Annotated in this window: 48 protein-coding genes, 1 tRNA gene and 2 pseudogenes (1 of these 51 running past the window's edge); 3 read left to right on the top strand and 48 right to left on the bottom strand. The window is 36.6% G+C overall.

Annotated elements, in window-relative coordinates; all coding sequences use genetic code 11:
• The 4 genes from mraZ to ACTTKP_RS00240 form a co-directional block, all read right to left on the bottom strand.
• On the bottom strand, positions 1-59 hold the beginning of the coding sequence (mraZ, locus tag ACTTKP_RS00255; protein ID WP_442551898.1) for a division/cell wall cluster transcriptional repressor MraZ. The gene continues 376 nt to the left of window position 1, outside the view; 59 of the gene's 435 nt are visible here — the first part of the coding sequence; its start codon is at positions 57-59; its stop codon lies beyond the left edge, outside the window.
• A gap of 185 nt (positions 60-244) precedes the next feature.
• Entirely contained in the window at positions 245-1,132 is an 888-nt protein-coding gene (gene lgt, locus ACTTKP_RS00250) for a prolipoprotein diacylglyceryl transferase (RefSeq protein WP_442551897.1), read from the bottom strand.
• A gap of 11 nt (positions 1,133-1,143) precedes the next feature.
• Positions 1,144-2,241, bottom strand: coding sequence for a redox-regulated ATPase YchF (ychF, locus tag ACTTKP_RS00245; RefSeq protein ID WP_442551896.1), 1,098 nt, complete (start codon positions 2,239-2,241; stop codon positions 1,144-1,146).
• 26 nt (positions 2,242-2,267) lie between these two features.
• The gene (locus ACTTKP_RS00240) at positions 2,268-2,444 is read right to left on the bottom strand and encodes a PspC domain-containing protein (protein ID WP_442551895.1); all 177 of its coding nucleotides are present in this window, start codon (positions 2,442-2,444) and stop codon (positions 2,268-2,270) included.
• A 226-nt stretch (positions 2,445-2,670) separates the two neighbouring features.
• Here ACTTKP_RS00240 and ACTTKP_RS00235 point away from each other — a divergent pair, with 226 nt between their 5' ends.
• Both ACTTKP_RS00235 and ACTTKP_RS00230 read left to right on the top strand, forming a co-directional pair.
• The gene (locus tag ACTTKP_RS00235) at positions 2,671-3,954 is read left to right on the top strand and encodes a hypothetical protein (RefSeq protein WP_442551894.1); all 1,284 of its coding nucleotides are present in this window, start codon (positions 2,671-2,673) and stop codon (positions 3,952-3,954) included.
• The gene (locus ACTTKP_RS00230; RefSeq protein WP_442551893.1) at positions 3,947-4,132 is read left to right on the top strand and encodes a hypothetical protein; all 186 of its coding nucleotides are present in this window, start codon (positions 3,947-3,949) and stop codon (positions 4,130-4,132) included. Before ACTTKP_RS00235 ends, ACTTKP_RS00230 begins: the two co-directional genes overlap by 8 nt.
• Before the next feature lie 137 nt (positions 4,133-4,269).
• Here ACTTKP_RS00230 and ACTTKP_RS00225 read toward each other — a convergent pair whose 3' ends face one another.
• Together ACTTKP_RS00225 and ACTTKP_RS00220 are read right to left on the bottom strand one after the other, a co-directional pair.
• The gene (locus ACTTKP_RS00225) at positions 4,270-4,611 is read right to left on the bottom strand and encodes an arsenate reductase family protein (RefSeq protein WP_442551892.1); all 342 of its coding nucleotides are present in this window, start codon (positions 4,609-4,611) and stop codon (positions 4,270-4,272) included.
• Positions 4,612-4,613: 2 nt separating this feature from the next.
• Complete coding sequence (locus tag ACTTKP_RS00220; RefSeq protein ID WP_442551891.1) at positions 4,614-4,787, bottom strand: chorismate--pyruvate lyase; 174 nt, start codon at positions 4,785-4,787, stop codon at positions 4,614-4,616.
• Positions 4,788-5,008: 221 nt separating this feature from the next.
• On the opposite strand from ACTTKP_RS00220, the gene ACTTKP_RS00215 reads away from it, so the two are divergent.
• Positions 5,009-6,313: a hemolysin family protein gene (locus ACTTKP_RS00215; RefSeq protein ID WP_442551890.1), complete on the top strand. Its 1,305-nt coding sequence runs from the start codon at positions 5,009-5,011 to the stop codon at positions 6,311-6,313.
• Between the two features lie 47 nt (positions 6,314-6,360).
• Here the strand turns inward: ACTTKP_RS00215 and ACTTKP_RS00210 are convergent, their stop codons facing one another.
• From ACTTKP_RS00210 to ACTTKP_RS00005, 42 genes and pseudogenes are all read right to left on the bottom strand, one after another.
• The gene (locus ACTTKP_RS00210) at positions 6,361-7,845 is read right to left on the bottom strand and encodes a SpoIID/LytB domain-containing protein (RefSeq protein WP_442551889.1); all 1,485 of its coding nucleotides are present in this window, start codon (positions 7,843-7,845) and stop codon (positions 6,361-6,363) included.
• 13 nt (positions 7,846-7,858) lie between these two features.
• Complete coding sequence (gene argS / locus ACTTKP_RS00205; RefSeq protein WP_442551888.1) at positions 7,859-9,655, bottom strand: arginine--tRNA ligase; 1,797 nt, start codon at positions 9,653-9,655, stop codon at positions 7,859-7,861.
• A gap of 227 nt (positions 9,656-9,882) precedes the next feature.
• On the bottom strand, positions 9,883-10,401 hold the full coding sequence (locus ACTTKP_RS00200; RefSeq protein ID WP_442551915.1) for a transaldolase family protein: 519 nt from the start codon (positions 10,399-10,401) through the stop codon (positions 9,883-9,885).
• Entirely contained in the window at positions 10,401-10,634 is a 234-nt protein-coding gene (locus ACTTKP_RS00195; protein ID WP_442551887.1) for a glycerol-3-phosphate responsive antiterminator, read from the bottom strand. Before ACTTKP_RS00195 ends, ACTTKP_RS00200 begins: the two co-directional genes overlap by 1 nt.
• Positions 10,635-10,741: 107 nt before the next feature.
• Complete coding sequence (locus tag ACTTKP_RS00190) at positions 10,742-11,752, bottom strand: LacI family DNA-binding transcriptional regulator (RefSeq protein ID WP_442551886.1); 1,011 nt, start codon at positions 11,750-11,752, stop codon at positions 10,742-10,744.
• A gap of 26 nt (positions 11,753-11,778) precedes the next feature.
• Positions 11,779-13,071: an alpha-L-fucosidase gene (locus ACTTKP_RS00185; protein ID WP_442551885.1), complete on the bottom strand. Its 1,293-nt coding sequence runs from the start codon at positions 13,069-13,071 to the stop codon at positions 11,779-11,781.
• On the bottom strand, positions 13,068-14,111 hold the full coding sequence (locus ACTTKP_RS00180) for a glycoside hydrolase family 18 protein (protein WP_442551884.1): 1,044 nt from the start codon (positions 14,109-14,111) through the stop codon (positions 13,068-13,070). The genes ACTTKP_RS00185 and ACTTKP_RS00180 overlap by 4 nt, the downstream gene beginning before the upstream one ends.
• A gap of 81 nt (positions 14,112-14,192) precedes the next feature.
• A complete protein-coding gene (locus tag ACTTKP_RS00175; RefSeq protein WP_442551883.1) occupies positions 14,193-15,812 on the bottom strand; it encodes an extracellular solute-binding protein in 1,620 nt (539 codons plus the stop codon).
• Positions 15,813-15,849: 37 nt separating this feature from the next.
• On the bottom strand, positions 15,850-16,758 hold the full coding sequence (locus tag ACTTKP_RS00170; RefSeq protein WP_442551882.1) for a carbohydrate ABC transporter permease: 909 nt from the start codon (positions 16,756-16,758) through the stop codon (positions 15,850-15,852).
• Between the two features lie 20 nt (positions 16,759-16,778).
• A complete protein-coding gene (locus ACTTKP_RS00165) occupies positions 16,779-17,720 on the bottom strand; it encodes an ABC transporter permease (protein ID WP_442551881.1) in 942 nt (313 codons plus the stop codon).
• A 354-nt stretch (positions 17,721-18,074) separates the two neighbouring features.
• A pseudogene (locus ACTTKP_RS00160) lies at positions 18,075-18,502 on the bottom strand (Gx transporter family protein).
• 75 nt (positions 18,503-18,577) lie between these two features.
• Entirely contained in the window at positions 18,578-18,868 is a 291-nt protein-coding gene (locus ACTTKP_RS00155) for a NusG domain II-containing protein (protein ID WP_442551914.1), read from the bottom strand.
• 271 nt (positions 18,869-19,139) lie between these two features.
• Positions 19,140-19,925 (bottom strand): prepilin peptidase, encoded by a 786-nt coding sequence (locus ACTTKP_RS00150; RefSeq protein ID WP_442551880.1) that lies wholly within the window; start codon positions 19,923-19,925, stop codon positions 19,140-19,142.
• A gap of 145 nt (positions 19,926-20,070) precedes the next feature.
• Positions 20,071-21,291, bottom strand: coding sequence for a threonine ammonia-lyase (gene ilvA, locus ACTTKP_RS00145; protein WP_442551879.1), 1,221 nt, complete (start codon positions 21,289-21,291; stop codon positions 20,071-20,073).
• A gap of 585 nt (positions 21,292-21,876) precedes the next feature.
• Positions 21,877-22,791 carry a signal recognition particle-docking protein FtsY gene (gene ftsY / locus ACTTKP_RS00140; RefSeq protein ID WP_442551878.1) on the bottom strand — a complete coding sequence of 305 codons (915 nt, stop codon included), beginning with the start codon at positions 22,789-22,791 and terminating at the stop codon, positions 21,877-21,879.
• Between the two features lie 13 nt (positions 22,792-22,804).
• The gene (gene smc, locus ACTTKP_RS00135; RefSeq protein WP_442551877.1) at positions 22,805-26,365 is read right to left on the bottom strand and encodes a chromosome segregation protein SMC; all 3,561 of its coding nucleotides are present in this window, start codon (positions 26,363-26,365) and stop codon (positions 22,805-22,807) included.
• Positions 26,356-27,081: a ribonuclease III gene (gene rnc / locus ACTTKP_RS00130; RefSeq protein ID WP_442551876.1), complete on the bottom strand. Its 726-nt coding sequence runs from the start codon at positions 27,079-27,081 to the stop codon at positions 26,356-26,358. The genes smc and rnc overlap by 10 nt, the downstream gene beginning before the upstream one ends.
• A gap of 240 nt (positions 27,082-27,321) precedes the next feature.
• Positions 27,322-27,555: an acyl carrier protein gene (gene acpP / locus ACTTKP_RS00125; protein ID WP_442551875.1), complete on the bottom strand. Its 234-nt coding sequence runs from the start codon at positions 27,553-27,555 to the stop codon at positions 27,322-27,324.
• A gap of 19 nt (positions 27,556-27,574) precedes the next feature.
• Entirely contained in the window at positions 27,575-28,585 is a 1,011-nt protein-coding gene (gene plsX, locus ACTTKP_RS00120) for a phosphate acyltransferase PlsX (RefSeq protein WP_442551874.1), read from the bottom strand.
• A gap of 68 nt (positions 28,586-28,653) precedes the next feature.
• On the bottom strand, positions 28,654-29,430 hold the full coding sequence (locus ACTTKP_RS00115) for a CheR family methyltransferase (protein WP_442551873.1): 777 nt from the start codon (positions 29,428-29,430) through the stop codon (positions 28,654-28,656).
• Positions 29,431-29,573: 143 nt separating this feature from the next.
• Positions 29,574-31,517: a bifunctional 4-hydroxy-3-methylbut-2-enyl diphosphate reductase/30S ribosomal protein S1 gene (locus ACTTKP_RS00110; RefSeq protein WP_442551872.1), complete on the bottom strand. Its 1,944-nt coding sequence runs from the start codon at positions 31,515-31,517 to the stop codon at positions 29,574-29,576.
• A gap of 22 nt (positions 31,518-31,539) precedes the next feature.
• Positions 31,540-32,217 carry a (d)CMP kinase gene (gene cmk / locus ACTTKP_RS00105; RefSeq protein ID WP_442551871.1) on the bottom strand — a complete coding sequence of 226 codons (678 nt, stop codon included), beginning with the start codon at positions 32,215-32,217 and terminating at the stop codon, positions 31,540-31,542.
• A gap of 43 nt (positions 32,218-32,260) precedes the next feature.
• Positions 32,261-32,632: a RidA family protein gene (locus ACTTKP_RS00100; RefSeq protein WP_442551870.1), complete on the bottom strand. Its 372-nt coding sequence runs from the start codon at positions 32,630-32,632 to the stop codon at positions 32,261-32,263.
• Positions 32,633-32,654: 22 nt separating this feature from the next.
• Positions 32,655-33,893 carry an NAD(P)/FAD-dependent oxidoreductase gene (locus ACTTKP_RS00095; RefSeq protein WP_442551869.1) on the bottom strand — a complete coding sequence of 413 codons (1,239 nt, stop codon included), beginning with the start codon at positions 33,891-33,893 and terminating at the stop codon, positions 32,655-32,657.
• Entirely contained in the window at positions 33,886-34,413 is a 528-nt protein-coding gene (locus tag ACTTKP_RS00090) for a hypothetical protein (protein ID WP_442551868.1), read from the bottom strand. The genes ACTTKP_RS00095 and ACTTKP_RS00090 overlap by 8 nt, the downstream gene beginning before the upstream one ends.
• Positions 34,414-34,467: 54 nt before the next feature.
• Positions 34,468-34,950, bottom strand: coding sequence for a CinA family protein (locus ACTTKP_RS00085; protein WP_442551867.1), 483 nt, complete (start codon positions 34,948-34,950; stop codon positions 34,468-34,470).
• 14 nt (positions 34,951-34,964) lie between these two features.
• The gene (pgsA, locus tag ACTTKP_RS00080) at positions 34,965-35,504 is read right to left on the bottom strand and encodes a CDP-diacylglycerol--glycerol-3-phosphate 3-phosphatidyltransferase (RefSeq protein WP_442551866.1); all 540 of its coding nucleotides are present in this window, start codon (positions 35,502-35,504) and stop codon (positions 34,965-34,967) included.
• 12 nt (positions 35,505-35,516) lie between these two features.
• Complete coding sequence (gene rimO / locus ACTTKP_RS00075) at positions 35,517-36,911, bottom strand: 30S ribosomal protein S12 methylthiotransferase RimO (RefSeq protein ID WP_442551865.1); 1,395 nt, start codon at positions 36,909-36,911, stop codon at positions 35,517-35,519.
• 13 nt (positions 36,912-36,924) lie between these two features.
• Positions 36,925-37,410, bottom strand: a complete 486-nt coding sequence (locus ACTTKP_RS00070) for an LURP-one-related/scramblase family protein (protein WP_442551864.1) — start codon at positions 37,408-37,410, stop codon at positions 36,925-36,927.
• 287 nt (positions 37,411-37,697) lie between these two features.
• On the bottom strand, positions 37,698-38,885 hold the full coding sequence (locus ACTTKP_RS00065) for a glycosyltransferase family 4 protein (protein ID WP_442551863.1): 1,188 nt from the start codon (positions 38,883-38,885) through the stop codon (positions 37,698-37,700).
• Positions 38,886-39,045: 160 nt separating this feature from the next.
• A tRNA-Sec gene (locus ACTTKP_RS00060) sits at positions 39,046-39,142 on the bottom strand.
• A 45-nt stretch (positions 39,143-39,187) separates the two neighbouring features.
• Positions 39,188-39,424 (bottom strand): DUF3343 domain-containing protein, encoded by a 237-nt coding sequence (locus ACTTKP_RS00055; RefSeq protein WP_442551862.1) that lies wholly within the window; start codon positions 39,422-39,424, stop codon positions 39,188-39,190.
• A 9-nt stretch (positions 39,425-39,433) separates the two neighbouring features.
• A complete protein-coding gene (gene yedF, locus ACTTKP_RS00050) occupies positions 39,434-40,030 on the bottom strand; it encodes a sulfurtransferase-like selenium metabolism protein YedF (protein WP_442551861.1) in 597 nt (198 codons plus the stop codon).
• Positions 40,031-40,144: 114 nt separating this feature from the next.
• A complete protein-coding gene (locus ACTTKP_RS00045; protein ID WP_442551860.1) occupies positions 40,145-41,281 on the bottom strand; it encodes an aminotransferase class V-fold PLP-dependent enzyme in 1,137 nt (378 codons plus the stop codon).
• A 1-nt stretch (position 41,282) separates the two neighbouring features.
• Positions 41,283-42,596, bottom strand: a complete 1,314-nt coding sequence (locus ACTTKP_RS00040; protein ID WP_442551859.1) for a replication-associated recombination protein A — start codon at positions 42,594-42,596, stop codon at positions 41,283-41,285.
• Entirely contained in the window at positions 42,596-43,885 is a 1,290-nt protein-coding gene (clpX, locus tag ACTTKP_RS00035; protein WP_442551858.1) for an ATP-dependent Clp protease ATP-binding subunit ClpX, read from the bottom strand. Before clpX ends, ACTTKP_RS00040 begins: the two co-directional genes overlap by 1 nt.
• Before the next feature lie 16 nt (positions 43,886-43,901).
• Positions 43,902-44,486 (bottom strand): ATP-dependent Clp endopeptidase proteolytic subunit ClpP, encoded by a 585-nt coding sequence (gene clpP, locus ACTTKP_RS00030; RefSeq protein WP_442551857.1) that lies wholly within the window; start codon positions 44,484-44,486, stop codon positions 43,902-43,904.
• 19 nt (positions 44,487-44,505) lie between these two features.
• Positions 44,506-45,864, bottom strand: coding sequence for a trigger factor (tig, locus tag ACTTKP_RS00025; protein ID WP_442551856.1), 1,359 nt, complete (start codon positions 45,862-45,864; stop codon positions 44,506-44,508).
• Between the two features lie 86 nt (positions 45,865-45,950).
• Positions 45,951-52,547, bottom strand: coding sequence for a type I pullulanase (pulA, locus tag ACTTKP_RS00020; RefSeq protein WP_442551855.1), 6,597 nt, complete (start codon positions 52,545-52,547; stop codon positions 45,951-45,953).
• Positions 52,548-52,961: 414 nt separating this feature from the next.
• A complete protein-coding gene (locus tag ACTTKP_RS00015) occupies positions 52,962-56,363 on the bottom strand; it encodes an InlB B-repeat-containing protein (protein ID WP_442551854.1) in 3,402 nt (1,133 codons plus the stop codon).
• A 32-nt stretch (positions 56,364-56,395) separates the two neighbouring features.
• Positions 56,396-57,178: a hypothetical protein gene (locus tag ACTTKP_RS00010; protein WP_442551853.1), complete on the bottom strand. Its 783-nt coding sequence runs from the start codon at positions 57,176-57,178 to the stop codon at positions 56,396-56,398.
• A 268-nt stretch (positions 57,179-57,446) separates the two neighbouring features.
• Positions 57,447-57,671: pseudogene (locus ACTTKP_RS00005) on the bottom strand (hypothetical protein); the annotation flags it as partial.

The following is a 57,671-nucleotide window of genomic DNA, read 5'->3' as shown; positions in this document are numbered from 1 at the left end:
GAAGGGATGATTAATCTGCCCTTATTATCTACTACATGCTCATACGAACCGGTAAACATAAGAACACCACCTTTCCCTTTTAAACCACTTTATGTGAAATTCAAACCACTTTACTCCACTTTTTCCAATATTTTATTATAAATTAAAACTTTTTTCAACAATACACATGTTCTGTTATCCAATTTTTAAATAGAAAAAAGTCTTCAAACCATTGATTTTATTAGGTTTTGAAGACTTTTTCTTATCAAATAATATTTATTTTTTTTTTATTTTTTTTTAACAAAATCCTGTTGTATAAGATTATTAATGTACATGCGGTAAACAAAAACAGTGCAAGTACCTGAGATACGGCTATTCCCGAACTGCCTATTGTGAGCTGATCCGTCCTAAGTCCTTCTATAATAGCTCTGCCAAGTCCATAGCCCCCCATATAAATAAGGAATATTTCTCCATCAAATTTCTTATATCTAGTGTATAAAAGAATTATTACAAGAAGACATAAGTTCCAAGCGGATTCATACAAAAAAGTAGGATGAACCTGTATAAACCCCACATATCCACCTTCTTCAGCCATTTCAAGCATTTTTCTTGTTATTGCATTTTGATTGACATCGTAGGTAGAAAGACGCATCGCAAGTAAGCTGTCAGTATAATCTCCGAAAGCTTCTCTATTAAAAAAATTCCCCCACCGTCCTATTATCTGTCCTGTAAGAAGTCCGGCACAAGCCGTATCTGCAAGCAATGTAAACTTAATCTTTTTTATTTTGGAATACACAAAGCCTGAAACTATGCCTCCTATTACTCCACCATAAATAGCAAGTCCGCCTGCCCTAAGGTTAAATATCTGAACAATATCATCCTTATAATCATCCCATGAAAATACTACATAGTATATTCTCGCACCAATTATGGATATAATTACTGCATACATAGCAAAATCAAGGTACATCTCCTTATCCTGACCGGTTCTTATTGCCTGAAAGCTTGCAACAATATAACCCATAGCTATACCTATACCTATTATTATTCCATAAAATGCTATGTCAAATCTTCCGAATACAGATATGCTCTTTGGAAGATTTTCAATCATTATCCCAAGGTTTGGAAAAGAAATCGCATCTAAAGCAAACATAGGCTCTCTCCTTATACATTAAAGCGGAAAAGAACTATGTCTCCGTCATTCATAACATATTCCTTGCCTTCACTTCTTACAAGTCCTTTTTCTTTAGCTGCAGCCATACTTCCACAAGCTATAAGATTATCGTAGCTTACCACCTCTGCTCTGATGAATCCACGCTCAAAATCCGTATGAATCTTTCCGGCAGCCTGAGGAGCCTTAGTACCGGCTGTTATAGTCCAAGCCTTTGTTTCCATCTCTCCAGCCGTAATGTAGCTTATAAGTCCAAGCAGCTTATAGCTGGCTTTTATAAGCTTCTCAAGTCCTGACTCAGAAAGACCTAAATCCTCTAAAAAGCTCTTTTTATCTTCATCATCAAGCTCGGATATTTCCTGTTCTATCTGTGCACATACTACAAATACCTCTGAGCCTTCTTTTACGGCTATATCTCTTACTTCTTTTACATACTGATTGTTTGCACCGTCATCAGCTAAGTCATCATCCTTTACATTTGCTGCATAAATGACAGGCTTTGCTGTAAGAAGATTATATTCAGCAAAGAACTTTTCCTCGTCCTCATCTTCTCTTTCAAAAGCCTTTGCAAGATTGCCGGCTTCAAGAAATGCCATCAGTCTTACTATCATGTCAAGTTCTTTTTTGTATATCTTGTCTGCACTTACAGACTTAGCTACCCTGCTTTTTCTTCTTTCGAGCACTTCTATATCAGCAAATATGAGTTCAAGATTGATAGTTTCTATATCTCTTGCAGGAGAAATAGAGCCTTCTACATGGATAATATTGGTATCTTCAAAGCATCTTACAACATGTACTATAGCATCCACTTCTCTTATATTCGCAAGGAACTGGTTGCCAAGGCCTTCTCCCTTGGATGCTCCTTTCACAAGCCCTGCTATATCCACAAATTCAATAGCCGCCGGCACTATTCTGCCTGAATTATGCATCTTGCCCAGCACATTTAGGCGTTCATCAGGTACTGCAACCACTCCTACATTTGGATCAATGGTACAGAAAGGATAGTTGGCTGACTCTGCTCCTGCCTTGGTTAATGAGTTGAATAATGTACTTTTGCCTACATTTGGTAGACCTACGATTCCTAATTTCATTTTTCTTATGTCTCCTTAATTAAATCTTACTTGCTTGGCATTATTAATGCTGCGATGATATAGGCTAAAACTCCGCTTCCACCAAGTAAAGAAAAAATCACCCAGAGAAGTCTTATAATATTCGGATCTAAATCAAAATAATCTGCAATTCCACCACATACGCCTAATAATCTTCTATCAGAACTTTTTACTAATCTCTTCATAATCATTACCTTCCTTTTAAATTAGTATGACAATTTTATCATAGGAAAGTTGTTTTTTCAATCACAACAATATTAACATTCTTTTATGCTTTTGTTAAACTTTTTACATTATATGCTTTTTGCATATATTTATCTGTGATACAATTTTATATACAAAATACATATATTAAATAGATATATCTTTTTATTATATATTTATATATAATATTCAAATGGAGGTAAAAAAATGTTTACTGTAGATAAAAAAGAAATCGGTCAGCATATTGCAGACCTTATAAGTGAAAGCAGATTTAAAAGTGCTCGTCAGTTTGGTATAGAGTATTTAAAAGTTCGATATGGTTCTGTAAATGTGGATGCTATTTCAAACATTCAAAACCGTATATGCCAGATAAGCAAGGGAAACAAGTGGATTCAGATAGAAGATCTTCCTATTTTTGCTGAGCTGCTTGAGGTATCTATTGAAGATATCATCAGTGCAGGAAATTTTTCCCCAAAAGCATCTAACCGTGTAACCAACTACTCCATTGCTCACTCAAACAATCCTGAAGTCTGGAAAGACTATATTCAAAGAAAAGATAAGTTGGTTTTAAATCCCGATGAATATAATAAAACTGTCATTGATTATGCTTTGGAAGCAGGAAATTATCCTTTCCTTAAGTATCTGATTGATTCAAACTATATTTGGTTTGTAGACGATAACAAACAAGAATATCACGAGAGTTTCGGTAAATATGGAGCTTGTTTCGGTGCCGGAACAAGTATCAAGCGAAGAGATAGCGGATATATAGATAACTTGGAAATATGGTTAAAAGACAAGGACGACCTTCGTTTTAGGCTGATGTCTTTAGCAATAAAAAATAAAGATTTTGATATGCTGGATTGTATGCATGCACGCGAAGTACCTATGCTTTATAAACTATCCCATTTATATATGTGGCATCCCCATGAATACAAACTGCCACAGTCAAAGAATACCAACCAATTTATAAATAGCCTCGCATCATGCACAAACACAACTCTTTCATATTTCTTTGAACCATTTACTATAGAACACAATTACAGAAATGAAAAAAATACATTCATCTTTCCTTATGCCGGTATGTTACTTGAGCAAATGATAAAACAGAAAAAACATAACACTTCTCTTTTTATATCAAAAGCAATAAAGTATAATAAAGATGTTTTAAACTTACTTAACAACGCAATAGATGACAGCATCAAAGCTTGCAACGCCTATTATGAAAGGCTTAACCACCACAATGTTTATAATGAACAGTTTATCAAAGCAGAGGCAATGAGGGACCTATACCTATACCCAGAGACAGATTTTGTTTCTTTTACTTCCCCACGTCTCTTAGGAACAGAAGCAATAAAAGGCTTTATAACCAATATTATTCATGTAAATGTTAAATCATACGATCCTGAGATACAGTTCTTGATTAATGAATTAAACGTGACCTATGAATCTATCCATAAACTTTACATAGAAAAGGAGGCAAAACATGTATAATCCTATTTTTAATTATGATGATGATAATTTTATCTATCAAACTTCTGACGATATGGGAATCGACTCAGATGGCGATATTCATATGCGAATAAGCGACAATATGTCTATGGATATAGACACCGTAGAACTTCATTTTAACTCTGGTTGGCAAAATAGCGATGATGACAATGATTTCTAAAGTAATGAGCTGTCTTTTAACTATATAAAGGCAGCTCTAATTTGTGCTTTATCGAGTTTTATTTTTTCAATCACAACAATATTAACATTCTTTTATGCTTTTGTTATGCTTTTGTTATGCTTTTGTTAACTTTCCCTTTATTCCCAAGTCTTCCATACCTCCGGTTTGTAGCCAAGAGTGGACTGCTTGCCATTTCTTACAATTGGAGTTTTAATTACCTGTTGATTTTCAAGAATAGTTATAAGCTTATCTTCATCTGCAATATTCTTTATAAGTGCCAGTGCATCCTTATCCTTTGCATCAGAGTTTAACATATTATCCACTCCACCATTTTTCTCAGCAACAGAAGTAAATTCTCCCTTACTCATCCCTTTTTCTTTCATGTCCACAAACTGATACTTTATCCCACGCTCTTTAAAATAACGTTCTGCCTTTTTAGTATCGTTACATTTTTTAGTTCCAAAAATCTGTATATTCATAATCATTGCTCCAATATATATTCAAACATTTCATATCTAAGCTTACTGCCTTCTGTAATCTCTAAAGGAAGTAAAGCCCTTGCTACAAGCTTAATATCATCTAATTCAACGTCAATTCGCTTCAGATTTGCATAATCGCCATCTATGCTTACCACCTCATAATACCAGACTTCCATTATCTTCTCCTTATTAAATACCAACATATTCTAAAGTATACATTTCATAGTGTAAAGTATCAATACAAAAATATTACTTTTACATATACACCCCCCAAAATAACCCACTGTTTTTAATCCCTAAACCTTGCCCCCCCCTTGACAGAAACCCTCTATTCATATATGATAAAGGGGTGTTTTTATACACTTTATTAATTTTATACAGCTAAGGAGATGATGATTTGGACCCCAGTGACGCGATAAATATTATCGTGCTTTTTATTCTAATTCTACTTTCAGGATTTTTCTCATCAGCGGAAACTGCAATAATTTCTGTAAATAAGATTAAAATTCGTTCAATGGTAGAAGAAAATGTTAAAAATGCTGCTCTTGTAGCACAGATTACTGATGACTCAAGAAGATTTATCAGCACAGTACTTATAGGTAATAACATTGTAAATATATCTGCTTCTGCCCTTGCAACAACCTTTGTTGCCAGAGTTTTTGGCAATATATACATAGGTATCGGCACAGGTGTTCTCACCCTTTTAATACTTGTATTCGGTGAGGTATTACCTAAGACAATTGCAACTATGCACTCAGAGAGTATAGCACTTGCCTACGCACCAATACTTATAGTTATAATGAAAATTTTTATACCACTAGTTTTTCTTCTAAATATTATTTCCGGTGCCCTGCTTAAACTTTTTGGCATCGATCCTGACATCAATACTTCCGGAATTACTGAAAACGAGCTGCTGACCTATGTGGAGGTAAGCCATGAAGAGGGTATAATCGAAAACGAAGAAAAAGAAATGATAACCAATGTGGTGGATTTCGGTGACTCACTTGTAAAAGATGTAATGGTACCAAGAGTTGATATGTGCCTTATAAGCGATGACATAGGGTATGACGAGCTTCTATCAGCTTTTGAAGAAGATAAGTATTCAAGGCTTCCTGTATATCAGGAAAATGTTGATAATATTATTGGTATTGTTTACTTGAAAGACGTAGCTTTTTACAAGGGAGATAAAAAAGATTTTAAGATCGATTCAGTTCTTCGTCCTGCAAACTTTACCTACGAATTTAAAAAGACCTCAGAACTGCTTATAGAAATGAGAAAGGCTTCTCTTTCTATGTGTGTAGTATTGGATGAATATGGCTCCGCAGTTGGACTTATTACTCTTGAAGATTTGCTTGAGGAAATCGTGGGTGATATTCGTGATGAATATGACGAAGATGAAGTTGATGATATAGTACAATTAGATCAGGATGAATTTATGGTACTCGGCTCTACAAGGCTTGAAGATTTTAACGACTTCTTTGGTACCGAATACAATTCAGATGATTATGATTCTATTGCCGGAAAGCTTATTGAACTTTTTGAGAGATTACCGGAAAAAGGAGATGCAATTACAGATGGTTTGCTCTCTTTTCTGATAGAATCCATAGACCACAGAAGAATAGAAAAAATTAAAGTAAGAAGGCTTCCAAATGCCAATGACAGTTCTGATTATGCTGAATCTGACTTTGGAGAAACTATTTAATAAATGCAACATAAAAAGCGTAACAGATTATTTTTTGTTACGCTTTCTTAATGTATTTCAACCCCTGTGAAATAATGCATTATTATTTTTTTATAGCCGTAGCCTGCCTCAGCCATACCTCTTGCACCAGATTGGCTAAGCCCTACTCCATGGCCATAGCCGCTTCCTGAAAAAATAAAATCTCCTTTCACCACATCTCTATTTCTATTGCTAAAGCTCCTTACAAAGTCAGAAGCAGAATAAATTTTTATTTTTGTACTGAAAAGATTAAACGCTTTCCTTATCTCCTGTTTTTTTAGGAGAATATTTCCAAGACTTCCGGTAACTTTAACCACAATAGCTCTTCCTGACTTGGAACGTCTTATAACCTTTATCTCTTCTATGCTTCCAAGCTTATTTCCTTTTGCCGTCTCATAGCTTTTTAACATATTGGACAGTTGGTGTTTTGTAAAACTTATTTTCCAAGGCTTTTTTTCAGGTTTATTTTCATACCTGTCAGGCACAGCCCTAAGCCAGTGCTTTTTACCTCCCCATACATTTTCCGAATCCTCTGTATAACCGCCTGAAGTCGAAAAATAAGTAGTTTTTACAACCCTATTATTGTATGTAACAAATTCATTTTCGGTGTCCTTTACTGCTTTATCAGTTTCTTTAGTTTCAACCTTCATTCCCCCATAAGACTGATGAGAAATTGTATTGGTAAGCTTATATCCTTTTTTTATATCGCTGTCAGAACCAAAACCCGAAACTGCTGCCCCAAAACTTCTTGCACATACTGCCTGAGCCTTAAGCGCAGACATATGCCAGATATGATTCATTTCCATAGGAACCGAGCCTCTGATATAGTCCTCAAGATTTATTACATTTACAGGCGTTACCCCACTTTTTCCGTAAGTTCCTATCTCAATTCTTCCTCTGTACCTGTTTTCCCCATCTACAGATACTCCTTCAGCCTTGTTTACAGCCTCAAACTGAGGGTTTGCCCCTGCTTCATTTACATCTACAAGAAATTTACTGCTGCCAATTGTAACAGCCAATAAATATTTACTGCTGTGATTTTTTAATTTCACCGAATATACATCATTGGTATTCAATACATTTTCAGCAGAATAGGCATCATAAAGCTTCCAAACTCCCCTGTTATTTCTGTCAAGCCCTACCAAAGCCGGAACTACAGTTAAAGACTTTTTGAAAGCCCTAAGACTTGCAGCTTCCGAAGCAGCCTTAGAAAAAGAAGAAAAGCTTCCTCCATATACATTATAGCTGCCATAGGCTCTGGAAATACTTATCCCCCTATCGCCTCTTAATATATCAGTTGGATAATAATTATCTTCCTTAGAAAATCCTATTTTAACAGCCTGATTATCAATGTTTATCGAAGTCTTATTAAAATATTCCTTTGTAAGTCCAACTCTCACCATATTTTGTCCTTCTGATACGGCAGCATTTAAAAATTGGCTGTCCTTATAAAAGACAGCCTCAAAAATGAAGATAAATATTAGTAATTTAACTATCATTCTTCCTTTTTTCATTTATATCACCATTTTACATACGTTCAGGAGCATCTATGCCAAGTAAATCAAGGGATTTTACTATTATCTTCTCTGTGATATATGAGAGCTTAAGCAGAGAATATTTTCTAGCCTCATCCTGTTCATTAAGTATATGGTTCTCATGATAAAATGCACTGAAGCAGTTTGCTGCTTCATAAATATATGCACATACCTTATGTGGTGCAAACTCTGTTGCAGCCAAATCTATTATATCAGAGAACTTCGCTATAACAAGTTCAAGATTTCTCTCTGACTCTGTTACACTTTTAACAAGCTTTTTATCCGCAAAAAACTTATCCAGTTCAGCCTTTGTAATACCCTTTTCTGCTATAAACTTATCCAGAATTGAGCGAATTCTTACCACTGTGTACTGGATATATGGACCTGTATTTCCTTCAAAGGAAGCAAATCTGTCCAAATCAAATATATAGTCCTTACTTGCCTGATTTGACAAATCTCCGTATTTGAGGGCAGCCAGTCCAACCTGTCTGGCGACCTTATGCTTAACTTCTTCGTCCATGTCCCTGTCAGACATTTTTATTTCTACTTCTTCTGTTATCTCAGAAATAAGTCTCTCAAGCCTCATAACTCCACCTTCTCTTGTCTTAAAAGGCTTGCCGTCTTTACCATTCATAGTACCAAAGCCTAAGAAGGTAAGGTTTAAATTCTCAGGTGCAATCTCTGTCTTCTTTGCAGTTCTGAATACCTGTTCAAAATGCATTTCCTGTCTTTTGTCAACCACATAAAGTATATCAGTTGGGTTAAAAAGCTTAACTCTTTCTACTATTGTAGCAAGGTCAGTTGTGCTATAAAGTGATGCTCCATCTGATTTGAGGATAATGCAAGGAGGTACTTCCTTTTTATCATCTTCTCTTGTAACATCCACCACCAAAGCACCCTCACTCATATGTGCAAAACCATCAGCCTTCATTTTTTCTACCATATCTGGTATATAGGCTTGTGCATCACTTTCTTTCTTCCAAAGATCAAAACTTACATTTAAGTTGTCATAATTTTTCTTAAGGTCTGCCACAGATACTGATAAAATATGATTCCAAAGTGCCATATAGCCTCTATTTCCACTCTGTAAAAGTGCCGTAGCAGAAAGAGCCTCATTTCTATACTCTTCATCTTCCTTTGACTTCGCTGAGGCTGTAGGGTAGATTTCCTCAAGCTCACCTATTGTAAATGGTGCTTCTTTTGGATATTCCCCTGTAAAGCTTTCGTCAAAGTATGGCAGTTCAGGATGTCTGTGTCTAACTTCGGTTATGATAAGTCCCATAGGAAGTCCCCAGTCACCCAGATGCACATCTCCTATAACCTCATTACCGGCAAACCTTTCTATGCGCTTAATACTCTCACCTATTATAGCAGGGCGAAGATGACCGACATGTAAAGGTTTGGCCACATTTGGGCCGCCATAGTCAAGAACTATCTTCTTAGGCTCACCTTCATTTTCATATCCGAAATTTCCGGTCTCGCCCATTTCATTTACATAATCAGCCAAAAATTCGTCTTTAATTGTAAGATTAATAAATCCCGGATTTACTGCTTCTATTTTTTCAAATATCTTTCCTTCTTCGGAAAGTTGCAGTTTATCTGCTACTTCATTTGCTATATCAAGGGGTGCTTTTTTATACTCCTTAACCGCTGCCATTGCACCATTACACTGGTATTGGCAAAGGTCAGGACGGTTTGAGATACCTACCATTCCATATTTTTTATCATAACCTAAACTAACAAAAGCCTTTTCTACTGCTTCTTTTATTACAACAGATATCTTTTTCATTAAAACTCTCCTCATGCATTATTTAATCAAAACATCTTGCAAATATCTCTACCATTTAACGATACAGACCATTTGCAAGATGGCTTTTTACATAAAATCTAAACTTTCACTATCAAATATACTAAGATTATTTACGCCATAAACGACAGACATTTTAACGTATATCCTGTTGTCAAATAATCCAAAGCATATTTTATCATTATTACATTGAAAATACAACTATTCAATTATTCACCAAATACCTTTTTATAGTCAGCTATAAATTTCTCAATTCCCTGTGCTGTAAGTGGATGGTTTATCATTTGCATTATTACCTTATATGGAACAGTGGCAATATCAGCACCTGCCAAAGCGCAGTGCTGCACATGCATCGGATGTCTTACAGAAGCCGCTATAATTTCAGTTTCATAACCATAGTTTTCAAATATCTGCACTATATCAGCTATCAATGTAACACCATCCTGATTGATATCATCAAGTCTTCCAAGGAAAGGTGATACATAGCTTGCTCCTGCCTCTGCTGCAAGAAGTGCCTGATTTGCGGAGAAAATAAGGGTTACATTGGTTTTAATTCCCTCTTTAGCCAGGACTTTTACAGCTTTTAGTCCTTCTGCTGTCTTAGTAGTAGATACTGCATCTGCACCCGCTGATAAAGCTGCTATTATATCTTTTTTATCTGAAATCAGTCCTCCTGCTATTATTGGAATTTTTATTTCAATCTTAAGCCTTTCTATAATTTCAGGCATTATTCCAGGCATAATTTCAACCATATCCGGACAGGCAAGAGTAATTTGCCTTTAGATTTTATTTTTTCTACTATTGTAGAAATACTGCATACTGTTCCATATAAAATGAATATAAGCCTGCATTCTGCGGAAAGGCTTTCTGCCAAACCAGCCTCATCCTTAACTGCTGCTATTATTGGAGATTCAACTATTGCTTCTGACAATTCTTTTTTCACTTTCCTGTATAACTTCATCTATATGCTCTTTATGCCTTATAGATACAGCATAGCCCTAACTCGTAAATATCGCAAGCAAAATAACTTCGTCGTTTGTGTATGTTTTTAATTTTAGTCACTATTCTTCATATTTTACTTACCGACTCCCTATAAATTATTTTGCCATTTACCAAAATAGGACCAAGCACCTTTTTCCCCGGCTCTCTAATTTGTTTTATTATTAAATCAGCTGCCTTTTTTGCTATATAATTGGTATCAGGTGCTATTGTAGTTAACTGTGGCACTGAAAGCTTAGAAAATATATCATTGTCAAAACTTACTATAGAAATATCCTCCGGCACTTTTAATCCTTTTTCCTTTAATTCCTTAACTACCCTATATGCAGTATCATCACAGTTACACACAAAGGCTGTTGGAAGCATTTCAGGAAATTTAATTTCTATTTTTTCATTATCAGGTGTTCTATCCTCAAGTACCCATTCTTTTTTGACCTCAAGTCCATTTAACATCATTGTCCTAAAAAAGCCTAGATAGCGGTCCATGATACTTTTTGTAACTTTCACAGAACCTATAAAACCGATTTCCCTATGTCCCATAGCCACCAAATGTTCAGTAATGCTGCACACACTGTATATATTTTCAATCAGAACCATAGGCGTATCAGAATAATTATCATCTGTATCCACATATACTCTCGGAAGTCCTGTTTTACGCACAGTATTAAAAAACTCCTCTCCAAGCATTCCAAGAGCTATTATTCCATCAAATTTATGAAGTTTTAAAAGTCTTTCCGTATCTTGATAATTTTCTTTTTGATTTACCGAAATAAGTGTCCCTATACTATTTCTTCTAGTTAATTCTATAGATATTTTTTGGTATATATTAGGATAAAAATTATTATCATCTGCCTTTTCCAAAAATTTTGCAGCACAAAAAACAGCTATATGATATCCTTCTCCTATTTTATCATTTTCGGAATTAGGTGCTTTATAGCCATATTCCAAAGCCTTTTCCATTATTTTTTTCTTTAATTCGGAACCAACTCCTTCTTTACCGTTAAGTGCCTTTGAAACGGTAACTTTACTTATGTCAAGCATATCGGCAATTTTTTGCATTGTTATCTTTGTTTCAGCCATTGCCCTCACCTCTTTTTATATTAAACTCAAGCTTCATTATGGCTTATTACAGCTCCTTCACCCTCATACAGCTTAACAGCTTCATCAAATTCCACCTTTAAAACCGTCATATATTTTCCACAATCAGCAGGCTCAAGAAAAATCCATGTAAGTCCTGGTATATTAAACCATGGAGCACCTCCATATGTATCATGTGCAAGCTCTTTACCATTCTCAAGTATCTTAACATCTTTAATTTTATTACACAATCCCTTTATGCAGATTCCATTTCTTGGAATATCATAAACAAAAAGATATAAATTCTTTTCATCCTCTGACATCGTACTCCCTCCTGCGAAATATTCATAAGGAAGTCCCGCCTTAGTTTCATAAACAGCTTCTTCATTTTCTTTTATAAAATTTCCAAGAGATTTAAGTATTTCTACCTGTCTTTCATCTACAGTTCCGTCTTCCTTTGGCCCTATATCTAACAAAAGATTTCCGCCCATTGTTATAGTATCAACAAAAAGTCTTATTACCTGCCCTGCACTTTTATAATGATTGTCCTTATGCTGATATCCCCAAGAATCATTTATTGTAGTACAAAATTCCCAAGTCCCCTTAGGTCTTTTTACCGGCAGTCCCTGTTCAGGAGTAAGATAATCTCCATAACCTGCAAGCCTTGAGTTAATAATAATGTCTTTATTAAACGAAAGCAGATATTCCTTAAACTCCGGAAGCCCCCACTGCTCGGCACTTCTCTCCCAGTCACCGTCAAACCAAAGCAAATCCACACTTCCATAGTTTGTTAAAAGCTCTCGTAACTGATTTCTATCAAATTCTAAGAACTTGTTCCATCTTTCTTCATCCTGCATATCGTCTTTAGGAGAACTGAAAGGATTACAAGCAGACTTATCCACCGGTATAATTCCACCTTGATACACACTTGCATAATCCGGGTGTGACCAGTCTATAAGAGAGTAATAAAGCCCTATTTTAACATCTCTTTCTCTAAATGCTTCTACATATTCTCTAACCAAATCTCTCTTTGCAGGTGTTTTTTTTAGAATGTTAAGTTCTGAGTATTTTGTATCAAAAAGAGCCATGCCGTCATGGTGCTTAGTCGTAAATACCGCATACTTTGCTCCTGCTGCTACTGCAAGTTCCGCCCAGTCTTTCATATCAAGTTTTGATGCTGTAAATCCTTCTGCCTGTGCCATATAATCTTCATATGAAATCTGTCCATTATAAAATGACCATGATTCAGCCACTCCTTTAACTGCATATATACCATAATGTATAAATAAGCCTAATTTTGCCTTTTTAAACCATTCTTTCATAAGTTTTCTCCAATATCAACTGTATCAAGAGCTTTTCTTAGAACACCTGTGAGGCTTCTGGTTTCATCAAGTCTGTATTCCCAAAACATTATTCCTCCCAGTCCATTACAAACCACATATTCTGCTTTTTCCCTGCAGGATTCTTCATCATCATAACTTATAAATGTATCTCCGTTAAACAGCCAAGGTGCTCTTGCTTCCTCATCAAAAAATCTTTTATATCCGTTTTTATTTATATATTCACCAACAAGCTGTCCATATGAAGGTCCATAACCTCCTGTACTTTCTGCCATCTGATGAAGACCATTTTCCCTGTCAGGTACTCCTGTCCACATCCTGGAATAATAGGCTGCACCAAGTATAAGTTTTTCTCTCGGAACTCCTGCATTTTCAAAACATTTCACTGCATTTTCTGCACTCGTCTGTGAAATATCTTTTTTATCATTTAAAAGATTGGTGTGATGTCCTGTACAGATATGATAACCACCTCTTAAATCGTAGGTCATAAGCTGTACATAGTCTAAATATTTCGCTACTTCTCCCATTTTTGTCGAGTTTATATAATACTCCCCTGCTCCCGCTGCTATGGTAAGCATTTTATCGCTGTTACACATAGAAGTAAGTGTTTCTCTCGCAGTTTTTATAAGCTTTGTAAAATTTTCCCTGTCATCCGGCGATGCTGCTATTCCCGCTGTAGCTATGCAGGGATATTCCCAGTCTATATCAATTCCGTCAAGTTCATACTGCTTTACTATTTCCACAGCAGATGATGCAAATTTTTCTCTACCATCTTTGCTAGAAGCCGCCTCAGAAAAACCGCCTGCACTCCAGCCTCCTATTGATAATATAATTTTACATTCCGGATTTTCTTTTCTTATTCGCACATATTCCTCAAGCAAACAATCGGGTGCGTAAATTACGCACCCGTTACTTATATGTCCGAATGCTAAGTTTATGACATCAAGTGCTCTTATATCAGATACACTTAGAAAAGAAAGATCCTTTGTACTTACATAACCTATAAGTTTTTTTCTTTTCATAAATATCCTCTGCCTGTTCTAAGCATTCCTATAAAGATTATAATGTCAAAAGTATTTGACACTTGTATCCTATAAATTTTATCAGCTATTCAAAAACCTTGAATATGCAGCATTATGTATTTCCATATATCTTTCAAGCCCAATCTTATTGAGTGATTCTATATAAGCATCCCATTCTTTGTCTATATCTCCTTGACCTGTGCACCATTTTGCTTTCTGCTCATTTACAACCTTTGATATATCTGTGGACAAGGTTGACAGTTCGTTAGCTTCATCAGGGCTATAATTCATAAGAGGAAGAGGCTTCATAAGATGTGGAGTATACAATTTCTGTCTTTCATCAGCCTTAATCTGGTCTTCTGTCTTTGTAAGATATTTTTCTACAACTTCTTTTGACTTATCTTTAGCTACATAAGGTCCTGGAGCCTGTGGGCTTTTTCCGCTCTCACTAGGAAGAATTTCAAATTTACCGTCACCTGTTTCATTTAAATAACTTCCATGCTGTAATCTCAAAGAAGTTACAGGTTCATAGAAAGAGTCTATAAAACGCATAGCTGCTTCAGGGTTCTTGCAAGCTGTAGTTATCAGTCCTCTTCCCTTATCTATAGAAAAGTCCTCACAGCCCCACAGTCTTCCTGCAGGTCCTTCAAGTGGAGGAATAGTTACATATTCAACCTTTGCAGAAGTAACAGGACCGTTAGTAAGATAAGCTCCTACATTTCCACTGTCTATTTTAGCCATATACTGATTATGGTCGTGGGTAAATACTTCTTTGTCAATATATCCCTTCTCATACATACCTGCAAACCATTTTACATAGTCCTTATATCCATCCTGTGTAACTGCACAAACTATCTTATCCTCTTTTACCATAATAGGATCCCAATCAGTGGTAATCCCCCATGCTCCACTGAAATCGGCATCACCATTCCATACATGGTAAGGAGGTGTAGGCTCAAATGTAAAGCCTTTTTCGTCTTTTTCACCATTTCCATTAGGATCTTCTTCCACAAAACGCTTCATAAGATTTTCAAAATCAGCTACAGTTTTAATATCTTCAGGTTTCACACCTAATTTATCACACCATGCTTTGTTTATATTAAGTGTAGTTGTAGGTACAGGATCGGCATTCTCATTTATTGCAGGTAATACATAAATATGTCCATCCGGCATTGTTATAGCCTTGCGTATCTCAGGAGTTTTGTCCAGTATCTTTTTTAAGTTAGGTGCGTATCCTGCCTCTATAAGATCTTCCATCTGCCTTATTATACCTTTTGAAGCATAATTTACTACCTTAGTAGTACTAAGGCCTGAAAATACCATATCAGGAAGTTCATTTGATGAAAGAATAAGACCAAGTTTCTCATCTGCACCATCACCACTTATTGTTGTCCAATCTACATCAATATTGCAATTTTTCTCAATTTCCTTAAAAATAGGATAATCTTCCCATTCACCACAGCCCGGCTCACCATAACCTACTGCGGTAAAGCTTAAAGCATCTTTAACTACAGGAAATCCTTCTTTTGCTGCCTCATTTGCCATACTTCCTGTATTGCTTGTCTTTGCACTGCTTACTTTTTCATCACCTGTAGATGATTTAACTCCATTTGAAGCCGTCTTGCCTCCTCCCCCGGAACAGGCAGTAAGTGCCATTAACATCGCCATAGATACAGCCAACATTTTGAATTTTCTTCTCATGCTTTCCCTCCTGTTTATATAGATTTATTTTTAAGGTTTAACCCTTTACAGCCCCCAACATCATACCTTTAATAAAGTGTTTCTGTACAAAAGGATACATAATAAGCACCGGCAGTGAGGAAACAATTATTACCCCGTATTTTATAAGTTCTGCAAGCTGTCTTTGGTCTTCAAGCCTTTCCATACTTGCATTGCTTAAGTTAGTTACACTTGTTGATTGTATAAGTATCTCCCTGAGTACTACCTGTAAAGGCATTTTCCAGTTATCTTTTATATAAATAAGTGCACTGAAGTATGAGTTCCAGTGACCTACCGCATAAATCAGCAGCATTACTGCAATTACCGGTTTTGAAATAGGAAGTACCACCTTGAAAAAATACTTAAAATAATCACATCCGTCTACAGTAGAAGCTTCATAAAGTTCATTTGGTATATTAAGTTCAAAAAATGTCCTTGCTACAATAAGATTATATACACTTACTGCTCCCGGAAGGGTAAGTGCCCATATTGTGTTATATAAATGCAATGACTGTATAAGCAGATAACTTGGAATAAGACCTCCTCCAAAAAACATAGTAAATGTAAATAAAAATAACAGAAACTTTGAACCAACCATTTCTTTTCTTGAAAACGCAAAGGCGGCAGGTATGGTAGCTATCAGATTTATAGCAGTACCGACTATCATATATATAAGACTGTTTAAATAGCCTGTCCATATTTTCGTAAACTTAAATATCTCTGTATAACCCTTTATGTTAAAGCCTTTTGTCCAAAATGTTACTTTACCCGCTGCAACCTCATTAGGAGAACTGAAAGAAGCTATCAGCACAAAATAAAGCGGATATAGTACTATCAGTAAAATCAATATCATAAATGTATAATTTATCACATCAAAAATTTTATCTGACCTTCCTTGTTTTGCGAACGCTTTCCCAAAAATATACATTTCTATTTCCTCCACTCTGATTACCAGATTGAGCTATGCCCCATCTTTTTGGCTATTTTATTAACACTTAGTAACAAAATACAGTTTATAACCGAGTTAAATAAGCCTACAGCTGTAGAAAAACCATATTCTCCTGAAATCAGACCAACCTTATAGATATATGTAGCAATTATCTCAGATACTTCTGCATTCAGAGAATTCTGCATAAGAAAGGCTTTTTCAAATCCTACACTCATAATTGAGCCCGCACTAAGTATAAGTGTTATAACAATTGTTGGAGAAATGGATGGCAGGTCAATATATTTTATCCTTTGAAACTTTGTTGCACCATCTATTATAGCCGCTTCATGCAGCTCTGGACTTACTCCTGCAAGTGCAGCTATATATATTATGGCATTCCAACCCATGCTCTGCCATACACCTGACCACACATAAATATGTCTCCAGTACTTAACACTTCCCATAAATAGTATGGATTCTTCTCCAAATAAGGAAATAAACTGATTTACAAAACCTTTTTCTGCGAAAACTATGTTTATTATTCCTACCATAACTACTGTTGAAATAAAATACGGAGCATAAGTCACTGTCTGTATAAACTTTTTGAATTTCAGGTTTCTTATTTGGTTAAGCCCAAGCGCCAGCAAAATAGGAATCGGAAAACCCACTACCATTCCATATAAGCTTATTACAATGGTGTTCCTTATAATATCAACAAAATAAGGTGAACGGAAAAATCTTGTAAAATGGGCAAAGCCTACATTACGGCTCCCTAAAATTCCATCTATAGGACTATAGTCTTTCCACGCAAGAACAATACCGTACATAGGTACATATGAGAACACTATAAGCCCTACAAGTGCCGGAAGCATAAATATCCATAACTGCCAAGTCTTTTTTATCCTTTTCCCCAAAGGAGGCTTTCTCACTTTAGGTACTGCTGTTTTTGAAGCAATAAGCATTTATTTCCTCCCTCTTTCCTGTCAAATATAATCCTATAGCTTAATTAAGATATTTATCAAGATATTTTATGAATAATTTTAAGAAATTTATATTTAGTTTAACTCTTGCAATTTGTAACCTTACAAATAATACTAATACAGAATATTGATTTTGTCAAGTTTCTTTGTATATTTTGCACTAATTTTATTTTATTCTATTTATAATGAATTTTAAAATTTTGTTTGAATCAATTATAATTTAGCAAGATTTTATCTATATTTTTTTCATATTTTTAGTTTTAGTTTTATCATTTGATATTCATTTTTTTATACTTTTAACTTTATGTAACCTAACAAAATTATCAATACTGATTATTAATTATTCTTCATTTTGATTACTCTTTTAAGTATTTCTCCGGCAATTATTCCAATCATAATTCCGGTAACAACACCAATGAAAATAAGATAAGAAAGATAAGAAAAAACAGCAGGTAGCCTTAACAGTACCATTGCACAAAAAAGCTGACCTATGTTGTGTGCTACTCCTCCTGCCATACTGACTCCAGCTATCCCAAAGAAATCTGTTTTTTTAGAATAAGCATAATCACAAAGCTTAAAATTCCACCCGAAAGCCCATAAATTGCACTGTAAGGATTGCCAAAAGTAAATCCAACTAAAACTATCCTAATTACAGAAACCGAAATTCCTGCTCTTGCCCCACCCGTATAAAGAGCTATAAGTACAACTATATTGGCAAGCCCCAGCTTCATACCCGGTACATGAAAATTAAATGGAATAAGCACCTCTATATAGCTTGCTATAAAAGCCAGTGCTATCAGTATTCCATAAAGCGAAACTCTTTTTGCCACCCTATCCTCCTAGCCTGAAACTCCATCTATAACAGGTTCATCCTTTTTATTGTCAATTATCTTGACTACAACTCTGTTTGGAAGGCAGACAAGCATTTCTCCTGCCCTACTTATCTTTCCCTGCTTCATACATTGTTTATCCGGACAATTTGCTTCAGAAATATATGCTTTCCCCGACTGTATGACAAGAGTATTTGTTCCCAAATGAGAGCCGCTAAGTTCATACTTTGCATCTTTTTTAAGGGGATACTCTGCTATTTTCTTTCCATCAACAGATACAACTACATTTTTATCTACGATTTATTTTCTGCTATGCATGTCCTTTCAAGCCCTTTAATGTGCTCCAGCATTTTGTCATACTCTTTCTTTATAAGCATTTCATACAGCACTTTAATCTGTTCTTTATTACTTATTGCCATATATATTAATGGTTAGCTGCATTTGCCTATATTGAAAGTGAACTTTCATATAGGCAAGATAAGCTAACCATCTTTGTCATCTGCAATAAGCAAATTATACAAAGTTTTTAAACTTGACTATACAGATTAAACAAAAATCATTATGACAAGGCTTACAAAACATTTAAATACCAATCAATAGCATTATTCCCCCACATCATAGCTATAAGTATTCCTGCTGACAAATAAGGTCCCATAGCAAGAACCTTTCCCTCCCCAAAAGCCCTCATACGAATAATATGAATTATTGATCCTAATATACAGCCAATAAAAAAAGCCAATATTATAAGCTGCCACCCTAGAATAAGACCTGCTACAGCCATTAATTTAATATCTCCTCCTCCGATTGCCCTACCTGCAGTAGCAAAATAAATTACAAGCAATAATGCACTGATACCAAAAAAACCAATAAAATAGATTTGAAAACGCTTGATATCTAAAACTATCCTCAAAATTCCAAGGCATAATATAAAAATATTTACTTTAATTGGAATCTCATATGTTTTCCAATCTATAACTGCAATTACTATGAGTGCTGATGCGAATAAAGAAAAAATAACGGACTCTGCAGTGAATCCGTTTATCAAAAAAATCAATACAGAGAGCAATCCGTTAATTGCTTCAATTATAGGATATTGAAATGATATAGAACATTTACACCACCTGCATCTTCCTTTTAAAAAAATATATGAAAATATAGGAATCCGGTCAATCAGGCTAAGTTTATGTCCACATATCATACACTGTGATGGTTTCAACATTATCGCCCTGTTTACCGGCATTCGGCAAATACAGATATTTACACAGCTGCCAATTATTGAGCCAGATAAAAATATAGCAAAATATCTAAATATAACTAAAAAGTCCAGTTTTATACAACTCCTTTCGAAATTTTTCACTTGATATCATCAACCTTCGCAATTTACTGACATTCCGGCTATTGCTGTAGTTTCATTATGTTTGAAAACATTTCATATTTTTGTGAATTCAGTAATTATGTGGCTTTCAGCTGCGACTACAGCTGTCCAATAATTCAGTTTAAATTTAATTAAGACTCCCCTTAGCCCTTACTTCTCTTGGCTTATACCCCTTTTTACCAAGTCCGTCTATTATTTCCTGTTTATGTTCCATTCCATAAGCTTCCATAGTAATTATAAGCTCCACCGCAGCATTTCTATTTATATTTACAAACTGGTTATGCTCAAGCCTTACAACATTACCCTTAAGCTCAGCTATTACCTCGGATACCCTCGCAAGCTCGCCCGGACGGTCAGGAAGAAGTACAGATACAGTAAATATTCTCCCTCTCTGTCTAAGACCATGCTGAACCATGGAAGAGACAGTAATTATATCTATATTACCTCCACTGATTATGGAAACCACCTTCTTACCCTGTACACCAAGCTTATTTATTGCAGCAACTGTGAGCAGACCTGAATTTTCAACTACCATCTTATGATTTTCTATCATATCAAGAAAATTAAGGGTAAGCTCCTCATCTTCAACAGTAATTATCTCATCAACATTTTCTTTAATGTATGGAAATACATTGGTTCCCGGAGTCCTTACTGCCGTACCATCTGCTATAGTCTCTACTTTATTAAGGCTTATAACCTTACCTGCTTCAAGCGATGCTTTCATACAGGCTGCTCCTGCCGGTTCTACTCCAATTATTTTCACGTTTGGATGAAGCATTTTTGCAAGCGTGGATACTCCTGCACAAAGTCCTCCACCACCTATTGGAACAAGGATATAGTCAACTGTCGGAAGTTCCTTGAAGATTTCCATTGCTATAGTACCCTGGCCTGTAGCAACTACCTCATCATCAAAAGGATGAATAAAGGTCATTCCATCTTCCTCAGCAAGTTTAAGTGCATAAGCACAGGCCTCATCATAGATGTCACCATAGAGAATTACCTCTGCACCATAGGATTTGGTACGGTTTACCTTAATAAGAGGGGTTGTGGTAGGCATAACCACTATTGCCTTAACTCCAAAAAGTTTAGCTGCATAGGCTACTCCCTGGGCATGGTTTCCTGCAGAAGCGGTAATAAGCCCCTTGTTTCTATCATCTTCTGAAAGAGTGCTTATCTTATAATAAGCTCCTCTTACCTTATAAGCTCCTGTATACTGCATATTTTCAGGTTTAAGGTATACCTTGTTGCCACTTTGTGCTGAAAAATATTCGCTGTAAACAAGTTTGGTAGGGTTAACCACTTTTTTTACCGCCTCAGCAGCTTCCTCAAATTTCTCCAGTGTCATCATAATCTTACCTCATTCTTCTTTTGTATCATAATAAAGAATACTGCTTTGCAGTATTCTTCGCCTGTGGCGAGTCGCATAAGCGACATCTACATAGTCGCCACAGTGCGATCCCTCGGAGAGATTTTTCTTTAATAGGGAATTTCGTCAAAATTCCCTATTAAAGAAAAGAGGCAAACTACTGCCTCTTTCCCAAACCTACTTGCAAAAATTGCAAGATTAGTTTATAATCAGCTTAGATGACTGAAGGATATGGGTTGATCCAACAGTTACCAAGCGGAAACTTATAATTGTCAAAAACAGATTACAGGCTATCCCCTAGTTGCATAGTGGATAGCCTGTCTGTTATTTTCGATTCTTTCGATTATCGATATATGTTAAGGCTGTAAATACAACCAATAAAAGCGTTAAAACTTCTAAAGTATTCATATCGACCTCCTCTCCGTTTCCGGAAAGGCAACAATCGGGCTATCCCCACTGCTCTAAGCTGACTTAAAATATTGTATCACTTTAAATTACTTTTTACCAGTATATTTTTATCTTTATCAATGCAGTTTCTCATTATACCGCCTATAATCTGTAGTTATACTATTCCACCTCAAAAAGTGCTTCCACAAACCGGTCTGCATTAAATTTCTGTAAATCATCTATCTTTTCACCTATTCCTATATACTTTACAGGAATGCTGAGCTCTGACTCTATTGCTATAGCTATACCACCTTTAGCTGTTCCGTCAAGTTTGGTTAAAACTATACCGTTTACCGGAGCTGCTTCTGAAAACTGTCTTGCCTGTTCTTTAGCATTCTGACCTGTAGTTCCATCTACAACTACAAGGGTTTCTATGGCTGCCTCCGGATATTCTTTGCCGATTATCCTATATATCTTATTTAACTCGTCCATAAGATTCTTTTTATTGTGAAGCCTTCCTGCAGTATCACAGATAAGTACATCCACATTGCGGGCTTTTGCAGCATTTACTGCATCAAAGACAACCGCAGCCGGATCACTGCCTTCTTTCTGTGCAATAAGTTCCACATCTGAACGCTTTGCCCATTCTGTAAGCTGCTCTATTGCGCCTGCTCTGAATGTATCTGCCGCTGCTATAAGTACTTTTTTACCCGAACTCTTAAGCTGACTGGCAAGCTTTCCTACAGATGTAGTCTTACCCACTCCATTTACACCTATCATAAGCACTACAGATTTTTTATTTTCAAAATCATAAGCATCAGGCTTTACCTGCATCTGCTCCTTAAGACTGTCCATAAGATGCTTCTTACAGTCAGCCGGATCTTTTATCTTTAGTTCTTTTACCTTAGACTTAAGATTTTCTATAACCGAAGTAGTTGTACTTATACCAAGATCCGCCATTATGAGTGTCTCTTCAAGCTCTTCATAAAAATCATCATCTATAATATCATGACCTGTGAAAATATTTGAAACACTGTTCATTATATTATTTCTGGTCTTTGCAAGTCCTTCTGCAAGTTTACTGAAAAATCCCATTATTTATCCCCTCCTACTTAATATCCGCATCTATAAGGTTTACTGAAACCATTGTAGATACACCCTTTTCCTGCATGGTTATACCATAAAGTACATCTGCTGCATTCATAGTTCCCCTTCTATGGGTAATAACTATGAACTGAGTATTCTTGGTAAGTTTGTGCAAATACTCCGCAAATCTGGTTACATTAGAATCATCAAGTGCCGCCTCTATCTCATCTAACAGACAGAAAGGCGAAGGCTTAAGATTTTGTATTGCAAAAAGCAGAGCAATAGCTGTAAGAGACTTTTCTCCACCTGAAAGCTGCATCATGTTTTGCAGCTTCTTGCCCGGTGGCTGTGCAATTATCTTTATACCTGCCTCAAGAATATCTTCTCCATCGGTAAGCTCAAGTCTTCCCTTTCCACCACCAAAAAGCTCTATGAAGGCTAAGTCAAACTGCTCATTTATATCCTTAAACCTCTCATCAAACTGCTCTCTCATCCTCCTGTCAAGCTCATCTATTATGGTTCTTAAGGCATCCTCTGCCTTCACTATATCCTCTGCCTGAGTCTTTAGAAGCTCATATCTTGCTCCTACTTCCTTATACTCTTCTATTGCTCCTACATTTACATTTCCTAATTCTTTTATCAGATTTTTCTGAGTATTAATTAACTTTTTCAATGCAAAACTTGTATACACTACATCCAAGTCAGGTATATTTTTAACAGCTTCTGAATATGTTATTCCGTATTCTGAAAATATATAATCCACCATAGTTTCAAGGCTTGTATCAGCCTTTTCTATAATATTTTCAAGCCTATATATTTCCTTATCAAGTTTTGACCTTAATTCAGTTGTTTCTTCACGCTTTTCAAAAAATGATTTATAGCTTGTAGAAATTTCTTCCCTTTCTGCAATCATAATCTTTCTATTATTTTCAAATTCCTCTATTTCCTTCTTAAAGCCATCTATGTCTTTTAATATTACCTCTATTCCCTCAGACTTTTCCTTAAGATCACATTCTAATTCTAAAGCCAGCTTTTTCAGCTCTTTAATCTCTGAATCTGCTAAAATTCTCTCTTTATTCACCCTTTCTAAACTTTCATTCACAAAACTTTTCTCAGCAGCAATGGTACTTTCGGATATTTTTACCTGATTTATCTCTTCATTTATACCGTTTATCTCATTTACAGTATCCTCAAGGCTTTTAAAAAGGCTATCCAACTCAGAATCTTCTGCCTGAACATCTCCATCTGCATTTATTACCTTATCAAGCCTTTCTATTTCCTTTTCTGCGATATTTCTTTCCTTGTCAAGGTTTGTCCCATCAAGCCTTATTTCATCCAGATTCTGTTTTGTCTCTGCAATTCTTCCTTCTAATTGTTTAATATTATTCTGCTCAGTCTTTAAGCTTACTCTTATTTCTGAGATATTATCTTTATAAATAGAAGAAGTGTGTTTTGCCTCATTTACAGCTGCCCTAATATCTTCTACCGCCTTTTTCAGTTCACTATATTCTTTTTCAAGCTCTAACAAACTCTCCTTTTTTTCATCAATTTCCCTTGCTCTTCCTAAAAGATTGCTTGTATTTCTAAATGCTCCTCCTGAAATAGCTCCGCCCGGATTTAGTTGTTCTCCATCCAAAGTAACTATTCTTAATGAATATCTATACTTTCTTGCTATTTTAACCGCAGAATCCATATTGTCTGCCACAAGAGTACGCCCTAAAATGTGGCTTACAAGTCCTGCATATCTTGGCTCAAACTCAACAAGTGAAGAGGCAACTCCTACTATTCCCTCCTCGTTTAATGCACCTCCAAAATTACCGGGATTGTGCAAGGTCATTGCATCTAACGGAAGAAATGTGGCTCTTCCGAACTTATTTTCTTTAAGCCATATTATTGTATGCTTTGCCGTAATCTCTTTATCCGTAACTATATTTTGTATAGCTCCGCCCATAGCTGTTTCTACAGCTGTCTCATATTCAGGCTTAACCTTTACAATATCAGCGACTACACCGATAATACCATTCTCTTCTTTTTTATGCTCCATTACCCGCTTCACTGCATTGCCATATCCATCATACTTTTCAGCCATATTCATAAGTGAACCTAATAAAGCCTTACCTGACAGTATTTCTTTCTGCTTATCTAAAGCCTCTTTTTCCTTAACCAATCTTTCCTTCGTCAGATGCTCTATTGATTCTTGTGCATCATTATATGCAGCTTCTAACTTGGTAAAGTGTTCTGTCAGTTCCTTAATTTTTCCTGTTGCTTCACTATGCAGTGCATTAAGACTGTCACTGATTTCCTTATTTCTAAGAATTTTCTGATTAATTTCAAGCCGTCTTATCTTATGCTGTTCCAAATTTGACTTATAAAGTTCTATTCTTCCTGAAGCCTCAGCTTTTTCCTTATCTCTTCCTGCCTTTTCATTAAGTTTTATATTTCTTTTCTTTTCTATCTCAGCCTTAAGCGATAACTTTTCATTCAGTCCTGATTTTAATGCAGCATCTTCAGATAAAAGTTTTTCTTCCCTTATATTCAGTTCCTGTATTTTAAGTCTTATATCTTCTTCCTCTTTTATAGTTTCGTCAAGTTTACTTACGGCATACTTTATTCTTGCTGAGTTATCTTCTAAGTTTTTATTTATTGAATTAATCTGTTCTCTTATGAGTTTAAGCTCACCCTCAGCCTTTTCGTTTTCAACCTGTTTCTCTGAAATGCTCCTTGCTGCTTCATCTATCAGTGCTGTTTTTTTATTTAAGGACTGTTCCAGCTGTTCATATTCTTCTTTAATCTCATTATATGAAGCTTCAGCATCTTTAAGATTTTCTTCTGCCAAAATCTTATCTGATTCTGCCTTTGTCTTTGATTCCGCTATGTTATCATATTCATTTATAAAATTGATTATTTCATATTTTCTCAGTTCATCCCTATATCCAAGATATAACTTAGCTGTTTCTGCCTGTTTTTCAAGAGGTCCAATCTGTCTCTCAAGTTCGGACATTATATCTTTTACACGAGCTAAATTGGTACTCTCCTCTTCAAGGTTTTTTATAGACTCAGCCTTTCTTTTCTTAAACTTAGTTATTCCCACCGCCTCATCAAAAAGTTCACGCCTATCTTCAGGGCGACCGCTTATAATCTTTTCAATCTGTCCCTGACCTATAATAGAATAACCTTCCTTGCCTATACCTGTATCCAGAAAAAGTTCACTTATATCTTTTAGTCTACAGCTATGACCATTTATCAGATATTCACTTTCACCCGAACGATACACTCTTCTTGCAACTGTCACCTCTTCATAATCAATAGGCAGTACCTTATCAGAATTATCTATTGTAATTGCAACGAAGGCAAAACTCTGAGCCTTTCGAATTTCAGTACCGGAAAATATAACATCTTCCATCTTAGAGCCCCTAAGCTGTTTTGCACTCTGTTCACCTAAAACCCACCTTACAGCATCTGCAACATTGCTCTTTCCACTGCCATTAGGCCCTACTATTCCGGTAATTCCATTTTTGAAAGAAAACACTATCTTATTGGCAAAGGATTTAAAACCCTGTATTTCTACACTTTTTAAATACATAAGCCTCCCTCGCCTCTTTCAGCCCTTAATTTTAAAATACCGTTATAAGCTGCCACCTGCTCTGCAGCTTTCTTTGTATGCCCTTCACCAATTCCATACTCTTTATCTCCAATATATACTGCTTCCCTAAATTTCTTGTCATGATCAGGTCCATATTCATCAATAAGTTTATAACTGATAACTCCAATATTTTCACTCTGTACCATTTCCTGAAAGATAGTTTTACTATCAAAAAAGAGTTTTTTATTTTCAATATCATTTAATATATGTTTTTCAATAAACTCTTTTGCATTAGTAAGACCACCGTCAAGATAAATAGCTCCTATTAGAGCTTCCATTGCATCTGAAAGTATGGAGTCCCTGTTTCTTCCACCTGTCATTGCTTCACCATGTCCTAAAAGCAAATATTCATAAAGTTTTATTTCCCTTGCTGAATAGGAAAGGGATGCCTCACAGACAAGACCTGCACGAAGTTTTGTAAGCTCACCCTCCTGCATTTCTTTATACCTTCTAAACAAATATTCACTTGTGATAAGCTCTAAAACAGCATCACCCAAAAATTCCATTCTCTCATTACAGTCAGACTTTGTAAGATGCTTTTCATTCACAAAAGAACTATGTGAAAACGCATTAACAAGAAGCTTCCTATCTTTAAATGAATAGCCTATAATCTTTTCTATTTCCTCTGCCTTTTCAGGCCTAATAAATAAATTCAAGCTCATTCCCCTTTCATAAGTAAAATGTCTTTAATTATTAGCTTATGTATAATATATGCAAAGTAATCTGCTCTGCCTACCTATATAAGAGCCGGCTCTAATATAGGCAAACATAGCAGATTATCAAAATAGTTAGCTGAATTTACCTATACGAAAGTTTACTTCCTATACAGACAAATTATAGCTAACTATCAAAGACATTCTGCTACAGTATTTAACACCTACTTGATTTGACTTATACTACTGCTCGCTTGCTTCTTCAAGTTTTTCCACAGCATCGCCCACAGTAACGATTGATGCAATTGCATCGTCCGGAATTTCAATTCCAAACTGCTCTTCAATTTCCATAACAATTGATGTAAGGTCTAATGAATCTGCCCCCAAATCATCAACAAACTTTGTATCAGGGGTAATACTGTTTTCATCTACATGAAGCACTCCTGATACAATTTCCTTAATTCTTTCAAATTCCATACTTCCTCCTTACGCCAGTTTATTCTGACAAATATTCTTTAATTTTATCATTAATGCCCTGATTCTTAAAACTAATACATTGAATAAGTGCATTTTTTATTTCGTTATGTTTAGCATTTCCATGTGTCTTTACTACCAGTCCGTTAAGTCCAAGCATTGGTGCTCCACCATGTTTTGTAGCATCAAATTTTGACAATGTATTTTTAAGTGCTTTTTTTGAAAGCATAGCACCAATCTTACTAAGAAGAGTACTTAAAAGTCCCTTTTTAATTTCTTCTAAAAGTACCCCTGCAACTCCTTCATAAAGCTTTAGAATAGCATTCCCCACAAAAGCATCACACACTATTACATCAGCATCTCCATAAGGTATCTGCCTGGTTTCAATACTGCCCGTAAAATTAATATCGGTACAGGACTTCAATAAAGGATAGGTTTCTTTTACAAGAGCATTACCCTTTTCTTCCTCTACCCCAACATTTACTATCGCCACCTTAGGATTCTTAATTCCCATTACATTCTCCATGTAAATAGATCCCATAATTGCATATTGGACAAGATGTGCAGACCTCGAATCTACATTTGCTCCACAATCAATAAGCAGCGATACTCCTTTCTGTGTAGGTAAAAGCGAAGCCAGTGGAGAACGCTCTATTCCTTTTAATCTTCCTACAACCAGCTGACCTCCTACAAGTACAGCTCCGGTAGAGCCTGCCGATACAAAAGCATCAGCCTCCCCTTCCTTCACAAGCCTCATTGCAACTGATATTGAAGAATTTTTTTTCTTTCTTATTGCCATTACCGGTGCTTCATCATTTGTTATAATTTCCGGTGCTTCTACTATTTCAAGAAGCTTCCTATCTGCAGCAATTCCCTCTGATTTTAATTTATCTAAATTCTCCTCAATTAGTTCCGTCTGACCTGTCAAAAAAACCTTAAGTTCTTTATTTTCACTCACTGCAAGAACTGCTCCCTTAATTATTTCATACGGAGCATTATCCCCACCCATTACATCTAATGCAACTTTTATCATTTTATCTTTCATCACCTATTTTTTTATTTACTGATACAAGAATCAAATACTTTTAACTCCTACATCATTTACTGCTTAATATAGAAAAACGAGTACTGTGGTTTAAAACCAATACTTGTAGACTGAATAATCTGCTCAGTACTTCCTACAAAAAGCACACCTTCCGGCTTTAGTACAGAATGGAACTTTTTAAACACTTCATTCTTTGCTTCATCAGTAAAATATATAACTACATTTCTGCATACTATCATAGAACATCCGGCAGGATATGGATCTTTGAGTAGGTTATGCTTTTTAAACTCCACTCTGGCCTTTATATCATCATTAATCTTATATGATGTTGCTGTAAGTTTAGTAAAATGCTTCTCTAAAAATTCTTTAGGAAGACCTTTTACACTATTATAGCTATAAACTCCCATTTTTGCTTTTTCAAGCACCTGATCATCTATATCAGTTGCTATTATTCTTATCTGATTAAGCGGTAAAAATTTTGAAAGCAGCATAACAAGAGAATAAGGCTCATCTCCTGTTGAACATGCAGCACTCCATATTTTTATATTTCTTCCATGCTTCTTCATAAGATATGGAATTATATCTTTTTCAAGGATTGCCCACTGCTCAGGATTACGCCAAAATTCAGATACATTTATTGTAAGATAATTTATAAAAGCTGCATAAAGTTCCTTATCAGTTTTTAACCCTCTTACATAATCATCATAACTCTTAAATCCGTTTTTGGAAATAAGAGAATCTATCCTCCTCTTCATCTGCTTTTCTTTATATGCATCTAAATCAATTGAAGACAAGGTATAGATCTGTTTCTTAAAACTTTCGTAATCATTCATACTTCCCCTCCGATTAATTTATCCCAAACTATGTCTAAAATAATTTGGATTTATTTCTCTTTATACTATAACACTTGTATTATAACAAATTAAAAACTCAGCTCATACAGAACTAACTGCACAAGCTGAGCATGCTTAATCTATTACTCTGCCTGATTTTCATCTTCAGAAGTTTTTTCTTCAGCTTCATCTGCTCCCACTAAAAGAGCCTTAATAGAAAGTGAAATCTTCTTTGTCTCAGCATTGAAATCAACAATCTTAGCTGTTACCTCTTCACCTGTCTTAAGCACATCACTTGGCTTCTCAACATGATTAGCAGCTATCTGTGATACATGGAGCAGAGCATCAACACCCGGCTCAAGCTCAATGAAAGCACCAAAATCTGTCATACGGGCAACCTTACCCGAAACTATATTTCCAACAGCAAACTTCTCTTCAGCTCCTGCCCAAGGATTCTGATCCTCAAACTTAAGACTTAAAGCAATCTTCTCACCCTGAATATCCTTAACAAAGCTCTTAACCATATCATCAACCTTGAATACCTTCTTAGGATTTTCGATATGACCCCAGCTCATCTCAGATATATGGAGAAGTCCGTCTGCTCCACCAAGATCGATAAATGCTCCAAAATCAGTTACATTCTTAACTTTTCCATCTACAACCTGCCCAACTGCAAGTTTATCAAAGAGAGCCTTCTTAAGCTCACTCTTTCTTGCTGCAAGAATCTGCTTTCTGTCACCGATTACTCTTCTCTTCTTAGGATTGAACTCGCTAATTACAAACTCAATCTCTTCACCGGCATACTTATCAAGATTCTTCTCATAAGTATCAGATACAAGGCTTGCAGGGATGAATACTCTTGCCTCATCAACTACAACACTTAAGCCGCCATTAAGTACCTGTGTAACCTTTGCCTTAAGCACTTCCTTGTTGTTAAATGCCTCTTCAAGACGCTTATTGCCCTTCTCAGCAGCAAGACGCTTATATGTAAGAAGCACCTGTCCATCTCCATCGTTAAGTTTAAGCACCTTAACTTCCATCTCATCTCCAACTTTCGCAACTGTAGTAAGATCAGTAGGAGTATTAGAGTACTCATTCTTTGTAAGAATTCCATCAGCTTTATATCCAATATTAAAAATGATTTCATCTTCCTTAACAGCAATCACCTGTCCCTTTACCACTGCACCAGTGTGTACCGGATTCTTTAAAGACTCCTCCTGTTCTAACATTTCTGCAAAACTCATTTCAGCCATCTTGGTCCGAACCTCCTCAATAATATTATTTGGGGTTGAAGCCCCTGCTGTAATACCTACGCAACGAAATTTTTTTAGTTTTCCCAGGTCCAAGTCCTCAGGTGTATGTATATAGTAAGTATCAACACATTTTTTTATACAGATATCGTATAATTTTTGAGTGTTGGAGCTATGTCTGCCACCAACTACTATCATCGCATCAGCCTTCTCTGCAAGTTTCTCTGTTTCTGTCTGCCTTTCAGCGGTAGCATTACAGATAGTATTCAAAACAATACTATAATATCTCTTTTTCTTAAAAATTTCAACTATATCTTGAAATTTATTTAAATTAAATGTAGTTTGAGCTAAAATAACATGGGTTTTCTCAGAGTTTTCCGAATAGTTTAAAGCCTCTTCTACATTTCCTATAATAACAGGCTCTGTCAAACACCATCCTTTTATACCAACGACTTCAGGATGATCCTCTGCTCCTACAATCACAATCTGATTGTTAAAATTTTCTGAATACTCTCTTGCAAGCTTGTGTATTTTTTTTACAAAGGGGCAGGTTGCATCTTTGTAGCAGACTCCCATTTTAGAAAGTTTATCATAGTCTGACTTAGGAATTCCGTGTGAACGGATTATCAATGTACCTTTATCCGGTTCCTTCAGTTCATCCAAGTTATTTACAACCTTTACTCCTTTTTCTTCAAGCTCTTTTACCACAGTTTCATTATGGATTATTTCACCATAAGTGTATACAGGCTTTCCTTCGGACGAAAGTGTATTTGCAAGCTCTACAGCCCGCCTTACTCCAAAACAAAATCCTGCATTTTTAGCAACCTTTATTTCCAAATATAGTTTCCTTTCTAAATAACTAATTAAATTCCGGATTTTTATCACGAGCAATTTTTATTATTGCCTCAACCACTTCTTCTATGCTGAGTGCTGAGGTATCCACAAGTACAGCATCCTCTGCCTGTACTAACGGTGAAACCGCTCTGTTCATATCCTGCTCATCTCTACTTTTAATATCGGACATGATATCTTCTATATTAACGATTTCACCTTTTTCTGTAAGTTCTTTATATCTTCTCTCTGCTCTTACTCTCACATCGGCAGTCAGAAATATCTTAACACCGGCTTTCGGAAGAACCTTAGAACCTATATCTCTTCCATCCATAACTACCGGCCTCTTGCCTGCAAGCTCTCTTTGTAGGTTTAAAAGTCTTGTCCTTACTTCAGGTATGACTGCAAACTCCGAAGCCGCCTTGCTTATCTCAGGTTTTCTTATCTTACCGCTTACATTTTCATCACCAAGTATAACCTGCTGTTCACCATTTTCGTAAACAATATCAAGCTTTACATCCTCAAGTTTGCTTTTTATCCTGTCAAGTTCACCGGCAACTATGCCTCTTTCCGTCATAAAAAGAGCTATCGCCCTAAACATGGCTCCTGTATCTACATAAACCAGACCCAACTTTTCAGCTACTTTTTTCGCTATAGTACTTTTTCCTGCTCCTGCCGGTCCATCTATTGCAATTTCCTTATTCATTTGTTCCTCTTTTTGTTTTGAAGCATTCTCTTCATTTTATTTTTTATTTTGAAGCAATAGCTTCAATTTCAACTAAAGCACCCGCAGGAAGTGCCTTAACAGCAAAGCATGATCTTGCAGGCTTGCTTACAAAATATTTTTCATATACCTTATTAAAAGCCGCAAAGTCTGCCATATCTGCAAGCAGACAGGTAGTCTTAACTACATTTTCCATAGTAAGTCCTGCAGCTTCGAGCACTGCTTGAACATTTTTACAAGACTGCTCCGCCTGAGCCTCAATTCCCTCTGCTTCAATCTTGCCCACAGCAGGATTAATAGGTATCTGTCCACTCGTAAAAACAAGGTTTGAGAGTTCTACTCCCTGACTATATGGTCCTATTGCTGCAGGTGCCTTATCTGTACTTATTTTTTTCATTTTCATCATCCTCCGTTTTATATTATTCTAATACATTACTCCCTGCTACAGCTCCTGTTGACCAGGCAATCTGTAAATTGAAACCTCCCGTAAGAGCATCCACATCCAATACTTCGCCCGCAAAGTAAAGTCCCTTTATTTTCTTGGACTCCATTGTTTTTGGATTAATCTCCTTAACTGAAACGCCACCTTTAGTAATAACCGCTTCTTCATATCCTTTAAGACCTGTTACTTGCAGGGTAAAATGCTTGAGTAAATCTATTATAACACTTCTTTCTACTTTAGTTAAGATCCCTGCCTTTTTTTCTACATTAATTCCTGTCCTTTCTAAAAAAACAGGAATCAGACTCTTCGGCAAAAGTTTATCAAGTGCATTTTTCAGTTCTTTTGCTTTAAACTCATTAAAATCTCTTAAAAGTCTTGTGTCTAATTCTTCCTCAGAAAGCGCAGGCTTTAAATCTATATTCAGAATTCCACCATCTGTATAAAACAAATCTCCTGCTATACTGCTTACAGAAAGTATCAGCGGTCCGCTTACACCATTTCTTGTAAAAAGCATTTCTCCCAGTTCATCAAACAGAGTCTTTTTACCATTTTTTACACTGACCCTTACATTTTTTAAGGAAAGCCCTTCTAAGTCTTTGATAAATTTTTCTTTTACAAGCAAAGCTACCAGACTTGGTCTTAATTCTTTTATTTCATGCCCTGCCTGTTTTGCAAATTCATATCCGTCTCCTGTTGAACCCGTAGATTTATAAGACAGTCCTCCTGTAGCTACTATTACCTTATCAGCTTCTACAACCTTACCATCCCTTAGCTTGATTCCAATTATCTTTGTTCCGTCTTCATCAACCACAAGCGACTCTACCGGTGTATTGTAACGCACCCTCACCCCTTCCTGTTCCATTGCCTTATCCAGTGCCTTAATTACATCTGAAGAACGGTCACTTACAGGAAATACCCTGTTCCCCCTTTCTATCTTTACAGGACAGCCAAGAGTTTCAAAAAACTTAATCACATCCTCACTCGTAAAAGTTGAGTAAGCACTATACATAAATTTAGGGTTGCGGATGGTATTTTTTATAAGTTCTGTATTTTCTACGGCATTAGTAATATTACATCTACCTTTGCCTGTAATATAAATCTTCTTGCCTGTTTTTGCATTTTTTTCAAATACAATAACTTCATTCCCATTCTTTGCCGCAAATACAGCCGCCATACTTCCTGCTGCCCCTGCTCCAATAACTAAAACTTTACTCATCTGCCATAAACGGCTTTTCCTCAGACAACTTAAGCTGTTCTGAAATATAAGCCTCTCCATTCAATTTAAAATATATTTTTTTGTATGCCTCAAAATTATCCAAAATACTATATGAAATACACTCTAAAATCATTGTCTCTGATACTCTATTTTTCTTTCCAAAAGGATGTTTTTTGTCTGCCACTTTAAAATTTATAGTGATAGACTTACCTTCCTTTAGCAAATCTGCCTCCACATCATCTATCAAATCATCCAATTCCAACATAACCGACTCAAACATAGCATCCACATCCATATTATCGCCATCTATACTCTTTGGCACAACCTGTTCATCTTCAATAGTATACAGTGTAAATTTCTTATCAGCAACACTGGCAGTACCGGATTTTAAAGAAATTCCTTCAACAGGAATACTGTTAGAAACCATATCATCTACAGCCTTTTCTTTTTTGCTGCATGAAGTTATAAAAATCATCATAATAAGACAGCAGACAAAAGTGCCTTTACATATTTTAAACATAAAAACCTCCTTTCCTAACAGCTGTAGCTATAGAATAGGGGGTTTTATTGTCAATTATATGGCAGATAAAATAATTTTTAATGCTTCTTCAACTGTCTTATTTCTAATTTCAGTCCTGTCTCCATCAAACTGAAAATGATAAGACCTTTTAGCAAGCCGTCCTATTGCTTTATCACGCCTGCAAAGCCCTATATACACAGTTCCTACCGGCTTCTTCTTACTTCCGCCAAGAGGACCTGCAATACCTGATACAGCCACTGCCATATCTGCATCAGCCTTATTCAAGGCTCCCTCAGCCATCTCTTCCACCACTTCAGCACTTACTACACCGAACTCTCTTATACTCTCTTCTCTTACACCAAGCAACCTTACTTTAGCCTCATTTGCATAGGTAATATAACCTTCATTAAAACAGCCTGATGCCCCTGAAACATCTATAATTCTTGCCGCAATAAGTCCTCCCGTACAGGACTCCGCCGTTGTAATAGTAAGATTTTTTGCCAGTAGATTCTTAACCGCTTCTTCTTCAAGTGTCATTATTTTATTTCCTTTTATTTTGTTTCCCTTAGAACATCTTTATTTTTTATTATATAATCTGCTAAAGAAATAATTGTAAGTGCCAACGAAGCCCATATAAGTATGTCTTCAATGAGCTGCCAAATTGGATGTATGAAATGAAAAATAAGCATAACACTCATAACCATTTGGAATACTGTCTTAAGTTTTCCCCAATAACCTGCTGCAATTACTATTCCTTTATCAGCAGCCACAAGTCTGAAACCACTTATGATAAACTCACGGCTCAAAATTACAATTACCATCCAAGCCGGCATAAGCCCCTTAGCCATAAAGCAGATTAATGCAGACTGTACCAATAGCTTATCCGCTAACGGATCCATAAATTTCCCAAAATTAGTAACCAGATTATAACGCCTTGCAATCTTTCCATCCACAAGATCTGAAAGTGAAGCTATTATAAATATCACTCCTGCAATAACCTCATTGTATGGAATTTCCTTAATTAACATACATGCCACAAAAAAAGGTATTGTAAGCATCCTAAATACCGTAATCTTATTAGGCAGATTCATCCTCCATTCCTCCTAAACCAGAATTCCGAACAAGTCATATTCATTTGAGCCGGTAATCTCAACATCCACAAATTCTCCTGACAAAATTTCATACTCAGATTCAAAAAATACCTGTCCATCCACATCAGGAGCATCCATATATGTTCTGCCAATATATACTTTTTTACCATACTCTCTCGCTCTTACTAAAGCCTCAATGCTTTCTTCATTTACAGAATCATCGGATAGCATCCCTTCTACAAGCACTTCGTAAATCTGACCTATTCTGCTCTCAGCTTTTTCAGCTGAAATCTCTTGCTGAAGTTCCATAATTTCATTTCTTCGGGCTATTTTTACATCCTCATCTACCTGATTTGCCATTTCTGCTGCAGGCGTACCTTCCTCTGCGGAATAAGTAAATACTCCAAGCCTGTCAAATTCCATTTCATCTACAAAATTAAACAGTTCCTTGAAGTCTTCCTCTGTTTCACCGGGAAAGCCTGTAATAAGAGTGGTTCTAAGTGCAATATCCGGAATTTCCTTACGAAGTTTTGCAATCTTCTCCCTAATTTCAGCCTGGTTTGTCCTTCTTGCCATTCGCTTAAGTATAGAATCAGAGCTGTGCTGTATAGGCATATCTATATAATGACAGACTTTTTTCTCATTTTTTATAGCCTGAATAATTTCATCTGTAATCTCTTCCGGATAACAGTATAACAGTCTTATCCATTCAATTCCACTAATTTTTGATAATTCATGTAATAAATCAGGTAAAGCTTTTTTCCCATATATGTCCACTCCATATAAAGTAGTTTCCTGCGCAACCAGGATAAGTTCCTTTGTGCCCATATTTGCAAGGTTTTCAGCCTCTTTTAAAATTGTTTCCATAGGTAAACTTCTGAAATTTCCACGAATATACGGGATGATACAGTAAGTACAACGCTTATTACAGCCTTCTGCTATTTTTATATAAGATGACATTTCACCTGCAGGTACAAGCCTGTGCTCTTCTCCTCCTGCAAGTCGGTCAAGTTCTTCTATATACAGCTGTTTTTTTTCTGCATCCTTTTTAAACTTTATCTCCTCTATAGCTTTCACTATACTGTCATAGGCAGTTGTACCTATGACAGCATCTGCCTCAGGAAGCTCATCCGTAATCATCGACTGATACCTTTGTGCAAGACAGCCTGTCACAACAAGTCCCTTCAGTTTACCTTCTTCTTTAAGTCTGCCTATCTCAATTATTGTATTGATACTTTCTTCCTTTGCATCTCCAATAAAGCAGCAACTATTTACTACTCCATAATCCGCCTCATAAAGCTCATCTGTAATCTCATAACCTGCCTTGTTTAAAAGTCCAAGCATAATTTCGGAATCTACAAGATTTTTATCACAGCCAAGTGAAACTAAATATATTTTTTCTGCCATTTATTCTCCAATTCTAATTGTTTTCTTCCCCATCTTTTATATTATCTACCGCTATTAAAAGTGCAATCAATGCTTCTTCAAATTCAGCATCAATTACACGAATAACATAGGTATCACCCCAAGCCAAAAATTGTTTACTTATATTACCTACCTCTATTCCGTTATTAAATACTCCAAAATCCATATCCCAAAAACTACCTTCAAGCCTAAGAGAATAATCATCCGAAAATATATCAATAGATTTTTTAAAAATTGTAAAATTCTGTTTAATTACAGCTGACTTTCCATTGCTGAAATCCACTGTAAACTTCGGCATAAAAGTAAGTACCTGTCTGTTTATTACAAAGGCCTCTGTTCCATCCATACGACTCACATGAACAGTATTTCCTATAAGTCTGAAATCCTGATCCACACGATAAACCGGATTCTGATTTGCATCCATAACATCATAATGGTCTGTTATTTTAAAAACTTTCTGCTTTATATATAATTCGTACATATCAATCTCCTCCTTAAAGAAACATCTATGAATTATTCTATGATGCCGTTATCAAGCATATTCAATACTCTTATGACAGTATATAATAAAATGATAATATAATCAAATATCGAAAAAAAACATATAATACTTTCATAGATTTTATCTATAAATAAACATTAGCTATATGATTAAACAATTTTACAAATACCATATTATAATGTATTATAATATCATCTCTGGTTCACACAATACCATCATATGTGAATAATAAAAAGCAGGCATCTGGGAACCTGCTTTTTTTATTTTTACTCTAGAACTTTCTTCAAAATATTCTCCCAAGAAAGATTTAACACACTTGCGGCATCAGCCTCAGAACCATCTTCCATGGCTTCCGAAATAGTTCCTGCTAATCGCTCTTCAAAATCAGGCAGTTCCTCTTTAACAGGTTCATCCATGTTTTTTAATGTAGGTAACTTTACATATCTTATATTGGCATTAGATACATTTTTAGTAAAAAAATCTCTCACTCCCGGAAGTTCAGTTACTACCACCTTCATTCCACAAGCTAACGCCTCTATAACTACAAGTGGGATGGCATCAAAAAATGAAGGCAGTACAAAAATATCATTTTCTCTATATTTTTCAGCAACTTCATAAGGATTAAGCCTTCCTGTAAAATTTATCTTATATTTGCATTTTTCTGCCATGTCCTTAATAATTTCATATTCTTCTATATTTCCTGCTCCGCCGACCAGAGTAAGCTCCAACTCATCTTTAGGATATTCTAAGGCTTCAAGGCTTCTTATCAGGCTCATTACTCCCTTTTTCTCTGCTATTTTCCCGGTAAAAAGCAGGCGTTTTACACTGCTGCCCTCTCTTCTTCCATCAATATTAAAAATATTCTGATTATATCCGATTCCAACAAGTGTAATTTTATCAGATTCTACTCCGTATGTTCTTACAACTTCTTTTGCCTGAGCTTCCTGTGGAGCAAAGATTCTATCTAATTTTCTGATATTATTTATAATAAATTCTCGTTCTAAATCATGTTTTCCCATCTGCCTTAAATCTGTATTATGACAGAAACCATACACCTTAAGTTCAGGAAATCTCTCTCTTACAATGCTTGTAAGTAAGTACAGATGATGACAGAGTATAATATCCGGCTTAATTTCATTTACCGCCCTGTCAATAACCGTTAAAAATTCTCTCTTGAATTTTTCTTCCATATCCTCCATCATATCACAATATCTCGTACTCTCATACGGCATTTCATCAGACATACCGAAAATATTAAAAGGCAGTCCTTCAGAACGAAAATATACCGGATAAAACTTAGCTTCTTCAGGCAAGTTTATACTATCTTCTTTATACACTCCTGCCACAACTCCCTGAATATGCCCCTCTTCAGCAAGTACCCTAACTAATTCCGTAAGATAAATTCCACTTCCTGTTGACATCGGCTTCTGAGCTATAATACTTAAAATTTTCATACTTCTCCTTAAATAGTCTTTGCTTACACATTTTGTTATACACTGCACATAAATCAAATATTTCTTATTGTAAAAAATTTCTGTATTAATTTTCCAACTAACTGTAAAAAAGGATGCTGCACTTGGCAGCATCCTAAAACGGATATTCTCCGATATATTCTGGCGAAGGCGTGTGAGAATCGAACTCACCCGGGACGCAAACGCGCCCTACACTGGTTTTGAAGACCAGGAGGCACACCAGTTACCTAACCGCCCCCAAAGGACAACATGAGTATTATATATCTTTTTTCATCTTCTGTCAATTATATTAGGCAATAATGTATAGCCTGTTCCTTAAGTCCCACCAATTCAAGAACCTCTCTAATTCTATTCTCATTCTCAGGAGCAGAACACCAGGCAAGTCCACAGCCTGCGGAGATTACTTTTGGCACCGGAATCATCCTTCCCCCAACTTCATATTCTCCACACACCGCTTCCATCTTCATTGCATCTGTTGTATTGCTAAATGTAACTACTATCTTAGGTTCTTTCGCTCTCATCAATACCTCTTAAGGACGAATAATACTGCCTGAATCAGCCATAGTCTGAGCAATATCATACATATTTGATACCTGCCCCACACTGAGCTTGTCTGCTATTCCATAGAAATTAAGACAGGTGCCGCAAGTCATTATATTCACTCCTGCTTTCTCAAGGTTCTTTAGGTCTTCCAAAGAGGCTGAGCCTTCCACTGTAAGATATGCACCACCATTATAAAATATTATATTGTCAGGAACAGGAGTTACATTTGTAAGAGCAAAAATATATGCTTTCATCAAATTTTTACCAAGTTCATCATCTCCACTTCCCATTGTAGAACCGGAAATAACTATTGTAGTAGGACCCGACTTCTTTTCACTGTCATTCTTTACCTCATTAGTTTCAGTCTTAACTTCAATCCTAACTACAAACTCTTCCTCCGACTTTTTCTCGCTTGCAGCATTAAAATTACTTTTTGCTGCAAGTTTTAGCAGGTTCTGAACTGCCGTCTCATTATCAACTATTACTTCAACAATGCCTTCCTCTGTAAATTCTTCAATGGCTTTTTTTGCTGTTACTACAGGCAATGGGCAAGCCATTCCCCTACAATCCAATTTCTTCTCCATAACTGCCTCCATACATTTTTTATCTATATAAAGTCTATCATTTTCAAAGAGATTAGTCTAATAGACTATTACTATAAAATAGCTTTATTATAGTAATTTTCTATCAAATACCTCTTATTCCTCAGCCAGTATCTTCACTGCATTAATCGCCTCGTCAATCTCTTCTTCAGTATTAAAATGTGAAAAACTGAATCTTACGGCCCCCTGATCCACTGTTCCAAGTGCTTTATGCATAAGAGGTGCACAATGTCCACCCGACCTTACAGCTATCTCAAATCTTTCAAAAAGTTCATCACTTACAGCTCCGGATTCATAATCGGAAAGATTTAGTGAAACTATCGGGCAACGGTCTTTTGCCTCAAAATCTCCATATATTTTGATTCCCTTAATGTGCTTTACTCCATTATAAAATCTCCACATAAGAGCTATCTCCCTATCATGAATTTTCTGCATTCCAAACTTATTTATATAATCAATTGCCGCATCAAGTCCGGCTATACCATGTCCGTTAAGAGTACCTGCTTCAAGCCTTGTAGGCATTTCTAACGGCTGATGTTCATTATATGTTTGAACTCCTGTGCCTCCTGAAAGATAGGGTCTAACATCCACTCCTGTCCTTACATAGATACCGCCTGTTCCCTGAGGTCCCAAAAGTCCTTTGTGTCCCGTAAAGCAAAGGATGTCTATATTAAGATCCTGTACATCTGTCTTAAATACTCCTGCTGTCTGTGATGCATCTACAATAAAAAGAAGTCCATGTTTTTTTGCAATTTCACCAACTTTTTTTATATCGACAAGATTCCCTGTAAGATTAGATCCTGCCGTTGTAATTATAGCCTTTGTATTGGACTTTATAAGACTTTCAAATTCTTTATAGCAAGGTCTTCCAAGTTCATCAGCTCCAACAAACGAAAGTTCCACACCGTCATCACGCATCTGATAGAGAGGACGAAGGACTGAATTATGCTCAAGGCAGGTTGAAATTACTGCATCTCCTTTTTTTAGTATACCCTTTATAACTATATTTAAGCTCTCGGTAGCATTCATAGTAAATACTATATTTGACGGACCTTCTGCATTAAAGAACTTAGCCAGCTTCATCCTTGTAGAAAAAACTGTTCTGGAAGCCCCGAGTGAAGCTGAATGTGTACCTCTTTCAGCATTACCAAGTGTTGTAAGAGCATTTGTTACAGCCTCTACCACCTCTTGAGGCTTCACCCTTGTTGTCGCTGCATTATCTAAGTAAATCATCTCAGTCCTCCCTATATTTTCTAATTTCTTCAAGTCTTGCCTTAAATTCTTTTTCCATCCCCATGCCACATGGCTCATAATAATGCCTATCTGCAAGTACTTCAGGAAGGCATTTCATCTTAGTTATCTTTTCTTCATAATTATGTGCATATTGATAGCCTTTACCATAGTCAAGTTCAGCCATAAGTTTTGTCGGAGCATTTCGTATATGAAGTGGTACAGGTGCTGAAAATGTATTTGCCACATCATCCCTAGCCTTAAAATATCCCGCTTCCATCGCATTTGATTTAGGAGCTAATGCCATATAGGTGACAGCTTCCATCAAATTTACACTGCACTCCGGCATTCCAATATAATGGCAGGCCTGATATGCGGCTACAGCCAGAGGTAAAGCCTGAATATCCGCAAGCCCTACATCTTCACTTGCAAACCTTATGACTCTCCTTGCTATGTAAAGAGGCTCTTCTCCCGCCTCAAGCATCCTAACCAGCCAGTATATAGCCGCATCAGGGTCGGAATTTCTCATAGATTTATGCAAGGCTGAAATCAAATTATAATGCTCTTCACCATTTTTATCATAGAGCAAGGCTTTCTTACCGGTACACTGTTCAACTATTTCCTTTGTAACTACAGTTTTTTCTTTGGTAAATTCCCCATTGTTTATAGCCATTTCAAGGGTATTGAGTGCAGTTCTCGCATCTCCGTTTGAAAATAAAGCTATAGCATGTACCAAGTCATCAGCTATTTCTACATTCAGCATTCCAAAGCCTTTTTTATCCTTCAATGCCCTTGTTAAAAGTTTGGCAATATCTTCCGAAGTAAGCTGTTTTAGCACAAACACCTTACATCTTGACAGCAACGCCGCATTAATCTCAAAAGAAGGATTTTCAGTTGTTGCCCCGATTAGGATAATACTTCCTCTTTCAACAAAAGGAAGGAAGGCATCCTGCTGAGCCTTATTAAAGCGGTGAATCTCATCTACAAATAAGACTGTCCTCATCCCAAGCCTTCTGGTTTCTTCAGCCTTAGCCATTACCTCTTTAATTTCCTTAATTCCACTGGTAACAGCACTGAAATTAATAAATTCCGAATGCGTTTTAGCTGCAATTATACCTGCCAGAGTAGTTTTTCCTACTCCAGGCGGTCCCCAAAATATCATAGACGATATATTATCGTTTTCTATTAGCCTTCTTAATAGTTTACCTTCGCCTATTAAATGTTCCTGACCCGCAAATGCAGAAAACTCCTCCGGCCTTAACCTGTCAGCCAAAGGAGTTACATTACGGCCTGTGTCAAAAAAAGACATCTGTTCCATTATGCTATTTCGCCTTTATTACTTGTTTTTTTCTTAAAACTTATTCCTTTTCTAGGAGGTTTATCCTCAGAATAAATAACCTGCGGTTTCTCTTCACCCTTTACAGCTGCCGCAGTAACAATACATTTAACTGCCTTTTCCTCAGATGGAATGGTAAACATAGTATCAAGCATAGTCTTCTCCATTATAGCTCTAAGACCTCTTGCACCTGTTTTCCTTTCAGCAGACTGCTTTGCTACCTCTCTTATCGCATCTTCTTCGAATACAAGTTCTACACCATCAAACTCAAGAAGCTTCTTATACTGCTTAATCATAGCATTTTTGGGTTCAGTAACTATTCGCATAAGTGCATCTTCATCAAGCAAATCAAGTGCAACTACTATAGGTACTCTGCCTATGAACTCAGGTATCATTCCGAATTTCACAAAATCCTGTGGAGCTATCTGTTTAAGTATTTCAGAAATATTCTTTTTAGACTTATCCTCAACCTCTCCACCAAAACCTATTGATTTTCTATCAATTCTGGATTCAATTATTTTTTCAATTCCATCAAAAGCTCCTCCACAGATAAACAAAATATCCTTAGTATCTATCTGCAAAAACTCCTGATGCGGATGCTTTCTTCCACCTTGAGGTGGTACTGAAGCTACCGTGCCTTCAAGCATCTTAAGCAGAGCCTGCTGCACGCCCTCTCCCGATACATCTCTTGTAATGGAAGTATTTTCAGACTTTCTTGTAATCTTATCTATTTCATCAATATAAATTATGCCATGTTCTGCCCTATCAATATCATATTCTGCAGACTGGATAAGCTTCAAAAGTACATTTTCAACATCCTCACCCACATAACCTGCTTCTGTAAGAGTTGTTGCATCAGCAATAGCAAAAGGCACATTTAACAGCTTCGCCAAGGTTTGGGCAAGATAAGTCTTGCCCGAACCTGTAGGTCCCACCATTACTATATTGCTCTTCTGAAGTTCAACATCCAAACTCTTTCCCATAGAAACTCTTTTATAATGATTATAAACTGCTACGGCAAGAGCTTTTTTGGCATCATCCTGTCCTATTACATACTGATCCAAAAAATCTTTAATCTGTTCAGGCTTATAGAGGTTAAATCCTGCAGCATCCTCATCCATTTCAAATTCTTCTTCAATAATTTCTGAACAAAGGCTAATGCATTCATCACAGATATAAACTCCCTGTCCCGCAATAAGTTTTCTAACCTGATCCTGCGGTTTTCCACAAAAAGAGCACTTTAATTTGCCCTGTTCATTACTCTTTGCCATCTATAATCCCTCGATTCTATGCTCTCTTGCTAACTATTTCATCAATAATACCATAAGCCTTAGCCTCTTCTGCTGTCATAAAATTATCACGCTCTGTATCTCTTTCAATCTCTTCTATCGGCTTTCCTGTATTAGCTGCAAGCATTTCATTTAACTTGTGGCGTGTCTTAATAATATTATCTGCAACAATCTTAATATCCGAAGCCTGTCCTCTTGCACCGCCTGAAGGTTGATGAATCATAATTTCTGAATTAGGGAGTGCAAACCTCTTTCCCTTCGCACCACCTGCAAGAAGGAAAGCTCCCATACTTGCTGCAAGCCCCATACAAATAGTTGAAACATCACATTTAATATAATTCATAGTATCATAAATTGCCATCCCCGCTGTAACAGAGCCACCGGGACTATTTATATAGAGATGAATATCCTTAGACGGATCTTCTGCTTCAAGGAAAAGTAGCTGTGCTATTACAATATTAGCAGAATAATCCGTTACTTCTTCACCCAAAAATATAATCCTGTCTTTCAGAAGTCTGGAATAGATATCATACTGCCTTTCTCCTTGGCTAGTCTGTTCAATGACATAAGGAGTTAAACTCATACCTTACCTCCAATACTATTTATTCTTCAGTTGTCTCTTCTTTCTTCTTTCTTGGCTTTCTTGCAGCCTTCTTTGGAGCTTCATTCTCTTCAGATTCTACTGCTGCATCTCTGATGAAATCAACTGCCTTAGATACTGCAAGATCAGTCATCATGCTCTTCTTCTCTTCTTCTCCGATAGACTCTTTAAGTTTCTCTATTTCAATATTGTAAGCCTTTGACATTTCCTCAAGTTCTTTGTTAAAGTCTTCCTCAGAAGCCTCAATATTCTCAGCCTTAACAACCGCTTCAAGCACAAGTCTGCTCTGAATTCTCTTAAGAGCCTGTGGTCTGAGATTCTCCATAAATGTGTCAGGACTCATTCCTGTAAACTGGAAATACTGCTCAGGGCTAAGTCCCTGCTGACGGATTCTGTTAGCAAAGTCCTGTGCCATCTGGCGAGTCTGTGACTCTATCATAGCTTCAGGAATATCCATTTTAGCTGACTCAATTACTTTATCAATGGCAGCTTCTTCTTTTGCACTCTTAGCTGTATTAGCTTTACGCTCAGAAACTCTCTTTGTAAGAGCCTCTTTATACTCAGCTACTGTATTATATTCACTTACATCCTGTACAAAATCATCATCTAACTCAGGAAGTTCCTTACGCTTAATCTCCTTAAGGGCTACCTTGAATACAGCCGGTTTTCCTGCAAGAGCCTTTGCATGATACTCTTCAGGGAAAGTAACATTTACATCAAACTCATCATTAACTTTATGTCCGACAATCTGATCTTCAAAGCCTTCAATAAAAGCATGTGAACCAAGTGTAAGAGGATAATTCTCACTCTTTCCGCCCTCAAACTGCTCACCATCCACATAGCCGTCAAAATCAATAACGGTCTCATCACCATTTACTGCAGCACCATCTTCAACTTTGATGGTTCTGGCATTTTTATTTCTGTCAATATCAATTTCATTATTAAGTTCCTCTTCTGAAACTTCCGTATCAGCCTTAGGAACCTGAACTCCCTTATATTCTCCAAGCTCAACCTCAGGCTTAGTTGCAACTGTTGCTGTAAATATAAAAGGTTTACCTTTTTCAATCTGTGTTACTTCTATTTCCGGCTGTGAAACTATCTCTAAACCGCTTTCATTAGCTGCATCCTCATAAGCTGCACCGATAATTTCATTAGCTGCATCTTCAAAAAATACTTCCGCACCATACATTTTTTCAATCATAGCAAGAGGTGCTTTTCCCTTACGGAATCCAGGAACAGCAATTCTGTTCTTCTGCTTATGATATACCTTGTTAATTGCTGCATCTAATTCTTTTGCTTCTCTTTCAATGGTAAGCTTTACCATATTTTTCTGTTCTAAGTTCTCAATCTGTACACTCATGTTTTATTATATCCTCCTTAAATTATAGCTAAATATATGCTATGACAGTATATCATTATATCATAGAGGCTTTGAAATTACAATAGTTACGGTTGTAAAGTCTTTTTATCTTCTTTTTTCCTGTGTGTCAGTTTTCCGACAATCACAAATTTTCCCAACTTAGAAGTCTTAAACTTTAGTTTCTTTTCCTTTTTATCATATTTTGCCTTTATTATATCTCCACTCTTTACATCCATCACATAAATGTTTTTTGAAGGTTTTTTCAGCTTAACAGATAAGGAAATATCTATTTTGTCATCATTTTTGAACAGTTTATCAAGACTGGTTTTGCCTGTTTTTACACTGATTTTAAAAACCTTATTACTTAGTAAAGTGGTTTTCTTCAGATTTTTCTTTAAATCCTTAGAAGTTTTTTCTTTTACACTGTCTACTTTTACTGACACAATGAGCGGTTTTACAGTTTCTTTAAAAATTGAAACTAACGAATCTTTATTTACGGAAACTTCAACCTTTTGAACCTTAATTTTAAGCCTTGCATCTTCTTCTTTCAAAAGCTCTTCAATCTTCTTTTCGGAAACTTTCGCCTTCTCCTTCTTTGAAGAATCCACAATAATCTCAGCAATTTTCTTTGTTTTTTCTACAACTGTAGTCGTATCTTCAGAAGGGGAAGTTTTTGCATTATCAAGCTTTGTCTTATTTATTTCAGACTTATTTTGCTCATTTCTCGAGGAATCAGATGCTCCGTTACCACCTCCGGAAGATGAATTGCTGCCGAAATTTTTTGTCTCATTCCTGCCATAAGACGGATTGCTGTCGGAATTATTTGAGCCATTTCCTCCATTAGACGGATTGCTGCCGGAATTATTTGAGCCATTTCCTCCATTAGACGGATTACTGCCGGAATTATTTGAGCCATTTCCTCCGTTAGACGAATTGTTTTCTGAATTTTTATTTTTTGCTTCTTTATAACTTCCATCTAAATAAACATCATTTAATAAGTCATCTCGATTTGCTATTACTCTCACAAAGACGGTAAACGGCTTAGTAATATTTAAATCCTTCTTATTGAAACTCGCTGTTGTTTCAGTTATTGGTACAATCTTCTCGGCAAGAACCTTATTTCCATCATATAGTCTTACAGAAATCTCCTTTGCTCCTGCCTTTAAAGCATTCTTCCATGTTAAGGTTACCACTCCGTTTTTTTCTTCATAGACAGGACTTTCCACTTCTCCCACTTCCGTTCTCGTATCTGAAAGGTCTGTAAGGGTGAAGCTTACTCCCTCGCTTCTTTCCGGTGCTTTATCACTAAGTACCCAAACCGAAGCAGTCATGTCCTTCGAAGTAATATTCACTTTATCATTTTGAACGGTAACGGTATTTCCTGTAAGAACATCCTTTAAAACATCGCCATTCTTAAAACCGTAACGATAGAGTTTTGCAAGTTCAATACTCTTACTTCCTCCCTTGTTACTGTTGTTTAACACAACAACGGCTCTATTTCCTTTTCCATAACGGGCATAAGCAATATACTGATTATCCTTATGGGACTGAATTTCCTCGAAAGCTCCGTAAACAAAGGCATCCTTATTCGCTTTTCTGGTTGCAATAAGAGTTTTGTGATCCCTGAACATTTCTTTTCCGGCAGAACTCCAGGTATTTACATCCCAGTTGAAAGTTCCCCTATTATGAGGATCCTTATCTCTCTTACCTATTGTACCGATTTCATCTCCATAATAAACCATAGGTACTCCCGGATAAGTCATCTGGAGGGCTGTTGCAATTTCCATCATAGCATCATTATTTGCTCCCACAAATTCCCTGTTTGCAATCCTCGCCTGATCATGTGTTGAAAGAGAGTTTGTTCCGCTTAAAACAGTCTGATATGGGAAATTTTTCACATAGTTTCTTGTGAACTTACCAATATCGGCAACGCTCATTCCACCCTTGTTATCAAGACTCTGGTCACCTAAATATTTATTTTTGCTGCTATTATGAAGAAACGGCATTAAAAATCCGCCATAATTCATCTTCGAATCCCAAGCCTTGCCATAATACCAACGGTTATCATTTTCCCAAAATTCACCTAAGATATAAGCATCGTTCTTCGTTTTTCTTACTTCTTCTCTAAACCCTTTCCAAATATCAAGGTTTGCCTTCCTCTGTTCTTCATCATTCTGATTAGCTTTATAATCCAATAATAAATTATACTTATAATCTCTAGGTCTTGTATTAACATCCTCCGCCGCATCAAGTCTCCAGCCTGCAATATTATAAGGAGCTTTCAAATAACGCTTTGCAATCGCATCATTTCCCTTATAAATGAGATTTTTCACCTCTTCTTTACTGTAATTAAGCTTTGCAAGATTTGAGTATCCATGCCAGGCATAGAAGTCAATTGCCTTTCCATCACTATCTTTATAGCCATTCTTCTCATAAAAATAGTAGTTTTCTTTATGTTTCTTAAACAGTTCACCCTCAGTACTTGTATGGTTGAAAACTCCATCCAGTACAAGGTTGATATCATTTGCTTTAGCATCTTTACTAAGGTCTGCAAGGGCATTATTTCCACCGAAATTCTTGTCCACATGGTCATAATCGTCCGCATCATATTTATGGTCACTTCCGGATTGGAAAATAGGCATTAGATAAAGAGAATCCACACCGAGATACTTAAAATATGGAATTGCCTCCCTCACACCTATTAAATCTCCTCCGAAGAACTGATTATTCCAAATCTTATCACTTTCCTCACCGTTAAACACTTCGCTTCCCCAAGAGGAAATTTCCGATGGATTGCCAAACTGCGAAACATCTTTTGACACACGGTTATTCTTACTGTCACCATCCCTAAAACGGTCTACCATAATCTGATAGAATACGGACTCTTTCGCCCAGTTCGGAGTCTTAAAGTCAGGCACAATGGAGAAACCGTGGTCTATGCCGCCGCCTTGTAAAGTCGGCTTATTATTTGTAATTCCCCTGTTATTCTCTCCTGCTCCGCCACTTATCCAGGCACTTTTCGTTCCATTAATTACCTCAAAATTATAATATTTCGTACTTGAACTTGCAGGAATTACTCCTTCCCAGAACTCAATTTTAGAATTATCATAATTTCTTGAAGTATAAAAATTACTATCTGCAATTTTTGTCATTACAACTGTTTTTGTCTGCTTATCCGCCTCATCATAATAATGCACATTTGCAGACTTAATTTCATCCTTTGCTGCTCTGAATCTTACCTTCACAGGCTCTGTCGAGCTTGGCTCAAGCGGTTCCATATAATCTGTACTCTGATCTGCAAACAAATCATCCCATTTTATATCATCAGCCTTTGCTTCTTCATCAAAGAGAATCATAAAGCTGCTGGAAGGAAGATTTAAGGCACTTTCCAAGTTACCATACTCATCTTTTTGGCTCACCTCTCTAAAGTTTGCCTCATGTAAACCTTTATCATCAAGAACAACCTTCCATTTATTCCCCGGTACCTTAGGCAGCCAAGTGATGTTTTTATCTTCCGTAGATCCGTTATAAATTACAACAATATTCTGCCACTTATCTCCACCTGCATTATTCTTTAAATGATTGTAAATCAAACCATCTTGACTCATCAGTTTGTCTACCTGCTGGTGACCTCGAATCTCTTCAGCAGAAGTCATTCTGAATGCCGGATGTTCTTTCCTTAGCTTAATCAGCCCTTTGTAAAACTCAAATACCGGTTTAAATTTTGCCTTATCCGACCAGTAAATGGCATTTGTAGTATCATCACTCTTATAACTGTTATGATCTCCCTGCTTTGTTCTAAGAATTTCAGAACCACCTTGAAAAAACGGAATTCCCTGTGAAGTAAGCACAAAGCCGCTTGCAAGAAGGGTTTTCTTAACTCTCCAGTCTGCCAACGGATCCGCTGCTAACGATTTCCCATCGAGATCTTTTCTATATCCCTTATCCGCAACATTTAAGTCCGCCTTCTCTATCTGATCCCAAATAGCATAATTATCATGTGCCTCAACATAGTTAATAATCAAGCCGGGATCACTTACCGTTCCATTAATAGATCCTTTCAAGCCCTCCTGTACCTTACCTGAATTATCTCCGTTTATTGCACCATGAACAAAGCCCCTGCCAGGATCATTATTTCCTCTCAATGCATCTCTGTAAGTATCATTAAAGGCTGCAATTCCCGTCCTGTTTTTCTTTGTCTGCTCTCCTTCCGGAAGCGGCGAATCTGCTGCTTTCCAAGGCTCACCATATACAATAATCGAAGGATCAATCTGCCTTGCCTTCTCCTGTACCTGATGCATTGTAGTGTGGTCGATGAGTGCCATAAGGTCAAAACGAAGTCCATCCACCTTATAATTATTTACCCACATCAGATTTGAGTCCACAACAAACTTACGAACCATAGGTCTTTCCGTAGCTACCTCATTTCCACAGCCGGAACCGTCCGTAAACTTTCCTTCTTCATTACTTCTAAAGTAATAGTTCGGCACGATTTTATCCATATTTGCAGTAGAATACATATGGTTATAAACCTTGTCAAGTACCACTCTGATATTCTTTTTATGAAGTGCCTGTACCATAGTTCTGAACTCTTTAATTACAAGAGTAGGATCATTTGGATTTGTAGAATAACTGCCCTCCAAAGCATTATAATTCTGTGGATCATACCCCCAGTTTCTGTTAAAATCTTTACCGTTTGACTTCTTTGCATCAAAGGTATGATTTCCGTCCTCTTCAATAGAGGCAATATCATAAACCGGAAGAAGGTGAACATGGGTCACTCCGAGTTCTTCCAAATGGTCTAAGCCCGTTTTAACCTCCACCCCGTTTCCTGTGTACCTTGTTCCACTTTGTGCTACTCCAAGGAATTTACCTTTGTATGCAGCGTTTCCGTTCCAACTGTCATGTATCGTAAAATCTCTTACATGCATCTCATATAAAATGGAATCTTCCGGATTTTTCAACTCCGGTCTAACCTCATTTTCCCAATTATCCGGTTGTAATTCTGAAGAATTAATATCGACAACATAACCTTTTTTTCCATTCAACCCTGTTGCAATCGCATAAGGATCTACAGCATAAGTCACCCTGTCTTTAATTGTAAAACTTGCCGCATCTTCATCTCTTTCTTTAAAAGATAAGCGGTACAGATAATACTTCTTATCCACATCCGTTTTATTTACCGTAATATGATAAGTTCCACTTGCACTATCATGCATCATCGCATAAGTTCCGCTTGGACTTTCCTCTGCCGTAGAAATATCTCCATAGGTTAAAAGCTCTACCTGGTGAGCAGTCGGTGCCCATACTCGGAAATTTACCTTATCTCCCTCATACCTTACTCCCATATCTCCGCTAAAGGTATAGCCGTCAAGTACATTTCTTAAAAGCACTTTACGAGGTTTTGTAAATGTTGTATTTGCCTTTACTTCCCATACTGCCCTTGGATCAAAGGTTGCTGCAAGATTGCCTGTATTAAAAATCACCTTTGTTCCTTCTACACTTGTAGTAATACCATCTTGTTTTACCCCATCGGAATAAAGTTCAAACTGAACCCCATCTACCGGTGCTTCGGTTAAATAAGCTCTTATTTCGTCTTTCGAATCCATCACTGCTGATTTAATCCTAGGACCTGAAACTGAAAATGCCTCCTTTATTGAAGTATAGACTTTCTCATCGTCTTTAATTAAATAAACATTTTTTACTCCTGCCGGAATTTCATAAGCCGGTGTCTGTTCCGCCCAATCATTTCCACCTACTTTTCTTCTTACAATCACTTTCTTTCCGGCTTCTACAAAAGCAACTTTTCCTAAATCCGTTGTCTTATTTTCAAGAAAACTTACCTGCTTGTCCGGATCCATCGGGAATACCCAATAATTCCAGCCGTCATAATTTCCGTCCTGTTTTAAGAAATGCACCGAAACTTCATTCGCATTTCCTGCCTGCTTTACAGTAATTTCCTTTTTCCCTACCTTACTTGTTTCACCGGCTTTGTATGCTTTTATTATAATCTTCGTATCTACCGGCACAGTATCTGAAACTTCCAAACGATTTTCTGAAAGGGTAACACCGCTCGGATTTCCCTCAAGTTCCCAAGTTAAATCATCAATTAATTCAATGTTCTTCTTCTCATCTATCTTTACTGCAACCAATTCAACAGGATGATTACTTGTCACCTCAGTATCGGATGCTTTAATTGTAAAATCCGCATCTGTCACAGCCGGTGCTACATGCCATTCAAAGCTGTCATTTTCATTGTCCTTGTTATATCCAACCCCGTTCATCCATTCCGGATTATTATCTTTATATATTACAAATTTATATGAACATTTTTTATTCTGCTCATACTCTTCTTTTGTTTTAGGTCTTCCCAGATCATCCATAGAAATGGAAGTTATCATCTTCCATACACTATCTTCATCTTCTTTCCATGTGAGTTTATATTTTTCACCTTGCTCCTGCGGTTTCCAGTTATTAAAATCTCCTGCAACAAAACCATGAGAATAGCCGTCCGCTTTTACCTTAAAAGTTACCTTATTTTGCTCATAATTTAGTTCACAGCTTCCCCATTTCCCATTCGCCTTTGCCTTCTCCACCCATGGTATTTGAAAAAGTGTCACCAAGAGTGTGAAAACTAAAACTAAAGATAAACTCCTCATATACCTTTTTCCCTGTTTCAACATAAATACCTCCTTGCAAAAAAGTTTCGTTATTTTTCGTAATAATTTGCCCTAGAATCGCAAATAAATACTGAAAATTTAATAAATATTTTCGATACCCCTCTAAAACTCCTTGTCATTTTACCACAATTTTATTAGTTTTTGAATAGGTTAATCGTACTTTTTTATATTTTTCCAGTGGTTTTTCGTTATTTTTTGAGGTACTCATTCCCCTTTTCGAAAATTTTACGAAATTTTATATTAATTTTCGTCATTGTTCTCCTTTAAGCATTAAGACTTTCAGAAAAATATTTCATTATATAAAAACAGACGGCAATCATATGATATAATAATCAATGTTTACCGTCTGTTTCATCCTATTATTCTAAAATTCCCTCTGTATTTTACCCCTCTATACAGAATTTTTTAAAAGCTACATTATTTTGACTCTTTTTTATATCCTATACCAAAGTCAGCCAATCTGCCTGCCGTAAATACAACGGCAGAGTTTTCCCCGTCATAATACGAGCCTTTAATCTTCCTTACTTTTCCTTTTTTATCAACATATACGGCATATAATCCGTCCGCTTTTTCGTTTTTATTAAGTGTGTAAGGAATGAAAGCTGTTATTTTTCCTTTTCCGAGGCTTGTTATCTTTTTCTTTCCCTTTAAATAACTTAGGCTTATGGCAAGGACAGGTCTTTTTCCTATCTGCTTTTTAGCCTGTTTGGAAAGCTTTTTAACAGGAGAGATACTTAATACAATACCTCCCTTACTCTTTTTCTTTATCTCGGAAACGGCTTTTTTATCAAACACCGTTTTTGAAATAGGACTGTCTATGGTAAGGCTGCTAACTTCTTCATTTACAATTTTTTCTAAAGCATTTCCGGTAAGATTTACCTTTACTTTATTAGTACCCTTTGGCATATCTACCTTTAATTCAAGAGCTATTTTATCTGCTTTCTTACCGTTTTTCAGGACTTCTTCTTTTGCCTTTTTAATAGCATTTTCTATTACCTTTTCGGAAATTTTGGCAGTTGCTGTTTTATTTTTTCCTTTTTTTGCTTCTATGCTAATTTCCGCTTTTGCAGGTACGGAGATTTTATCGGAGTCTGCCGTTTCATTCTTATCATCTTTAGAAACTTTATTTTCTTCTTTAGGTGATGTTCCGTCTGATGATGATTCTCCTGATGTTGTTCCGCCTGATGTTGTTCCTCCTGATGCTGTTCCGCCTGATGTTGTTCCTCCTGATGCTGTTCCGCCTGATGTTGTTCCTCCTGATGTTGTTCCACCTGATGTTGTTCCACCTGATGAGCCACCTGAGTAACCGCCACCGTTTGCACTGTAATTAGCTCTTACTGTAACCGCCTTTGCAGGCATTGTAAAGCTTGTTGTTTTTGATGAGGCATTTGCAAAAACTACTCCGTCTGAGCCTGTCCAGTTTGTAAATGTATAACCTGACCTGTCATTTGCCGTTATATTAACTTTCTGTCCCTCGCTGTACTTGCCGCTTCCTGTTCCGTCAACTACATTTACTTCATAGACTGCATCTACAATTTTCAGTACACCTTTTTCGTATGTGACCATGTAGTTGTTTGCTACATCTTCATTGTTTGAATTTTTAAGTTCACCGCCACTTACTGTTATCTCGTACTCGCCTGTATAGTTTGTATCTGCTACACTTGCTGCAAAATCAGGATTCTTAAAGTTATCTCCGTTTGCAAGGCTTTTATCTACTTCTTTCTTGTTGTAGGTAAATTCCGGTCTATTTTCGCCTTTTACTACCTGCTTATCTTCTGCTTTTACGGTTATTTTTCTCTTATTTACGGTAACAGTTACACTTCTTTCTGCTTCGTTGTAAGTAGAGTTCCCTTCCTTTTTAGCTGTAACAGTAACTTTTCCTGCTCCTATAATTGTTGCCTTATTTCCTTCTATTTTAAGCACTCCGTTATTAGCAGGCACGCTGTAAGTTATTTTTCCGTTTCCACTTCCGCCTGTAACAGATAAGATAAATTTGCTGTCTCCGTAAGTCTTATCAGGAATTGATGCAAACAAAAGTGGAGCCTGACTTTGCTTCCTTGTATCTATGTTTTTAACAGCACTTTCAGCGTTGTAATTAGTATCTCTTTCATACTCCGCTTTAATTTCGTACGCTTTTTCTTCTACATTCTCCCATTTATAAGAAGCTTTCCCATCTTCCAATGCTACTGTATCAAGAACTGTAAAACTTCCGCCGTCTTTATACGAAAATTTTACATTTCCACTCGGTTTAACAGTACCGTTTGCTCCTGTTATTTCTGCAAAAAGTGTAACTACTTTATTTCCCGACTCTACCGATATATTTGCTGTAAGATTTATAGTAGGATTTGCCTTTGAAACTGTAACCGTAACATTCTTTTTCTTATCTATGTCTGCAATTGCTTCATAGTTTTTAAGTGTTTTTTCACTTGGAGTAAATACTACTTCATAGCCTGTATTATTTACCGTAGGAATGATATTTCCGTCTTTCCAAGCAAAAGTGCCGTACTCTGTGCTTCCGCCTGTAAGATTGCTTTCGGATAATTTCTGTCCGTAGGTCAGATTACTTGCATCCGGGAAGGTAAGAGCCGGTGCAGCAGCTTTTGCTATCGTTATTTTAAGTTCTGCACTTGTTTCGTTATAGTTCTTATCTTCTGCCTTAACAGCCTTAACCGTTACCTCTCCTGCTCCTATAATTCTTGCAGTAGAGCCGTTTATGGAGAGTACACCATTATTTGCAGGTGCAGTGAAAGTTACTGCTCCTTCTCCGCTTCCGCCTGTTGTTGTCAAATTAAAATCATTATCGTCATATTTTTTGCCTGAAACATCTGTAATGCTAAATGCTGCCTGATTAGCTTTTTTGATTTCAAAGCCTGCTTTGGCAGATGCAGCATTTTTGGTTTCGGTTTCTGCTATATCAGCCTTTACCCAGTATTTACCTGCATTTTTAGGTACTTTGCCATCACTTACCGCACCGCTGTTAGCATTAGTAGTCTTAACAGTGCAGGTTTCATCTGTAAAATATTCGTAGGTTAGTGTTCCGCCACCTGTATTTCCTGTTACTGTCGGTTCTTTGGCATTTTCCCCAAAAGTCCAGTCCTCAAGCTTTACCGTAAATGCAAGTGTGGTTTTTTTCTCAAAAACCGCCTTAATTTCTACATCGCTTTCAGGCATAGTGAATTTATTATTTGTACTTATCTGTAAATCTCTTGGAGATACTGCTTGCCAGCCTTTAAAGTAATTACCTCTGTCCGGGGTAGGGGTAAGCATAATTTCCGTACCCTTTAGGGCTTCCTCCGGATTAGCTTCCGCCATTCCATTGCCGATATTTGCTATAGTGGTACGGTGGATTTTCTTAATCTCAACTTCTGCCGCTTCGCTTGCAAAGCTATTTTCTGTTGGAGCTATTCTTACTAAATATTTGCCCGGTGCAATACCCTCCGTTTTACTTTCCGTACACGGCTTCCAATCGTTTGAAGAAGAAAGTGTATACTCCATATTATCTGTAGTGCCTGTGATTTTACCGTCATTTTTCCCATAATTGGCTTCGTCCGCTCCGTTTACTGCCGTCATAACAGGGCGGGTAGGGATAGGTAAACTCTGATTTTCACTTTCAAAAAAGCTGTCATCTTCCTTTGCCTTTATAGATAAGGTTTTAGAAAGCCACTGCTCTTTTATGTCGATTTTTCCCTCAGTCGGTTTGTCTATATCTTCCTTGTGGGTATCAAATCGGATTAGGTACGAAATAGCGGCATCAAGATTTGTAAGTTTTTCCGCTCTATAGTCTATGGCGGCGGTAGGGGTAGGATAGTGTTTATCCATAAGCTTTCCGCTTCCTGTTATATCGTTTCCGCTTATTTCACTGCCTTTTTTTTCTTTATCTTGCCGTTATTTTCTAAAGTGCCGTTGTTTTCTAATTTCGCACTATGATTCAGCTCAAGGGTTTTCCCCTGCGGAATGGTTAATTTACTGCCGCTTGGAATTTCAAGGGTGTCTCCGCCACCCACACTAAAATCATACAATAATTCCTGTTCGCCATAGACCTTGCCGCTTGTGCCTTTAAATATGATTCCTTTCCAGTTAGCTTCATCTGAAGTATCAGAAATACTATTAGCTTTGATTAAGGCTTTGCCGTCAGCTCCTGTACGAAAGCTTCCTGTCGCTCCGCCATCACCTGCGCCGATGCCCGCTCCGAACCGAGAGTTTGCAATTACTTCGCCACCCGTTATCTTTATACTGCCGCCATCTTTATCCTCACTTCCTCCGATACCTGCATTGTAATCGCTTGTTGTGGCAGCTATTTTACCTGTATTTTCTGTGAGCATATCGGTCTGTGCGTATATAGTTAAAGAATTTCCGGCAGATACATCTATTCCTTTTTTTGCTGTAAGTGCCGCCTTATCCGCCAAAATCAGATGGACATTTCCCGTTACCGTAATTCTGTCATTTATTGTAACAGCCTCTTTTACCACATACCATTTAGGATTTAAATCAGAGCTGCCCTCTCCTAAAGCCGTCATAGTATCCCTCACATCTTCTGCGGATACTGTTTTTATTTCTTTTTCATCCCTGTCATAATACTCTACACTCGCCACTATATCAGCAAAGGCTTCCACCCTTATCTGGGTAAATATCACTGAAAAGGCTATAAGGCAGGCTATTACAGCCCGTACCCCCCCCCCCTAAAAATTTTTACATTACTGCTTTGAGTATACATTTTGTTACCTCCTGTTTTTAGAAAATTTCTTGTCGCTATTATTATGGTACAAGTGACATCCATATCATTATATAATAAATATTTTAAATTAAAAACTACGAAAAATGTCATTTTAGATGACATAATTCGTAGTTGACAAATTGATTGAAATGTGCTTATTCTGAAATTTCATCCAATACAGCTTAAATCTAAACCAATGACAAGGTTTTTGCCTCAATAATCTCCTTAACTTCTTCCACATCCTTATCTATTGTTTCTGCTATCTCTTCTACTGTAAAGCCCTTATTGTACATTTTAATGATAATTCCTGCTTCTCCTTCTGCTATTCCTTCTACTATTCCTTCCGCTCTTCCTTCTACTATTCCTTCCGCTCTTCCTTCTACTATTCCTTTCGCTATTCCTTCTGCTATTCC

Origin of the sequence: Catonella sp. (genome assembly GCF_052169795.1) — a bacterium.
Taxonomy (GTDB): Bacteria; Bacillota; Clostridia; order Lachnospirales; family Lachnospiraceae; genus Catonella.
The sequence above is the reverse complement of the archived record's forward strand: the minus strand, read 5'-3'. Positions and strand labels throughout refer to the sequence as shown.

Bases quoted from the DNA above. Each gene is read 5' to 3' on its own strand.
- rimO (WP_442551865.1), bottom strand. From the start codon at position 36,911: ATGGCAGAAAAAATATATTTAGTTTCACTTGGCTGTGATAAAAATCTT.
- ACTTKP_RS00200 (WP_442551915.1), bottom strand. From the start codon at position 10,401: ATGCCTGAAATTATAGAAAGGCTTAAGATTGAAATAAAAATTCCAATA.
- ftsY (WP_442551878.1), bottom strand. From the start codon at position 22,791: ATGGGATTTTTCAGTAAACTTGCAGAAGGACTTGCAAAGACCAGAAAT.
- ACTTKP_RS00185 (WP_442551885.1), bottom strand. From the start codon at position 13,071: ATGAAAGAATGGTTTAAAAAGGCAAAATTAGGCTTATTTATACATTAT.
- clpP (WP_442551857.1), bottom strand. From the start codon at position 44,486: ATGAGTTTAACTCCTTATGTCATTGAACAGACTAGCCAAGGAGAAAGG.
- pgsA (WP_442551866.1), bottom strand. From the start codon at position 35,504: ATGAATCTGCCTAATAAGATTACGGTATTTAGGATGCTTACAATACCT.
- ACTTKP_RS00100 (WP_442551870.1), bottom strand. From the start codon at position 32,632: ATGAAAAAAATAAGTACAGATAAGGCACCTGCAGCAATAGGACCATAT.
- ACTTKP_RS00190 (WP_442551886.1), bottom strand. From the start codon at position 11,752: ATGGCTGAAACAAAGATAACAATGCAAAAAATTGCCGATATGCTTGAC.
- smc (WP_442551877.1), bottom strand. From the start codon at position 26,365: ATGTATTTAAAAAGTGTAGAAATACAGGGTTTTAAATCCTTTGCCAAT.
- acpP (WP_442551875.1), bottom strand. From the start codon at position 27,555: ATGGAATTTGAAAGAATTAAGGAAATTGTATCAGGAGTGCTTCATGTA.
- ACTTKP_RS00095 (WP_442551869.1), bottom strand. From the start codon at position 33,893: ATGAGTAAAGTTTTAGTTATTGGAGCAGGGGCAGCAGGAAGTATGGCG.
- pulA (WP_442551855.1), bottom strand. From the start codon at position 52,547: ATGTTGAAACAGGGAAAAAGGTATATGAGGAGTTTATCTTTAGTTTTA.
- plsX (WP_442551874.1), bottom strand. From the start codon at position 28,585: ATGATAAAAGTTGCATTAGATGTAATGGGTGGGGATAATGCTCCGTAT.
- lgt (WP_442551897.1), bottom strand. From the start codon at position 1,132: ATGTTTGCTTTAGATGCGATTTCTTTTCCAAACCTTGGGATAATGATT.
- ACTTKP_RS00180 (WP_442551884.1), bottom strand. From the start codon at position 14,111: ATGAAAAGAAAAAAACTTATAGGTTATGTAAGTACAAAGGATCTTTCT.
- ACTTKP_RS00220 (WP_442551891.1), bottom strand. From the start codon at position 4,787: ATGGAAGTCTGGTATTATGAGGTGGTAAGCATAGATGGCGATTATGCA.
- ACTTKP_RS00235 (WP_442551894.1), top strand. From the start codon at position 2,671: ATGTTTACTGTAGATAAAAAAGAAATCGGTCAGCATATTGCAGACCTT.
- tig (WP_442551856.1), bottom strand. From the start codon at position 45,864: ATGAGTGTACAGATTGAGAACTTAGAACAGAAAAATATGGTAAAGCTT.
- ACTTKP_RS00225 (WP_442551892.1), bottom strand. From the start codon at position 4,611: ATGAATATACAGATTTTTGGAACTAAAAAATGTAACGATACTAAAAAG.
- ACTTKP_RS00175 (WP_442551883.1), bottom strand. From the start codon at position 15,812: ATGAGAAGAAAATTCAAAATGTTGGCTGTATCTATGGCGATGTTAATG.
- ACTTKP_RS00210 (WP_442551889.1), bottom strand. From the start codon at position 7,845: ATGAAAAAAGGAAGAATGATAGTTAAATTACTAATATTTATCTTCATT.
- ACTTKP_RS00085 (WP_442551867.1), bottom strand. From the start codon at position 34,950: ATGACACTTGAAGAAGAAGCGGTTAAGAATCTACTGGCAAAAAATCTT.
- argS (WP_442551888.1), bottom strand. From the start codon at position 9,655: ATGAAAAAGATATCTGTTGTAATAAAAGAAGCAGTAGAAAAGGCTTTT.
- ACTTKP_RS00165 (WP_442551881.1), bottom strand. From the start codon at position 17,720: ATGCTTATTGCTTCAAAAACAGCAGTACCTAAAGTGAGAAAGCCTCCT.
- ACTTKP_RS00230 (WP_442551893.1), top strand. From the start codon at position 3,947: ATGTATAATCCTATTTTTAATTATGATGATGATAATTTTATCTATCAA.
- ACTTKP_RS00045 (WP_442551860.1), bottom strand. From the start codon at position 41,281: ATGATTTACTTAGATAATGCAGCGACAACAAGGGTGAAGCCTCAAGAG.
- ACTTKP_RS00065 (WP_442551863.1), bottom strand. From the start codon at position 38,885: ATGAAAATTTTAAGTATTATAGCTCAGAAGCCGATGTCAACAGGAAGT.
- ACTTKP_RS00090 (WP_442551868.1), bottom strand. From the start codon at position 34,413: ATGTTTAAAATATGTAAAGGCACTTTTGTCTGCTGTCTTATTATGATG.
- cmk (WP_442551871.1), bottom strand. From the start codon at position 32,217: ATGAATAAGGAAATTGCAATAGATGGACCGGCAGGAGCAGGAAAAAGT.
- yedF (WP_442551861.1), bottom strand. From the start codon at position 40,030: ATGGAGAAGAAATTGGATTGTAGGGGAATGGCTTGCCCATTGCCTGTA.
- ACTTKP_RS00115 (WP_442551873.1), bottom strand. From the start codon at position 29,430: ATGAATGATTACGAAAGTTTTAAGAAACAGATCTATACCTTGTCTTCA.
- ACTTKP_RS00240 (WP_442551895.1), bottom strand. From the start codon at position 2,444: ATGAAGAGATTAGTAAAAAGTTCTGATAGAAGATTATTAGGCGTATGT.
- ACTTKP_RS00170 (WP_442551882.1), bottom strand. From the start codon at position 16,758: ATGTATATTTTTGGGAAAGCGTTCGCAAAACAAGGAAGGTCAGATAAA.
- ychF (WP_442551896.1), bottom strand. From the start codon at position 2,241: ATGAAATTAGGAATCGTAGGTCTACCAAATGTAGGCAAAAGTACATTA.
- ACTTKP_RS00015 (WP_442551854.1), bottom strand. From the start codon at position 56,363: ATGGATAAACACTATCCTACCCCTACCGCCGCCATAGACTATAGAGCG.
- clpX (WP_442551858.1), bottom strand. From the start codon at position 43,885: ATGGCAAAGAGTAATGAACAGGGCAAATTAAAGTGCTCTTTTTGTGGA.
- ACTTKP_RS00040 (WP_442551859.1), bottom strand. From the start codon at position 42,596: ATGGAACAGATGTCTTTTTTTGACACAGGCCGTAATGTAACTCCTTTG.
- ACTTKP_RS00055 (WP_442551862.1), bottom strand. From the start codon at position 39,424: ATGAGAGCGAAAGAACCTAAGATAGTAGTTACATTTAGCAATACAACA.
- ACTTKP_RS00070 (WP_442551864.1), bottom strand. From the start codon at position 37,410: ATGTACGAATTATATATAAAGCAGAAAGTTTTTAAAATAACAGACCAT.
- ACTTKP_RS00195 (WP_442551887.1), bottom strand. From the start codon at position 10,634: ATGAAGTTATACAGGAAAGTGAAAAAAGAATTGTCAGAAGCAATAGTT.
- ilvA (WP_442551879.1), bottom strand. From the start codon at position 21,291: ATGATGACACTGGAGAAATTTGAGGAAGCTGCTGAGGCGGTAAAAAAA.